The 57,671-nt window shown below is 42.4% G+C and carries 51 protein-coding genes and 2 pseudogenes (1 of these 53 running past the window's edge); 43 read left to right on the top strand and 10 right to left on the bottom strand.

The window, feature by feature from the left end:
* From V7201_RS05795 to spo0A, 7 genes and pseudogenes are all read left to right on the top strand, one after another.
* Nucleotides 1-372, top strand: partial view of a polyprenyl synthetase family protein gene (locus V7201_RS05795; protein WP_335375830.1) — the 3' end only. 522 nt of this gene lie to the left of the window's left edge; the window shows 372 of its 894 coding nt (coding positions 523-894); its start codon lies beyond the left edge, outside the window; the stop codon is at nucleotides 370-372.
* 212 nt (nucleotides 373-584) lie between these two features.
* Nucleotides 585-2,482 (top strand): annotated as a pseudogene (gene dxs, locus V7201_RS05790) (1-deoxy-D-xylulose-5-phosphate synthase); the annotation flags it as partial.
* The gene (locus V7201_RS05785) at nucleotides 2,481-3,329 is read left to right on the top strand and encodes a TlyA family RNA methyltransferase (protein WP_335375828.1); all 849 of its coding nucleotides are present in this window, start codon (nucleotides 2,481-2,483) and stop codon (nucleotides 3,327-3,329) included. The pseudogene dxs and the gene V7201_RS05785, both read left to right, overlap by 2 nt.
* A 195-nt stretch (nucleotides 3,330-3,524) precedes the next feature.
* Nucleotides 3,525-3,974: a transcriptional regulator AhrC/ArgR gene (gene ahrC, locus V7201_RS05780; protein WP_207499938.1), complete on the top strand. Its 450-nt coding sequence runs from the start codon at nucleotides 3,525-3,527 to the stop codon at nucleotides 3,972-3,974.
* A 16-nt stretch (nucleotides 3,975-3,990) separates the two neighbouring features.
* A complete protein-coding gene (gene recN / locus V7201_RS05775; RefSeq protein ID WP_335375827.1) occupies nucleotides 3,991-5,682 on the top strand; it encodes a DNA repair protein RecN in 1,692 nt (563 codons plus the stop codon).
* A 128-nt stretch (nucleotides 5,683-5,810) separates the two neighbouring features.
* The gene (gene spoIVB / locus V7201_RS05770; protein WP_335375826.1) at nucleotides 5,811-7,097 is read left to right on the top strand and encodes a SpoIVB peptidase; all 1,287 of its coding nucleotides are present in this window, start codon (nucleotides 5,811-5,813) and stop codon (nucleotides 7,095-7,097) included.
* A 272-nt stretch (nucleotides 7,098-7,369) separates the two neighbouring features.
* Nucleotides 7,370-8,164 (top strand): sporulation transcription factor Spo0A, encoded by a 795-nt coding sequence (gene spo0A / locus V7201_RS05765; RefSeq protein ID WP_335375825.1) that lies wholly within the window; start codon nucleotides 7,370-7,372, stop codon nucleotides 8,162-8,164.
* Nucleotides 8,165-8,333: 169 nt separating this feature from the next.
* Here the strand turns inward: spo0A and V7201_RS05760 are convergent, their stop codons facing one another.
* Nucleotides 8,334-8,483: a YycC family protein gene (locus tag V7201_RS05760; protein ID WP_335375824.1), complete on the bottom strand. Its 150-nt coding sequence runs from the start codon at nucleotides 8,481-8,483 to the stop codon at nucleotides 8,334-8,336.
* 35 nt (nucleotides 8,484-8,518) lie between these two features.
* Between V7201_RS05760 and V7201_RS05755 the strand changes: the two genes are divergently transcribed.
* The gene (locus tag V7201_RS05755) at nucleotides 8,519-9,253 is read left to right on the top strand and encodes a glycerophosphodiester phosphodiesterase (protein ID WP_335375823.1); all 735 of its coding nucleotides are present in this window, start codon (nucleotides 8,519-8,521) and stop codon (nucleotides 9,251-9,253) included.
* On the opposite strand, the gene V7201_RS05750 is transcribed toward V7201_RS05755, so the two are convergent.
* Nucleotides 9,254-9,517 (bottom strand): DUF2627 domain-containing protein, encoded by a 264-nt coding sequence (locus tag V7201_RS05750; protein WP_335375822.1) that lies wholly within the window; start codon nucleotides 9,515-9,517, stop codon nucleotides 9,254-9,256.
* A 272-nt stretch (nucleotides 9,518-9,789) separates the two neighbouring features.
* Between V7201_RS05750 and V7201_RS05745 the strand changes: the two genes are divergently transcribed.
* From V7201_RS05745 to V7201_RS05665, 17 genes are all read left to right on the top strand, one after another.
* Nucleotides 9,790-11,850 (top strand): sigma-54-dependent Fis family transcriptional regulator, encoded by a 2,061-nt coding sequence (locus tag V7201_RS05745; RefSeq protein ID WP_335375821.1) that lies wholly within the window; start codon nucleotides 9,790-9,792, stop codon nucleotides 11,848-11,850.
* 135 nt (nucleotides 11,851-11,985) lie between these two features.
* Nucleotides 11,986-12,891, top strand: coding sequence for a phosphate butyryltransferase (gene yqiS / locus V7201_RS05740; RefSeq protein WP_335375820.1), 906 nt, complete (start codon nucleotides 11,986-11,988; stop codon nucleotides 12,889-12,891).
* Nucleotides 12,892-12,919: 28 nt separating this feature from the next.
* Nucleotides 12,920-14,014, top strand: a complete 1,095-nt coding sequence (bcd, locus tag V7201_RS05735; RefSeq protein WP_335375819.1) for a branched-chain amino acid dehydrogenase — start codon at nucleotides 12,920-12,922, stop codon at nucleotides 14,012-14,014.
* Between the two features lie 268 nt (nucleotides 14,015-14,282).
* Nucleotides 14,283-15,368 carry a butyrate kinase gene (gene buk, locus V7201_RS05730; RefSeq protein ID WP_335375818.1) on the top strand — a complete coding sequence of 362 codons (1,086 nt, stop codon included), beginning with the start codon at nucleotides 14,283-14,285 and terminating at the stop codon, nucleotides 15,366-15,368.
* A gap of 216 nt (nucleotides 15,369-15,584) precedes the next feature.
* Nucleotides 15,585-17,006, top strand: a complete 1,422-nt coding sequence (gene lpdA, locus V7201_RS05725; RefSeq protein ID WP_335375817.1) for a dihydrolipoyl dehydrogenase — start codon at nucleotides 15,585-15,587, stop codon at nucleotides 17,004-17,006.
* A gap of 162 nt (nucleotides 17,007-17,168) precedes the next feature.
* On the top strand, nucleotides 17,169-18,164 hold the full coding sequence (locus V7201_RS05720) for a thiamine pyrophosphate-dependent dehydrogenase E1 component subunit alpha (protein WP_335375816.1): 996 nt from the start codon (nucleotides 17,169-17,171) through the stop codon (nucleotides 18,162-18,164).
* 12 nt (nucleotides 18,165-18,176) lie between these two features.
* A complete protein-coding gene (locus V7201_RS05715) occupies nucleotides 18,177-19,160 on the top strand; it encodes an alpha-ketoacid dehydrogenase subunit beta (protein WP_207499925.1) in 984 nt (327 codons plus the stop codon).
* 46 nt (nucleotides 19,161-19,206) lie between these two features.
* The gene (locus tag V7201_RS05710) at nucleotides 19,207-20,514 is read left to right on the top strand and encodes a dihydrolipoamide acetyltransferase family protein (protein WP_335375815.1); all 1,308 of its coding nucleotides are present in this window, start codon (nucleotides 19,207-19,209) and stop codon (nucleotides 20,512-20,514) included.
* Between the two features lie 482 nt (nucleotides 20,515-20,996).
* Nucleotides 20,997-22,964: a methylmalonyl-CoA mutase subunit beta gene (locus tag V7201_RS05705; protein WP_335375814.1), complete on the top strand. Its 1,968-nt coding sequence runs from the start codon at nucleotides 20,997-20,999 to the stop codon at nucleotides 22,962-22,964.
* Nucleotides 22,951-25,131 (top strand): methylmalonyl-CoA mutase, encoded by a 2,181-nt coding sequence (gene scpA, locus V7201_RS05700; protein WP_335375813.1) that lies wholly within the window; start codon nucleotides 22,951-22,953, stop codon nucleotides 25,129-25,131. Before V7201_RS05705 ends, scpA begins: the two co-directional genes overlap by 14 nt.
* Nucleotides 25,131-26,264: a methylmalonyl Co-A mutase-associated GTPase MeaB gene (meaB, locus tag V7201_RS05695; protein WP_335375812.1), complete on the top strand. Its 1,134-nt coding sequence runs from the start codon at nucleotides 25,131-25,133 to the stop codon at nucleotides 26,262-26,264. Before scpA ends, meaB begins: the two co-directional genes overlap by 1 nt.
* 216 nt (nucleotides 26,265-26,480) lie before the next feature.
* Nucleotides 26,481-26,918, top strand: a complete 438-nt coding sequence (locus tag V7201_RS05690; protein ID WP_335375811.1) for a BrxA/BrxB family bacilliredoxin — start codon at nucleotides 26,481-26,483, stop codon at nucleotides 26,916-26,918.
* 219 nt (nucleotides 26,919-27,137) lie between these two features.
* Nucleotides 27,138-27,938, top strand: a complete 801-nt coding sequence (locus tag V7201_RS05685) for a transporter substrate-binding domain-containing protein (RefSeq protein WP_335375810.1) — start codon at nucleotides 27,138-27,140, stop codon at nucleotides 27,936-27,938.
* A gap of 84 nt (nucleotides 27,939-28,022) precedes the next feature.
* A complete protein-coding gene (locus tag V7201_RS05680; protein ID WP_335375809.1) occupies nucleotides 28,023-28,682 on the top strand; it encodes an amino acid ABC transporter permease in 660 nt (219 codons plus the stop codon).
* Nucleotides 28,675-29,397, top strand: a complete 723-nt coding sequence (locus V7201_RS05675; RefSeq protein WP_335375808.1) for an amino acid ABC transporter ATP-binding protein — start codon at nucleotides 28,675-28,677, stop codon at nucleotides 29,395-29,397. The genes V7201_RS05680 and V7201_RS05675 overlap by 8 nt, the downstream gene beginning before the upstream one ends.
* A 157-nt stretch (nucleotides 29,398-29,554) precedes the next feature.
* Nucleotides 29,555-30,550 (top strand): aromatic acid exporter family protein, encoded by a 996-nt coding sequence (locus V7201_RS05670; RefSeq protein ID WP_335375807.1) that lies wholly within the window; start codon nucleotides 29,555-29,557, stop codon nucleotides 30,548-30,550.
* A gap of 26 nt (nucleotides 30,551-30,576) precedes the next feature.
* Entirely contained in the window at nucleotides 30,577-31,092 is a 516-nt protein-coding gene (locus V7201_RS05665; RefSeq protein WP_335375806.1) for a L,D-transpeptidase, read from the top strand.
* A gap of 55 nt (nucleotides 31,093-31,147) precedes the next feature.
* On the opposite strand, the gene prli42 is transcribed toward V7201_RS05665, so the two are convergent.
* Nucleotides 31,148-31,243: a stressosome-associated protein Prli42 gene (gene prli42 / locus V7201_RS05660; RefSeq protein ID WP_335375805.1), complete on the bottom strand. Its 96-nt coding sequence runs from the start codon at nucleotides 31,241-31,243 to the stop codon at nucleotides 31,148-31,150.
* A gap of 429 nt (nucleotides 31,244-31,672) precedes the next feature.
* Between prli42 and mce the strand changes: the two genes are divergently transcribed.
* From mce to V7201_RS05640, 4 genes are all read left to right on the top strand, one after another.
* Nucleotides 31,673-32,095, top strand: a complete 423-nt coding sequence (gene mce, locus V7201_RS05655) for a methylmalonyl-CoA epimerase (protein WP_335375804.1) — start codon at nucleotides 31,673-31,675, stop codon at nucleotides 32,093-32,095.
* The gene (locus V7201_RS05650) at nucleotides 32,088-33,638 is read left to right on the top strand and encodes an acyl-CoA carboxylase subunit beta (RefSeq protein ID WP_335375803.1); all 1,551 of its coding nucleotides are present in this window, start codon (nucleotides 32,088-32,090) and stop codon (nucleotides 33,636-33,638) included. The genes mce and V7201_RS05650 overlap by 8 nt, the downstream gene beginning before the upstream one ends.
* Nucleotides 33,639-33,712: 74 nt before the next feature.
* Nucleotides 33,713-34,834 (top strand): tripeptidase T, encoded by a 1,122-nt coding sequence (locus V7201_RS05645; protein ID WP_335375802.1) that lies wholly within the window; start codon nucleotides 33,713-33,715, stop codon nucleotides 34,832-34,834.
* Between the two features lie 129 nt (nucleotides 34,835-34,963).
* The gene (locus tag V7201_RS05640) at nucleotides 34,964-35,446 is read left to right on the top strand and encodes a chemotaxis protein CheW (RefSeq protein WP_335375801.1); all 483 of its coding nucleotides are present in this window, start codon (nucleotides 34,964-34,966) and stop codon (nucleotides 35,444-35,446) included.
* Nucleotides 35,447-35,518: 72 nt separating this feature from the next.
* On the opposite strand, the gene V7201_RS23160 is transcribed toward V7201_RS05640, so the two are convergent.
* Nucleotides 35,519-36,334, bottom strand: a complete 816-nt coding sequence (locus V7201_RS23160; protein WP_438825017.1) for a methyl-accepting chemotaxis protein — start codon at nucleotides 36,332-36,334, stop codon at nucleotides 35,519-35,521.
* Nucleotides 36,335-36,460: 126 nt separating this feature from the next.
* A pseudogene (locus V7201_RS23155) lies at nucleotides 36,461-36,613 on the bottom strand (HAMP domain-containing protein); the annotation flags it as partial.
* Between the two features lie 965 nt (nucleotides 36,614-37,578).
* Here V7201_RS23155 and V7201_RS05630 point away from each other — a divergent pair.
* The 3 genes from V7201_RS05630 to V7201_RS05620 all read left to right on the top strand — a co-directional run bounded on the left by V7201_RS05630 (nucleotide 37,579) and on the right by V7201_RS05620 (nucleotide 40,793).
* Complete coding sequence (locus tag V7201_RS05630) at nucleotides 37,579-38,871, top strand: DNA polymerase IV (protein WP_335375799.1); 1,293 nt, start codon at nucleotides 37,579-37,581, stop codon at nucleotides 38,869-38,871.
* A 135-nt stretch (nucleotides 38,872-39,006) separates the two neighbouring features.
* Nucleotides 39,007-40,416, top strand: a complete 1,410-nt coding sequence (gene gndA / locus V7201_RS05625; protein ID WP_335375798.1) for an NADP-dependent phosphogluconate dehydrogenase — start codon at nucleotides 39,007-39,009, stop codon at nucleotides 40,414-40,416.
* A 170-nt stretch (nucleotides 40,417-40,586) separates the two neighbouring features.
* Entirely contained in the window at nucleotides 40,587-40,793 is a 207-nt protein-coding gene (locus tag V7201_RS05620) for a zinc ribbon domain-containing protein (protein ID WP_335375797.1), read from the top strand.
* A gap of 55 nt (nucleotides 40,794-40,848) precedes the next feature.
* Here V7201_RS05620 and zwf read toward each other — a convergent pair whose 3' ends face one another.
* Nucleotides 40,849-42,315 carry a glucose-6-phosphate dehydrogenase gene (gene zwf, locus V7201_RS05615; protein ID WP_335375878.1) on the bottom strand — a complete coding sequence of 489 codons (1,467 nt, stop codon included), beginning with the start codon at nucleotides 42,313-42,315 and terminating at the stop codon, nucleotides 40,849-40,851.
* Nucleotides 42,316-42,621: 306 nt separating this feature from the next.
* Here zwf and rnz point away from each other — a divergent pair, with 306 nt between their 5' ends.
* The 5 genes from rnz (at nucleotide 42,622) to V7201_RS05590 (ending at nucleotide 47,692) form a co-directional block, all read left to right on the top strand.
* Entirely contained in the window at nucleotides 42,622-43,554 is a 933-nt protein-coding gene (gene rnz / locus V7201_RS05610; RefSeq protein ID WP_335375796.1) for a ribonuclease Z, read from the top strand.
* A 12-nt stretch (nucleotides 43,555-43,566) separates the two neighbouring features.
* Nucleotides 43,567-44,115 (top strand): histidine phosphatase family protein, encoded by a 549-nt coding sequence (locus V7201_RS05605; protein ID WP_335375795.1) that lies wholly within the window; start codon nucleotides 43,567-43,569, stop codon nucleotides 44,113-44,115.
* 193 nt (nucleotides 44,116-44,308) lie between these two features.
* Nucleotides 44,309-44,677, top strand: a complete 369-nt coding sequence (locus V7201_RS05600) for an ArsR/SmtB family transcription factor (RefSeq protein WP_335375794.1) — start codon at nucleotides 44,309-44,311, stop codon at nucleotides 44,675-44,677.
* On the top strand, nucleotides 44,670-46,808 hold the full coding sequence (locus V7201_RS05595; RefSeq protein ID WP_335375793.1) for a heavy metal translocating P-type ATPase: 2,139 nt from the start codon (nucleotides 44,670-44,672) through the stop codon (nucleotides 46,806-46,808). The genes V7201_RS05600 and V7201_RS05595 overlap by 8 nt, the downstream gene beginning before the upstream one ends.
* 263 nt (nucleotides 46,809-47,071) lie before the next feature.
* A complete protein-coding gene (locus V7201_RS05590) occupies nucleotides 47,072-47,692 on the top strand; it encodes a class I SAM-dependent methyltransferase (protein ID WP_335375792.1) in 621 nt (206 codons plus the stop codon).
* A 214-nt stretch (nucleotides 47,693-47,906) separates the two neighbouring features.
* Here the strand turns inward: V7201_RS05590 and namA are convergent, their stop codons facing one another.
* The 3 genes from namA to proC all read right to left on the bottom strand — a co-directional run bounded on the left by namA (nucleotide 47,907) and on the right by proC (nucleotide 51,059).
* Nucleotides 47,907-48,929 carry an NADPH dehydrogenase NamA gene (gene namA, locus V7201_RS05585; protein WP_335375791.1) on the bottom strand — a complete coding sequence of 341 codons (1,023 nt, stop codon included), beginning with the start codon at nucleotides 48,927-48,929 and terminating at the stop codon, nucleotides 47,907-47,909.
* Between the two features lie 79 nt (nucleotides 48,930-49,008).
* A complete protein-coding gene (locus tag V7201_RS05580; RefSeq protein WP_335375790.1) occupies nucleotides 49,009-50,154 on the bottom strand; it encodes a glycosyltransferase in 1,146 nt (381 codons plus the stop codon).
* Nucleotides 50,155-50,213: 59 nt separating this feature from the next.
* A complete protein-coding gene (gene proC / locus V7201_RS05575) occupies nucleotides 50,214-51,059 on the bottom strand; it encodes a pyrroline-5-carboxylate reductase (protein WP_335375789.1) in 846 nt (281 codons plus the stop codon).
* 557 nt (nucleotides 51,060-51,616) lie between these two features.
* Here proC and V7201_RS05570 point away from each other — a divergent pair.
* The 4 genes from V7201_RS05570 to V7201_RS05555 all read left to right on the top strand — a co-directional run bounded on the left by V7201_RS05570 (nucleotide 51,617) and on the right by V7201_RS05555 (nucleotide 55,397).
* On the top strand, nucleotides 51,617-52,582 hold the full coding sequence (locus V7201_RS05570) for an MBL fold metallo-hydrolase (RefSeq protein WP_335375788.1): 966 nt from the start codon (nucleotides 51,617-51,619) through the stop codon (nucleotides 52,580-52,582).
* A gap of 11 nt (nucleotides 52,583-52,593) precedes the next feature.
* The gene (locus V7201_RS05565) at nucleotides 52,594-53,385 is read left to right on the top strand and encodes an SDR family NAD(P)-dependent oxidoreductase (protein ID WP_335375787.1); all 792 of its coding nucleotides are present in this window, start codon (nucleotides 52,594-52,596) and stop codon (nucleotides 53,383-53,385) included.
* 163 nt (nucleotides 53,386-53,548) lie between these two features.
* Nucleotides 53,549-54,070 carry a sigma-70 family RNA polymerase sigma factor gene (locus V7201_RS05560; protein ID WP_335375786.1) on the top strand — a complete coding sequence of 174 codons (522 nt, stop codon included), beginning with the start codon at nucleotides 53,549-53,551 and terminating at the stop codon, nucleotides 54,068-54,070.
* The gene (locus V7201_RS05555; protein ID WP_335375785.1) at nucleotides 54,063-55,397 is read left to right on the top strand and encodes a DUF4179 domain-containing protein; all 1,335 of its coding nucleotides are present in this window, start codon (nucleotides 54,063-54,065) and stop codon (nucleotides 55,395-55,397) included. Before V7201_RS05560 ends, V7201_RS05555 begins: the two co-directional genes overlap by 8 nt.
* A 32-nt stretch (nucleotides 55,398-55,429) precedes the next feature.
* Here the strand turns inward: V7201_RS05555 and V7201_RS05550 are convergent, their stop codons facing one another.
* Nucleotides 55,430-55,621 carry a YqzH family protein gene (locus V7201_RS05550; protein WP_335375784.1) on the bottom strand — a complete coding sequence of 64 codons (192 nt, stop codon included), beginning with the start codon at nucleotides 55,619-55,621 and terminating at the stop codon, nucleotides 55,430-55,432.
* A 238-nt stretch (nucleotides 55,622-55,859) separates the two neighbouring features.
* Between V7201_RS05550 and V7201_RS05545 the strand changes: the two genes are divergently transcribed.
* Entirely contained in the window at nucleotides 55,860-57,119 is a 1,260-nt protein-coding gene (locus tag V7201_RS05545; protein WP_335375783.1) for a DinB/UmuC family translesion DNA polymerase, read from the top strand.
* A gap of 25 nt (nucleotides 57,120-57,144) precedes the next feature.
* The gene (locus tag V7201_RS05540) at nucleotides 57,145-57,483 is read left to right on the top strand and encodes a YolD-like family protein (RefSeq protein ID WP_335375782.1); all 339 of its coding nucleotides are present in this window, start codon (nucleotides 57,145-57,147) and stop codon (nucleotides 57,481-57,483) included.
* Nucleotides 57,484-57,671: the final 188 nt, after the last annotated feature.

Here is a 57,671-nt window from a genome sequence, read left to right as displayed (position 1 = left end):
CAATTAGAGTATATCCATATCAACAAGACAGGCAGACTTTTGGAATATAGCATCATTGCTGGTGCGGACATTGCAGGAGCTGCTGCTGAACAAAAGGCTGTCTTGTCCAAGTTTGCCTATCACATTGGCCTGGCATTCCAAATCAGGGATGACATACTCGATCTGGAAGGCAGTGAGGAATTGATTGGTAAACCAGTTGGAAGCGATACGGAAAACCATAAGAGCACTTATCCTGCGCTTCTTGGCCTTGCTGGTGCAAAAGATGCACTCGAAACCCATTTACAAAGCGCAAAAGAAGCATTGGCTGCGACCAAACTTAATGTTGCTGTACTGGCAGAAATTGCTGATTTAATAGGCTTACGCAACTATTAAGCATAGACTGCCGTTGCCGTTGAGGAAGCTGGAAACATGTGCTATAATTGGCTGTTAGCACGATAGTGTTAACAGCTTTTTTATACATATTTAATGGTTTAGCTTGAAAACCGTTCTTTACTTAATATATGTTATTACTAACAACTTTTTTGGAAAAACAGATAATCATATATCCGGATTATTAAGTCAGAAATGAAAGAGAGTGGTCCGAAATGGATCTTTTATCAATAAAAGACCCTTCCTTCTTAAAAAATCTATCTAATAAGGAACTGGAAGAATTAAGCGGGGAGATTCGGCAGTTTTTGATCGAAAAGCTTTCGGTTACTGGCGGACACATTGGCCCAAACCTTGGTGTAGTTGAATTGACAATTGCCCTCCACAAGTGTTTTGACAGTCCTAAGGATAAATTTCTTTGGGATGTCGGACATCAGTCATATGTCCATAAGATTTTGACAGGAAGGGCATGCCAATTCGATACGCTAAGACAATATAAGGGCTTGTGCGGTTTCCCGAAGATGATTGAAAGTGAGCATGATGTTTGGGAAACTGGCCATAGTTCTACATCCCTTTCTGCAGCAATGGGAATGGCGATCGCCAGAGATTTAAAAGGCGAGAATTCCCACATCGTACCGATTATTGGAGATGGTGCCCTAACAGGAGGCATGGCTCTAGAAGCCCTAAACCATATCGGCCATGAAAAAAAGAAACTGATTGTCATCTTGAATGATAACGAAATGTCGATTGCACCCAATGTAGGCGCATTGCACAGTGTTCTTGGCCGTTTGAGGACTGCTGGGAAATATCATTGGGTTAAAGATGAGCTTGAATTGCTTCTGAAAAAAGTGCCGGCTATTGGCGGACAGCTTGCGGCAACTGCAGAGAGAATCAAGGACAGCCTAAAGTATTTATTTGTATCAGGAATCTTTTTTGAAGAATTAGGATTTACCTACCTTGGTCCGGTAGACGGCCATAATTATGATGATTTATTTGAAAACCTGGCTTATGCAAAAAAACAGGATGGACCGGTATTGCTTCACGTGATCACAAAAAAAGGGAAGGGTTATAACCCTGCTGAAAACGATAAAATCGGCACGTGGCACGGAACGGGACCTTACAAAATGGAAACTGGTGACTTTGTGAAGCCGGATTATGCTCCGCCTGCATGGAGCAAGCTTGTCAGTGAGACTGTGAGGAAGATTGCAAGAAGTGATGACCGGGTTGTAGCTGTCACTCCTGCCATGCCGGTGGGTTCAAAACTAGAGGGCTTCGCAAGCGAATTTCCTGATAGGATGATTGATGTAGGAATCGCAGAACAGCATGCCACAACATTTGCTGCCGGGCTTGCGACGCAAAATATGAAACCTTTCCTTGCCATTTATTCGACTTTCCTGCAGCGTGCCTATGACCAGGTCGTCCACGATATTTGCCGACAGAACCTGAATGTCTTTATTGGGATTGACCGCGCAGGCCTTGTGGGAGCTGATGGAGAGACACATCAAGGAGTGTTTGATATTGCGTTCTTAAGACATCTGCCTAATATGGTATTGATGATGCCTAAGGATGAAAATGAAGGACAACATTTGGTATATACAGCTATGAATTATGATGATGGTCCAATTGCAATGAGATATCCTCGCGGCAATGGACTGGGAGTTCCTATGGACGATGAATTAAAGGAGATTCCAATCGGAACTTGGGAAGTTATCCGTGAGGGTGAGGATGCAGCAATCCTGACATTCGGAACAACGATTCCAATGGCACTTGCAGCAGCAGAGATTCTAGCTAAGCAGGGGATTTCAGTCAGGGTCATCAATTCAAGGTTCATCAAACCACTGGATGAAAAAATGCTTACTGGCATCCTAAATGAAGATTTACCGATTTTAACAATTGAAGAGGCAGTCCTTCAGGGCGGATTTGGAAGCTTCATTCTTGAAACAGCCCAGGAACTTGGCTACCATAAAGCAGAAATTGACCGAATGGGAATACCAGATCAATTCATTGAACACGGCAATGTTGATAAACTTTTAAAGGAAATTGGTATGACAACAGATGATGTTGTCTTGCGGATTCAAAAGCTTGCAAGACAAAAACAAAAAAGGGCGTAACAAATGAAAATCAAAAAAGAACGATTAGATGTGCTGCTCGTGGAGCGTGGTCTTGCCGAAACAAGAGAAAAGGCGAAACGGACAATCATGGCAGGGCTTGTCTACTCCAATGAAAGCCGGCTGGACAAGCCAGGAGAAAAGGTAAATAGTGATATTCCACTAACAGTAAAGGGGAATGTTCTTCCGTATGTAAGCAGAGGCGGCTTGAAACTTGAGAAAGCATTGAAGGTTTTTGACCTGGAGGTTAAAGGCAAGACTCTGATTGATATCGGAGCTTCTACTGGCGGATTTACGGATTGCGCCCTCCAGAATGGAGCAGAAATGTCCTATGCCCTGGATGTTGGCTATAACCAGCTTGCCTGGAAGCTGCGCCAGGACGACCGTGTAGAAGTGATGGAGCGTACCAATTTCCGCTACGTGAAACCTGAAGACCTCTTAAAGGGTCTCCCGAACTTTGCGAGCATTGACGTATCCTTTATCTCATTGCGGCTGATTCTGCCTGTTTTGAAGACCCTATTGGTGCCAGGGAGCGATATCGTCGCTCTAGTCAAACCACAGTTTGAAGCAGGTCGAGAACAAGTCGGCAAGAAGGGGATTGTCCGCGACAGGAAAGTCCATATAGAAGTAATCGAGAGGATCATTGACTTTGCATTAAGTGAAGGGTATGACGTCTTCGATCTTTCATTTTCACCAATCACTGGTGGAGATGGGAACATTGAATTTCTCCTTCATCTTCAGTGGAACGGAAAGCTTGAAGAGAAGGGTGAGCTGAGGTTAAAATCAACATCGGATGAAGTTGTAGCAGAGGCACATAATGAATTGAAGTCAAAACAAACTAAGGAAGAAGAATAGGCAAATAGCCTGTTCTTCTTTTGCTTTTTATTTGTGAAGGATCCTGCAGATGAGCTTTAAAGTTCATTTCTTTGTCAATTTTCCGCAGAAGGTTTTGCTGAAAAACCACGAATGATTGTACAATCTGCTGAAATCGGCTAACATATGAGTATAAATAATAAAAGAATGTTTCGGATGTATCCAGAGGTGATAAGAATGAATAAAGGTCAGCGCCATATAAAAATACGTGAGTTAATCGCAAGTAAAGATATTGAAACTCAGGATGAGCTTGTTGATCGGCTGAAAGCTGCCGGCTACAATGTAACACAAGCCACGGTATCCCGTGATATTAAGGAACTTCATCTCGTGAAAGTGCCTTTAATCGACGGTAGATACAAATACAGCCTGCCAGCTGACCAACGCTTCAATCCTTTGCAAAAGCTAAAAAGATCACTGATGGATGCTTTTGTACGGATCGATCAGGCGGGGCATTTACTAGTCATGAAGACACTGCCAGGCAACGCTAATGCTATCGGAGCATTGATCGATAATCTCGATTGGGAAGATATCCTTGGCACGATTTGTGGAGATGACACAATCCTGATTATTTGCCGTACTCCTGAAGATACGGAGCTTGTCACAAATCGGTTTCTTGATATGCTATAAATGAGGTGACGGTTGCTTGTTAAATGAATTATCGATCAGAAACTTCGCAATTATAGAATCTTTATCAATTTCTTTTAATAAAGGCCTGACTGTACTGACTGGGGAAACAGGTGCAGGGAAATCGATCATTATTGATGCGATTCATCTGTTGGTTGGTGGCAGAGGTTCTGCTGAGTTCGTTCGCCATGGTGAAGATAAGGCAGAAATAGAAGGCTTGTTCTTTATCGATGGGGAACATCATCCATGCTACTCAAAGGCTGCTGAATTTGGCATTGAGATTGAAGATGGCATGATCGTATTAAGAAGGGATATTTCAGCAAGCGGAAAAAGTGTCTGTCGTATTAATGGAAAGCTTGTAACAATAGCTGTTTTGAGAGAAGTGGGCTCTTCACTGATTGATATCCACGGCCAGCATGAGCACCAGGAATTGATGGACGAAACAAGACACATAAATCTTCTTGACCAATTTGGCGCTGAAGAAATTCTCCCCGCTTTAAATGAATATCAGCATGTTTTTCGTTCGTTTGAACAAATGCAGAAAAAATTGAAAAGCCTTAGTGAAAATGAACAGCAAATGGCTCATAGGCTGGATTTGATTCAATTTCAGCATGATGAAATCCTCTCTGCAAACTTGAGGATGAATGAAGACGAAGAGCTGTTAGAGGAAAAGCAGAAGCTTGGCAATTTCGAGAGGATTTTCGATAGTATCCAAACAAGTTATTCTGCACTTCAGGGTGAACAAAAAGGATTGGACTGGATCGCGCTCGTAATGGACAACCTGCAAACAGCTGCTGATTTGGATCCGGCTTATAAGTCTGTCGCAGAATCTGTTGCAAATAGTTTTTACCTGTTAGAAGACGCTGCCAGAACAATCAGAAATGACCTGGATTCACTAGAATACGACCCGCAGCGTTTGAATGAAATTGAAGACAGGTTAAATGAAATTAACCAGTTAAAACGCAAATATGGAAAATCGATTGAGGAAATTCTCGAGTATGCTTCCAAAATCGAAGAGGAAATCGAGACCTTGCAAAATAAAGAAGTGCACATTGTCCAGATGGAAAGAGAACTGGCATCCCTGAAAAAAGACCTGCGGATTGAAGCTGTCAATTTAACGGATACCCGCAGAAGGTGGGCCAAAAAACTAACAAAATTGATCCATAAGGAACTTAAGGAGCTTTATATGGAAAAAGCTGTTTTCGAACTCAGAATTGAGTCAAATGGTGAGGTTTTCCATAAGAATGGTGCAGATAAGGTTGAATTTTATATATCTACAAACCCTGGTGAACCATTAAAAGCTTTATCAAAAGTTGCCTCAGGAGGAGAGCTGTCGCGTATTATGCTCGCGCTTAAGAGTATCTTCTCGAGGCATCAGGGAGTTACTTCAATTATTTTTGATGAAGTTGATACTGGTGTAAGCGGTCGCGTTGCCCAATCCATTGCTGAAAAGATCTATAACGTTTCAACAGGCTCTCAGGTACTTTGTATTTCCCATTTGCCTCAAGTGGCTGCGATGGCAGATACACATCTTTACATTGCAAAGATTATTAAAAATGGCCGGACAAAAACCTCTGTAACACCACTTACTGTCTCAGAAAAGGTCAAGGAAATTGGCAGGATGATTTCGGGCGTGGAAATCACAGACTTAACAAAACAGCATGCGGAAGAATTATTGAAGCTTGCCCAAAATATGAAGACTGCTACTTGAAAAGCTATCCATAAAGGGTAGCTTTTTTATTTTTATACTGGTTATAAATGCGCCAACTCAAGGCAAAATTAAAGATGTAGCCATTTTCAATATGTGTGTGTGGACTAGAAGCGAGGAGAGTGAATGGATTGAAAAAAGATTTTCTCAGAAAATTTATTGGTGGAATTCTCCTTGTTTCATTAATTGCTTTAGGTTTTGCAAAACCAGTACATGAATATTTATCTATTCCAGGAGATATAACTTTGTTTGAGGGGCAAAAACTTGATTTTGCGGCAAATGCTGTTCAAGTTTCAGCTCCGATAGAAAATTCGAGCATCAATGTGAACCAGGTAGGTGACACCGTATCATTAGAAGCGAAGGCACACGGCAAAGATGAAATGGTCCTTGAGCTGGCTGGTTTCCCAGTAAAAAAAGTAGATGTAAATGTATTGAAAGATTTCAAAGTGATACCTGGAGGCCAATCCATTGGAGTCAAGCTGAATACCGTTGGTGTCCTTGTGGTCGGACATCATCAGGTACAGGCGGAAGAGGGCAGGGTATCACCAGGTGAAACGGCAGGGATTAAAAAAGGTGATATCATTACAGAAATCAATGGCAAGCAAATTGAAAAGATGGCGGATGTTGGTCCGTTCGTAAAGCAGGCAGGAGAAGATGGAAAACCATTGGATTTAGTGCTTAAAAGAGAAAATGAAAAAATTACTACTCATCTGCAACCGAAAAAAGATATAAACGAAAACACTTATAAGCTCGGTTTGTACATTCGCGATTCGGCAGCAGGAATTGGCACGATGACATTTTATCATCCTCAGTCCAAAAAATATGGTGCGCTAGGCCATGTTATCTCCGATATGGATACAAAAAAGCCGATCGTTGTTGAAGATGGACAAATTGTCCGATCCACAGTCACCTCAATTGAAAAAGGTGGAAAAGGAAATCCAGGTGAAAAATTAGCCCGCTTTTCATCAGATCATGAAATTATTGGAAACATACAGAGAAACAGTCCTTTCGGTATTTTTGGCGAATTGAATAGGGATATTAAAAATGGTATTTTTGATAAGCCACTTCCAATTGCTCTCTCCCATCAGGTAAAGGAAGGGCCCGCTAAAATTTTGACGGTCGTAAATAACGATGAAGTTAATCTTTTTGATATAGAAATCGTCAGCACTATCCCTCAAAAATTCCCGGCAACTAAAGGAATGGTCATTAAAGTGACGGATCCTGAGTTACTTGAAAAAACCGGCGGAATTGTACAGGGAATGAGCGGAAGTCCGATCATCCAGGATAATAAGCTGGTAGGCGCTGTCACTCATGTTTTTGTAAATGATCCAACCAGTGGTTATGGGGTCCATATCGAATGGATGTTGAATGAAGCTGGAATTGACATTTATGAAAAACCGAGAGAACAGGCTAGTTAACGAAATGAAACTTGGCGGCGATTGCCGCCTTTTTTCATGGAAAGGGCGTATTTTTCACGATTATTCGACAAAATAATGGGAGTTTTTTTGTCAACTATCGAAATAAGTCGAAAAACAAAGGAAAAAGGAGCATTTATTAGAAAATATTACTTTTTTAAGAAAAAATTAAAAATAAGAGGAATTTCTGTTGCATTGTCGAATTAGTCATTTAGAATAGAATTTAGAGAATATGAAATTTGTGATCATAATTGGATTTGAGGAGGAACCAAGCAGTGAACAAAATTAAAGTATGCGTCGTTGACGACAACAGAGAATTAGTGGGGCTTCTGGAAGAATACATTTCTTCGCAAGATGATATGGAGATTATCGGTGTTGCACATAATGGTCAGGAATGTTTGGAAATGCTTGAAGATACAGATCCAGATGTTATGTTATTGGATATCATTATGCCGCACCTTGATGGACTTGCAGTCCTCGAAAAGCTGCGTGAAATGAAGAAAGGCATCATCCCGAATGTCATTATGCTGACAGCATTTGGCCAGGAAGATGTAACGAAAAAGGCTGTTGAACTTGGTGCCTCCTATTTTATTTTGAAGCCATTTGATATGGACCATCTCGCTGGGCATATCCGTCAAGTAAGTGGCAAAGCAAAAACGATGACTAGAAAGCCTTCATCCATTAATTATGGCAGATCAACTTCTGAACAGAAGCCGAAGAATCTTGATGCAAGCATTACAAGCATCATTCACGAAATTGGCGTACCTGCCCATATTAAAGGCTATATGTACTTGCGTGAAGCTATATCAATGGTTTATAACGATATTGAACTTCTTGGCTCGATCACTAAAGTCCTCTATCCTGATATCGCGAAGAAATTCAATACGACAGCTAGCCGTGTTGAGCGTGCCATCCGTCATGCAATTGAGGTGGCATGGAGCAGGGGGAACATCGATTCCATTTCTTCATTGTTTGGTTACACTGTTTCTATGTCAAAAGCAAAACCAACCAATTCCGAGTTCATCGCAATGGTAGCTGACAAGCTGCGACTGGAGCATAAAGCTTCTTGAAAGAGTTAGGCCATAATTAGCACTTATTCCATATAAAACATCCTTTTTTGTACAGATTCTTGGTATGAAGCAGGATGTTTTTTATTTCGGAAAAGTTGCTGTTTTACGGATCGGCGTATTATCATGGAAGAATGATATGTAAAGAAAAAACGCCAGGTGGCGTTTCTAATCATTCCTCTTCTTTTTGTTTATCCTGATCAAGTTTTGCCAACTTTTGCAGCAGGATATGCTGGGGCATATGCATAATGCGCTCTATGGGCATTCCAAGCTTTTCTGAAAGCTTGATGGCTGTTTCCGCAGAAATATTTAATGGTTTCATGTTTACCTCCCAATTTTTAATAAGGTGGATTGCTTATGACTCTTATTTTAGCACATCGCGGCTTTGCCGCTGCTTATCCAGAAAATACGATGAAATCATTTATGGAAGCTGCGAAAGCTGGGGCCGATGGATTGGAACTGGATGTTCAAATGACAAAGGATGGGGAACTTGTTGTCATACATGATGAAAAGATTGATAGGACTACTGACGGAACTGGATTCGTAAAGGATTACAATCTCAAGGATTTACGGAAATTCGATGCTGGCTTCCATCATAAGACAAGGGTCAAGAAAGAACCCATTCCTTTGCTTGAAGAAGTGCTTGCATGGCTGTCGGAAACCGACTTGGTTTGTAATATCGAATTGAAAAACAGCATCATCCCATACGAAGGCATGGAAGAAAAAGTTATTTCCATGGTCAGGGATTTTAACTTATCGGAAAAAATCATCATTTCATCCTTTAATCATTATAGCATTGTATATAGCTACAGACTTGCCCCGGAAATTGAAATTGCTCCACTGCTTTCAGAAGGCCTCTATATGCCATGGATTTACGCCCAATCAATCCGCGCCAAGGGTTTCCATCCTCATTGGAGGGCTGCCCCAGATGAGATTGTTAAAGCTGCCTTAGATAATGGTATTGAGGTTAGGCCCTATACCGTTAACAAAGATTCAGAGCTAGAAAGGTTGTTTAAAATAAATTGCAGTGCCGTTATTACTGATGATCCGGCTAAAGCAAAGACAATAAAAACTAAAATAAAACAGGCCTGATTAAGGCCTGTTTTGTTTTTTGCTGCTATCGGGAATGCGGAAAATTGCCTGCACTTTATTCTTTTTACGGTCACGGTGCAAGATAAACCCGGCGATAAATCCTATGCCCGCAGCAAAGAAAAGCAGCCCTAGAATGAATTGGATAAATAAGTTTGGAATGGGCGGCTGTAAAATTCCAAACACCATATCACGCATTAATTTTATTCCTAATGCTGCAATGAATCCCGGTATCAACATGATGATTAGTGCAATGATCCTGGTCATAGGTGGTATCCCTTCGTATAAAAAGTAATCTCTTTTTGAGTATAATAAACCGCATCAATTTCCGCAATGATTGCATTTTAGGGAATGATGGGATGAAAGTAAGGTACTTAGCTGACAAGACTTTCAAACAACCTCAATAAACTTTATCTTTTCATGACTGAATAATTAAGAAATTTGTCAATCCAATAAAAAAGATTTACAATAATCATGAAGAAATTTGCAGACTGTGTTTGTAAACTATGAAATATTTTTCCGGATTCATGGGGGATATTATGCAAAAAATAATGATTGTTGGAGCGGGAAAGGGTGGAACTGCAATACTTGATATCTTTAAACAAACAGCGGAAGTTGCCGCTGTCATAGATATCAATTCTGGAGCACCCGGAATCGTCGCTGCCAAAAAAGCTGGAATTCAAACGGGTACAGATTGGCGGGAATATATATCTGAAGACCTTGACATCATTATCGAGGTAACAGGAGATGAGAAGGTATTCCGAGATTTGAGGGATGCTAGGGAGAAAAGCACAGTGTTGATCCCGGGCAGTGTTGCTTTCCTCATTGCTTCACTTCTCGAGGAAAAGGAAGGGTTGATTAAAGCCCTTAGAAAAGTTACATACGAACATGACCTGATTTTTAACTCTACCGGGGATGGCATGGTTGTCATCAATACAGAGGGCATTATTACTTTATTTAACCGCAGTGCTGAAAAAATCATTGGGACATTAAGGGAAGATGCAGAAGGGAAGCAAATTTTGGCGGTCATTCCTTCAAGTAAGCTGCCTAGGGTCCTGAACACAAGGAAGGTTGAAACGAATCAGGAATTAGTCCTTGCGAATGGATCGAAAATCATTACGACCAGAATTCCTATTTTAGATGAAAATGATCAGTTGATCGGTGCTTTTTCAGTATTTAAGGATATTACTGAGGTTGTGAACCTTGCAGAGGAAATAACAAACCTGAAAGAAATCCAGACCATGCTTCAGGCAATCATTAACTCCAGTGATGAAGCCATATCAGTGGTTGATGAAGATGGCCGGGGAATCCTCATAAACCCTGCTTATACCCGAATTACCGGTTTAAAGGAAGAACAAGTAATCGGGCAGCCTGCAACGGCGGACATATCCGAAGGCGAAAGTATGCATATGCAGGTTCTCAAGACAAGAAGGCCGGTTAGAGGAACAGCAATGCGAGTAGGACCGAATAAAAAAGAAGTCGTTGTTAACGTAGCGCCAATTATTGTAGATGGTATTTTGAAGGGCAGTGTTGGGGTTATCCATGACATGTCTGAAATACAAAATCTGAACCGTGAACTAAGCAGGGCAAGGCAAATAATCAGGACTTTAGAAGCGAAGTATTCGTTTGAGGATATAATTGGACAAACGGAAGAAATGACGATTCCAATCGAGCAGGCCAAACTGGGTGCTAAAACTCCTGCAACTGTCCTTCTGCGAGGTGAATCGGGAACGGGTAAAGAACTCTTTGCCCATGCAATCCATAACGCAAGTGACCGTAAATTCAATAAGTTCATCAGAGTAAACTGTGCGGCGATATCAGAATCTCTGCTTGAAAGTGAACTCTTTGGTTATGAAGAAGGTGCTTTTTCTGGCGCAAAAAGAGGCGGGAAACGAGGGTTTTTCGAAGAGGCGAATAATGGAAGTATTTTTCTGGATGAAATCGGTGAATTACCTGCCAATACCCAGGCAAAGCTGTTAAGGGTTCTGCAGGAACGAGAAATTGTCCGTGTCGGCGGCTCGAAGCCGGTTTCAATAAATGTCCGGGTGATAGCAGCTACTAATATGAATCTAGAAAAAGCTATTGCAAATGGGAGTTTCAGGGAGGATTTGTATTATAGGCTTAACAGGATGCCAATCCATATTCCTCCGCTGAGGAGAAGGAAGGAAGACATCCCTGAGCTATGTGAAAAATTAATCCGAAAAATTAACCAGGATTATGGGCGTAATGTTGAAGGTGTTTCAGTAAGGGCTGTCAAAAGGCTCATGGAATATGACTGGCCTGGAAACGTAAGAGAACTGGAAAATGTCCTAGGGAGGGCAATCATCTTCTTACACTATAATGAAACAATGATTGAAGTGCAGCATCTCCCTGAGTTGCAAAGTGGCCAACCAAAAGGAAAATTAGAGCATGCAGATTCTCTCATCCTTACAGAATCTCTTTCCTCGCAAATGGAAAAATACGAAGCTAAAATCATAAGAGATACTTTGGAGGCTGTAAACGGCAATAAAACCCTTGCAGCAAAAAAACTTGGAGTATCAGTTAGGAATTTGTATTATAAACTCGAAAAACACGGTATTGAAATAGATGGCATGCAATAAATTTCACACTATGAAAAAACTTGCATGATACTTTTGGGGAAAAATAAAGCGTTTTCACCATTTTAAAGTTGGCACGGTTCTTGCATCTTTATTTTCTCGGGTGATGCGCATCGAAAGAAAGGGTTGAAGCCAGGAATGAAATTAGACTCACTTATCACTAAGGCATCCCAAAACAAGAGGAAAACTGTCGCAGTCGCTGCTGCGGAAGATTCCGAGGTTTTAGAAGCGGTCGCTGAGGCTGCCAGAATAAATCTTGCTGACTTTCTTTTATTTGGCAATGAAGAAAAAATCAACAAGATGATATCATCCGAGCACCCAGAACTGAAAGCTCATACTGGAATTGAAATCATTTCCGCACCAAATAATAATAGTGCTGCTGAAATGGCAGTGAAAGCAGTCAAAGCAAATGAAGCTGATGTGTTGATGAAAGGGAATCTGCCAACAGCTTCAATTTTAAAGGCTGTCCTTAACAAGGAATACGGGCTAAGGACAGGGGCGGTACTCTCACATGTAGCTGTTTTTGAAATCCCTGGCTATGACAGGTTCACCATTGTTACAGATGCTGCAATGAATATTGCGCCTGATCTTGACCAAAAGGCACAGATTGTTAAGAACGCTGTTCAAATTGCCCATGCGATTGGTATTGAGTTACCGAAGGTTGCTCCTTTAGCGGCAGTGGAGGTAGTTAATCCAGCGATGCAGGCAACACTTGATGCAGCTGCACTAACGGTGATGAATAACCGCGGCCAGATTACAGGCTGTAAAATCGATGGACCTCTTGCCCTGGATAATGCAGTTTCACAATTGGCTGCTGAACACAAGGGAATTCAAAGTGAGGTAGCCGGAAAGGCTGATATATTATTAGTCCCAGCGATTGAAGTTGGAAATGTATTATACAAATCATTGATTTATTTTGCGAATGCAAAGGTTGGAGCGGTCATTGCAGGTGCGAAAGCCCCAATCGTATTAACATCGAGAGCGGATACAGCTGAAAGTAAGCTTTTTTCACTGGCGCTGGCCTTATGCTCTGCAGCTAAATAATTTACATAAAACCGGGGAGGAATTAGAAATGGAAATTTTTAAGTATCTAGAACAGTATGATTATGAGCAGGTAGTTTTTTGCCAGGATAAACAATCAGGTCTAAAGGCAATTATTGCAATCCATGACACAACTCTTGGACCAGCTCTTGGCGGAACACGCATGTGGACTTACGCATCTGAAGAAGCTGCGATCGAGGATGCTCTGCGTCTTGCTAAAGGTATGACATATAAAAATGCTGCAGCAGGCCTTAATCTTGGTGGAGGAAAGACAGTAATCATCGGCGATCCTCGCAAGGATAAAAACGAAGAAATGTTCCGTGCATTTGGCCGTTATATCCAGGGGTTAAACGGAAGATATATCACTGCAGAAGATGTAGGTACAACTGTTGCAGATATGGATTTAATTCATGAGGAAACAGACTTTGTTACGGGTATTTCACCAGCATTCGGGTCTTCAGGAAATCCTTCACCGGTAACCGCATATGGCGTTTACAGAGGGATGAAGGCAGCTGCTAAAGAAGCATTCGGTACTGATTCTCTTGAAGGAAAGACCATTGCTGTCCAGGGTGTAGGAAACGTGGCATATAATCTTTGCCGACACCTGCATGAAGAAGGTGCGCAGTTAATCGTGACTGATATTAACAAGGAAGCAGTCCAAAGAGCGGTTGAGGATTTTGGTGCAAGAGCGGTGGATCCGGACGAAATTTACAGTGTTGAATGCGATATTTACGCTCCATGTGCACTTGGTGCTGTCATCAATGATGATACCATCCCGCAAATCAAAGCTAGGGTCATTGCAGGTGCTGCAAATAACCAGCTTAAAGACACTAAACATGGAGATATTATCCATGAAATGGGCATTGTTTATGCACCGGACTATGTAATCAACGCAGGCGGAGTAATCAACGTAGCGGATGAGTTATACGGTTATAACGCAGAAAGAGCAATGAAAAAGGTAGAAACTATTTACAATAACATTGAAAAAGTCATCACAATTGCAAAAAGAGATGGAATTCCTACTTATAAAGCGGCTGACCGCATGGCAGAGGAGCGTATCGAGAGAATGCGCAATTCTCGCAGCCAATTCCTGCAGAATGGCCATCACATTTTAAGCCGCCGTTAATTGAAAGTCATAAGTAGAGTGCGCTGAATGCTTCATTCGGCGCCTCTGTTATTTACTAAAAGGCTCTGTTAAAGCCCAATGTTGTCTTTGAACCTGTTGATTGTAGTGGCTGGTGCGTTGACTCCTACAGGCTCAGCGCCAGCCACGTGGAAAGCGAAGCGCCTGGATCGAAAATCAACAGTCTTGTTTAACAGAGCCTACTAAATAAGTGCATTGACGTTTTTACGGATTGCTATGTAAGTCCGTTATCTAAATTGGAGGTTTAACTGTGCATCAAACAGAATATCGGATTCTAGTTATTAATCCAGGATCTACATCAACGAAAATTGGAGTCTTTGACAATGAGCTTTCCGTTTTTGAGAAAACAATCCGTCATGACTCATCAGTCATTAACTCCTATGAAACCATCATCGATCAATACGAATTCAGGAAGAATACGATACTTGAAACGCTTGATACTGAAGGAATCAATATTTCAAAATTGAGTGCTGTTTGTGGGCGCGGCGGGCTGCTAAGGCCAATTGAAGGCGGAACATACGCAGTGAATAATAAAATGCTAGAAGATTTACGCACAGGTTTTTCTGGACAGCATGCATCAAATCTAGGCGGGATCCTTGCTTATGAAGTTGCATCAGGCCTGAATATCCCATCCTTCATTGTCGATCCTGTCGTAGTTGATGAACTGGATCCAGTTGCCCGTATTTCAGGGTTTTCACTTATTGAACGAAAAAGCATATTCCATGCTTTGAACCAAAAGGCGGTTGCGCGCAGGGTTGCAAAAGAGCTTGAGAAAAAATATGAAGAACTTAACTTGATCGTCACACACTTAGGCGGCGGTATTACTGTCGGGGCCCATAAAAGAGGAAGAGTTATTGATGTGAACAATGGTCTTCATGGGGATGGGCCGTTCAGCCCCGAACGTGCGGGAACAGTTCCAGCCGGTGACCTTGTTGACCTATGCTTTTCCGGCGACTACTATCGTGAGGAAATCATGAAGAAGCTGGTAGGACAGGGTGGACTTGTCGGCTATCTCGGGACGAATGATGCAGTAAAGGTTGAAAAAATGATTAAGCAAGGCAATGCAAAAGCGAAGCAAGTATATGAAGCAATGGCCTATCAGGTAGCGAAGGAAATTGGGTCAGCCAGCGCAGTGCTTGCAGGTAAAGTAGATGCGATAGTCCTGACTGGAGGCCTCGCTTATGGAAAAGAATTTGTCCATGAAATTTCTGAACGGATCAGCTGGATCGCAGATGTGATTGTCCAGCCAGGAGAAAATGAGCTACAGGCACTTGCAGAAGGAGCGCTCCGTATCCTTCGCGGGGAAGAAGACGTGAAAGAGTATCCAGGGAGATAACGAAAAGCGGCAGCGCTTTAAAATTGGGAATGTCGTCTAGCTTTGCCACATCGTGCGAGTCCGACAATGAAGAAGTCAATTCGTTGAATGCATTTTTGACTTCATCGACTAGACCGAAGCAAACTGCGAGAAGCAGCGAGCTGAAGCTGGACATTTATAAAAGTGGACTTAGTATTTTTTATTCTTATTGTATTGTAGTCAGAGGAGGGAATACATATGGCTCAAGAATATGATTTAGTCATTCTCGGAGGCGGAACAGGCGGGTATGTTGCAGCTATTAGGGCTTCACAACTAGGTTTGAAAACGGCCATCGTTGAAAAGGGAAAGCTTGGTGGAACTTGCCTTCATAAAGGATGTATCCCAAGTAAGGCCCTTTTAAGAAGTGCAGAGGTTTTTGCAACTGCAAAGAAGAGTGAAGAGTTCGGCGTCACAACAGGTGAGGTCGGCGTCAATTTCGCTAAGGTGCAGGAAAGAAAAGAAAAGATCGTTGAACAGCTTCACAAAGGTGTTCAGCATCTTATGAAACAGGGCAAAATCGACGTCTATGAAGGTTTGGGAAGAATCCTTGGTCCTTCCATTTTCTCCCCTATGCCTGGCACGATCTCCGTTGAAATGAATAACGGTGAAGAAAATGAAATGCTTATACCGAAAAATGTAATTGTAGCGACTGGTTCTAGACCACGTACTCTTCCAGGATTGGAGGCAGATGGTCAATACGTCATGACATCGGATGAAGCGCTAGTCATGGAGGAACTGCCAAAATCCATCATCATTGTCGGAGGCGGCGTAATCGGGATAGAATGGGCATCCATGCTGGCTGATTTTGGAACAGAGGTAACGGTAATAGAGTATGCTGACCGTATTGTTCCTACCGAAGATAAAGAAGTATCGAAAGAAATGCAGCGTGCGATGAAGAAAAAAGGTGTAAAAATCGTTACTAGCGCAAAAGTTCTGCCTGAGTCCCTTTCTAAAGGCAACGGGGTTAAAATTAGCGCAGAACTTAAAGGAGAATCAAAGGATTTCGAGGCAGAAAAGATACTTGTATCGGTTGGCCGACAGGCAAATGTTGAAGGTATCGGTCTGGAAAATACAGAAATCCAGCTGGAAAAAGGGTTTGTCCAAACGAATGAATACTTCCAGACAAAAGAATCACATATTTATGCAATCGGCGATGTAATCGGCGGATTGCAGCTTGCCCACGTTGCTTCACATGAAGGCATTGTTGCGGTAGAACATATTGCGGGTGTTGATACACATCCAATTGACTATACATTAGTATCAAAATGCATTTACAGCTCACCGGAAGCTGCCAGCGTCGGATTGACTGAAGATGAAGCAAAGGAAAAAGGATTCGAAGTCAAAACAGGCAAATTTTCGTTCAAAGCAATCGGCAAAGCCCTCGTTTATGGAGAATCTGACGGATTTGTTAAGATTGTTGCCGACAAAGCAACGAATGACATTCTTGGCGTCCATATGATTGGGCCGCACGTAACAGATATGATCTCTGAAGCCGGCCTTGCAAAAGTTCTTGATGCGACACCATGGGAGGTTGCTCATACAATCCATCCGCACCCGACGTTATCGGAGGCAATCGGTGAAGCTGCACTTGCGGTTGATGGAAAAGCGATTCATTCATAAAGGCTGTTTTCGGAATGAGGGTTATTCTTCGTATTTTAGGTTTAGTCTTTTATGCTGGATAGCAGCTAAGCTTATGAAAAGAGCCTTCTTAAAAAATATTGAATTTCACAGTGCTCTTTTCAAAGGAAAAGAGCCTTATACGAACATTTGGGAGGTATAATAATGGCAGAAAATCGTCACGCTGCACTTGGCTTAAGCGATGAAAAAGTTTTGGGAATGTATGAAACAATGCTATTGGCTCGACGCCTGGATGAGCGTATGTGGCTGTTGAACCGTGCCGGAAAAATTCCGTTTGTAATTTCCTGCCAGGGACAGGAAGCTGCACAGGTAGGAGCAGCTTTTGCTCTGGACCGTGAAAAGGATTATGTTCTACCTTACTACAGAGATATGGGTGTGGTCTTAACCTTTGGCATGACGGCTAAAGATTTGATGCTTTCCGGTTTTGCCAAAGCTGAAGACCCTAACTCTGGCGGCAGACAGATGCCAGGACACTTCGGTCAAAAGAAAAATAAAATTGTTACAGGTTCTTCTCCGGTTACGACACAGGTGCCTCACGCGGTAGGAATTGCCCTTGCCGGTAAAATGGAAAAGAAAGATCTGGTTACTTTTGTTACTTTCGGAGAAGGTTCTTCCAATCAGGGAGATTTCCACGAAGGAGCAAACTTTGCGGGAGTACACAAGCTTCCCGTGATTTTCATGGTTGAAAATAATAAATATGCGATTTCTGTACCATATGAGAAGCAGGTTGCCGCTGAAAAGGTATCTGACCGCGCCATCGGTTATGGTATGCCTGGTTTTACTGTTGATGGAAATGATCCACTTGAAGTCTATAAAGTTGTAAAAGATGCTGCAGACCGCGGCCGCCGCGGCGAGGGGCCGACTTTAGTCGAGGCTGTCTCTTACCGGCTGACTCCTCACTCATCAGATGACGATGACAGAAGCTACCGTGCACCTGATGAAGTAGCTAAGGCAAAAACGAACGACCCAATCATTACCTTTGGTGCTTACCTTAAAGAAAACGGCATCATGACTAATGAATTAGAAAAAGAAATTAATGACAAGATCATGAAATTGGTGAACGAAGCAACGGATTACGCTGAGAACGCACCATATGCAGAGCCAGAACATGCTTTAAAATACGTATATGCTGAAGAGTAAGGGGGAGCAAAAATGGCGGTTATTTCTTATATAGATGCAGTTACATTAGCGATCAAGGAAGAAATGGAAAGAGATCCGAGGGTTTTTGTTCTCGGGGAAGATGTAGGTAAAAAAGGTGGAGTATTTAAAGCGACTCAAGGTCTATACGACCAGTTCGGCGAAGATCGTGTCATTGATGCTCCATTGGCTGAATCGGCAATCGCAGGCGTTGGGATTGGTGCGGCTATGTACGGAATGCGCCCAATCGCTGAAATGCAGTTCGCCGACTTCATCATGCCAGCTGTGAACCAGATTATTTCGGAAGCTGCCAGGATTCGTTACCGATCCAACAATGACTGGAGCTGTCCGATGGTTATCCGTGCACCTTATGGCGGTGGAGTCCATGGTGCCCTTTATCATTCCCAGTCTGTGGAAGCAGTTTTTGCAAACCAGCCTGGCTTGAAAATTGTTATGCCTTCAACTCCGTATGATGTAAAAGGATTGTTGAAAGCGGCAATCAGGGATGAAGATCCAGTATTGTTCTTTGAACATAAGCGTGCTTATCGCTTGATTAAAGGCGAGGTTCCAGAAGATGATTATGTTCTTCCAATCGGCAAAGCAGATGTTAAGCGAGAAGGTGAAGATATTACTGTCATAACTTATGGGCTGGCAGTCCACTTTGCTCTTCAGGCTGCTGAAAGGCTTGCCAAGGATGGTATTTCGGCGCATATTTTAGATCTTCGCACTGTATATCCGTTGGATAAGGAAGCGATCATTGAAGCTGCATCAAAAACTGGTAAGGTACTTCTTGTGACTGAAGATAATAAAGAAGGAAGCATCATGGGTGAGGTTGCTGCTATTATTGCGGAACATTGCTTGTTCGAGTTAGATGCACCTATCAAAAGGCTGGCTGGTCCTGATATTCCAGCAATGCCATATGCACCAACCATGGAAAAGTATTTCATGATCAATCCTGATAAGGTCGAAAAGGCTATGAGAGAACTTGCTGAATTCTAATATTATTCTATCTGAAACTGAATGAGTCGGAGAAGGAGGGTCAACCTTGGCTATCGAACAAATCAAAATGCCCCAATTAGGCGAGAGTGTAACGGAAGGAACAATCAGCAAATGGCTTGTATCCGTTGGGGACAAAGTGAATAAATATGATCCGCTTGCAGAAGTGATGACTGATAAGGTCAATGCTGAAGTACCATCTTCATTTACTGGAACGATCAAGGAATTGATTGCAAGTGAAGGAGATACATTAGCTGTAGGGGAAATCATCTGCACGATCGAAATAGATGGAGGAGGCGCTGATAAAGCTCCTGAAACATCTGGAGAAGCAGTGTCTTCTTCTGGGGTTGCAGTTCAAGCACCTGATGTTGTGAATGAAGGAAGCAAAACTAGATATTCTCCAGCAGTGCTGAAACTTTCACAGGAAAATAACATCGATCTCTCCCAGGTTAAGGGCAGCGGTGCAGGAGGCAGGATTACTCGTAAGGATTTGCAGAAGATCATTGAGTCTGGCAATATTCCACAGGTATCTGCTGCCAAGCCAACTAAAAAATCAGAAGCTGCACCGGTTCAACCGGCTGCTTCACAGCCTTCAACCCAAGCTCAGCCAGCTGCAGTCCCATCCGCACCTGCTCCATCTGTCCCTGTAGCTGCAGGAGACATCGAAATACCGGTTACAGGAATCCGCAAAGCAATAGCGGCTAATATGCTTCGAAGCAAACATGAAGCGCCGCATGCCTGGACAATGGTTGAAGTGGATGTCACGAATCTGGTTGAATACAGAAATAACATTAAGGATGATTTCAAGAAAAAAGAAGGTTTCAATTTAACGTTCTTTGCCTTCTTTGTAAAAGCAGTTGCTCAGGCGCTCAAGGAATATCCTCAAATTAATTCCATGTGGGCTGGAGATAAGATCATCCAGAAAAAAGATATCAATATTTCAATTGCGGTTGCAACAGATGATGCCTTATTTGTGCCTGTTATCAAAAATGCAGACGAAAAAACAATCAAAGGTATCGCTCGTGAAATTACTGAGGTTGCCCAGAAAGTCCGAACTGGCAAACTCCGCTCAGACGACATGCAGGGCGGTACATTTACTGTCAATAATACTGGCTCTTTCGGTTCAGTCCAATCTATGGGAATCATCAACTATCCGCAGGCTGCAATCCTGCAGGTTGAATCCATCGTTAAGCGTCCAGTCGTAATGAACAATGGGATGATTGCTGTCAGAGATATGGTGAACCTATGTCTCTCACTTGATCATCGTGTACTTGATGGACTTGTTTGCGGCCGCTTCCTCCAGAGAGTAAAAGAAATTCTTGAGCATACTTCTAAAGAGACAACGTCAATTTATTAATAGCTCTTTTATAACCTTGGAATTTAGTGCGGGAATATTTTGAACAGCTATTAACAATATGGCTCTGTTAAAGACAATGTTGTTATTAAAAACAGTTGATTGTAGTGGAAGGCGCGAAGACTCCTCCGAAAATGCTAACGCATTTTCATCGAGCGTGGGCACATTCAAGGAAGCTATTCAGTGTCCTGCAGGCTTAGCTGGACAGGTGAGACCCCGCAGGAGCGAAGCGACGAGGAGGCTCAGCGCCAGCCCCGCGNNCCCCGCGGAAAGCGAAGCGTCTGGAACGAAAATCAACAGCCTCATTTAACAGAGACAACAATATAAAAGCCGCTGCCCAATATGCAGCGGCTTTTATATTGAGTTGCACTCGTTGCTAGAACAGCCATCGTGTACTAAAATAAAGAGGGAAAGAAAAATGTGAATTTTATTGCAATTTACGTATGAAGGGGGGCAGGCTGTCTAATAAAGTGGACAGTTGAATAATGACCATTGAAAACATGAAAGCTACGAATTTTAATAATGCTTCATTGGAAGATTGGCGGATAAAAGCGTTAGCATCGTTAAAAGGAAAACCAATCGATACTCTTTATACAAATACATACGAACAATTTATGCTCAAACCGCTCTATACACAGGAAGATATCAATGAGGATCCGATTGCTGATATTCCTGGGATGGGAGATTTCAGGCGTGGAAATGATCCACTAGGCTATCAGTCGAGACCATGGCAAATCGCGAACCGTTTAGCTTATACAAACCTAGAGGAACTGGAAGAAAAAATATCAGCTGCTCTAGCAAAAGGGCAAACAGCTGTCTCGTATGAAGTGAGACCGGAATTGTTTGCAGATAGCAATAAGTTAGTGTCTTTTTTTGAGAAATTCAAAAGTGATTATCCATTCAGCGTTGACGCCGGTTACCTTCAGGCGCCATTGCTTGCCGCTTTAATCCAAGCGAAAAATAAAGCTGAAATGGATATGGACATTACAGGCTTTGTCGCTGTTGATCCAGTTGCAGAAGCGAGTTTATCAGGAGCACTGCCAAAAGAAGAAGAACAGTTCTTTAGCGAGTGGTCAAGAAATCTAGAAGAAGCAAATAAACTTTTGCCTGGCTTGAAAACTGTTTTAGTGAACACTTCACCCTATCATAATAGCGGTGCTAATGCTGTTCAGGAACTTGCAATTGCCATTTCAACAGGTGTTTATATTCTGCAAAAGTTAATGGATCGTGGCTGGGAGCTGGAGAAAGCGTTATCAAAAATGGTCTTCCATTTTTCGATCGGATCCAATTTCTTTATGGAAACAGCAAAGCTAAGGGCTGCCCGCCTTTTATGGAATAAAACAGTTGAGGCATTTGGAGCAGGAGAACAAGAACGTAAAATAGAAATTTCAGCAGAGACATCTTTATTCACGAAAACCGTTTTTGATCCATACGTAAATATGCTTCGAATTGGCAATGAAGCATTTGCAGCTGTTCTTGGCGGAGTACAGTACCTTCGAACTGGAACATTCGATGAAGCTTTAGGGAATGGTGATACGTTTTCTGAGAGAGTGGCCAGAAATACACAGCTAATCCTGAAGTCCGAAGCGCATTTGGAAAAAGTTGCTGATCCTGCAGGTGGATCATGGTATATTGAATCTCTTACCAGGCAGCTCGCAGAAAAGGCATGGGAGTTTTTCCTCACAATTGACAGCAAGGGTGGAATGATGGAAGTCCTCAAAACTGGCTGGCTGCAGGAGCAGATCGACCAAATTGCTAAAGAGCGCGAAAAAGACATTTTTAAGCGCAAAAAAAGCATTATCGGAACCAATGTATATGCAAATCTCTCCGAACATTACAGTGAGCAGGCTAATGCAGAGATTGAAAGAGTCTTTAGCGATAAAACGCTGGCTGATTTCATGGCAATGTTCTCTGCTGGGGAACCTTTATCTAGTGGAATAGTACAATTGAAAACAACTAGAAATTTTAGCCCTTTAATACAGAAAAGGTTATCGGAACCATATGAAAAATTGCGATTCAGGGCAGAAAAACTCACAAATGTAACTGGTATGAAGCCTTCGATCGGTTTAATCTGTTTAGGGGAACTTAAAAAACATAAAGCAAGAGCAGATTTTATAACAGGATTGCTTGCCGCCGGCGGGATAGATTCTGTTAGAAGCGGTGAGCTTAAAGATTCTGAGGCTGTCATTGATTTTATTAACTCTAAGAATATTTCACAATATGTCATTAGCGGAGATGGTTCGGATTATGCAATACTCGGGCCTGAACTTGTAGGTGAGATAAAAAAACAGCATCCAGAAGCAAAGCTTTATTTAGCAGGTTTGCCTGATGGGAATGAAGCAGATTGGAAGGCAGCTGGGATTATAGACTGTATTCATCTAAGAAGCGATGCGTTTCAGATTCTATCTTCATTGCTTCATGATATGGAGGTGAGCTCACATGCAAAAGCCTGATTTTGCAAAAGTTAGATTGTTTGAGAATGAAAAGCCAGTAAACAAAGAGCAAATTGATCGTGAAATCAGCCAAACGATAGATGCTTTGTTATTCGAAACAAATGAACAAATTAAAGTGAAGCCAGTTTATACAAAAAAAGATATAAACGCTGCACAGCATCTTGACGGCAAACCTGGATTACCTCCGTATACGAGAGGACCGTATCCAGCCATGTACGTCAATCGTCCCTGGACTGTCCGGCAATATGCTGGATTCTCGACTGCCGAGGAAAGCAATGCTTTTTACAGGAGGAATCTTGCAATGGGGCAAAAGGGACTGTCCGTTGCTTTCGACCTGGCTACGCATCGCGGGTATGATTCTGACCATCCTCGTGTTGAGGGAGATGTCGGCAAGGCAGGAGTAGCGATCGATTCAATTTTGGATATGAAAATTTTATTCGATGGGATCCCTTTGGACCAAATGTCTGTTTCAATGACAATGAACGGGGCAGTATTGCCGATCATGGCATTTTTTATTGTTACAGCGGAAGAACAAGGAGTAACACAGGATAAATTGTCTGGAACCATCCAAAATGACATCCTCAAGGAATATATGGTGAGGAACACTTATATTTATCCTCCAGAAATGTCGATGAAAATTATTGCAGATATCTTTGAATATACGTCAAAGTACATGCCTAAATTCAATTCAATCAGTATCTCAGGCTATCATATGCAAGAAGCAGGAGCACCTGCTGATATCGAATTGGCTTACACCCTTGCGGATGGCTTAGAGTACGTGAGGACAGGGCTGAAGGCAGGAATTGATATTGATTCGTTCGCACCAAGGTTGTCATTTTTCTGGGCAATAGGCATGAATTATTTCATGGAAGTAGCCAAAATGAGAGCTGCCCGTTTCATCTGGGCAAAAATGATCAAAACCTTCAATCCTGAAAATGAGAAATCTATGGCGTTAAGAACTCATTCGCAAACATCCGGATGGAGCCTGACAGAACAGGATCCTTATAATAATGTCATCCGCACCTTGATTGAAGCGCATGCAGCTGCAATGGGCCATACACAATCGCTTCATACGAATGCACTGGATGAAGCAATTGCATTGCCAACTGATTTTTCTGCACGGATTGCTCGCAATACACAACTGTTTCTTCAGGAAGAAACCGGCATTACTAAAGTGATCGATCCATGGGCAGGCAGCTACTACGTCGAGAGCCTGACTGAATCGCTGATCGAACGTGCATGGAAGCATATTGAAGAAATTGAAAACCTTGGAGGCATGGCCAAAGCAATTGAAACAGGCCTTCCAAAAATGAGGATTGAAGAAGCGGCAGCCCGGCGCCAGGCACAAATCGATTCTGGAAAAGAAACGATCATCGGGGTCAATAAATATAAGCTTGATAAAGAAGATCCACTTGAAATCCTGGATATTGATAATACTGCTGTCCGGGCAAAACAAATCGATAGACTGAAGGAACTAAAAGAAAATCGTGATAATCAAAAAGTCGAAATCGCGTTGAAGGAACTTACAGATGCGGCCGAAAAAGGGAAGGGCAATCTCCTGGAACTGGCAGTAAAGGCAGCAAGGGTGCGTGCTTCTCTTGGAGAGATTTCCGATGCGATTGAAAAGGCAGCTGGCCGGCATAAAGCGATTATTCGGTCAATCAGCGGCGTTTACAGTTCTGCATTCACAAATGAAGAAGAAATAGCCGAAGTACAGCAAATGACAGATGAATTCCTTGGAAATGAAGGAAGAAGACCTCGTATTATGATTGCCAAAATGGGTCAGGATGGACACGACCGCGGTGCTAAAGTCATTTCAACCGCGTTTGCCGACCTGGGTTTTGATGTCGACATCGGTCCATTGTTCCAAACTCCTGAGGAAACGGCAATCCAGGCTGTCGAGAATGACGTCCATGCGATTGGAATCAGCTCCCTTGCAGCAGGACATAAAACGCTGCTTCCACTGCTAGTACAGGAATTGAAGAAGCTTGGGCGTGAAGATATTGTCGTCATAGTCGGCGGTGTTATCCCGGCACAGGATTATGAATTCCTGTATGAAAACGGCGCAAGTGCAATTTTTGGACCAGGCACTGTTATTCCAGCAGCGGCCCAGAAGGTTTTGAGAACAATCTATGATCGCCTGGGCTACGAGGAAGTGTCCGAATAATGGCAGACGAGAAAAAGCCTGAATGGTTCGATCCGGAAAAGGCAGATTTCTTTTCGAGTATAGTGAAGCCAGGAGTGACTGACATAGGAGTGCCTAGCAAGGTTAACACGGGAAAAACAGGGCGGTTCGTAAAAAAAAGCAGTGCTGCTAAGCTTGATCCCTCAAAGCTCGCCGACGAAATTAAAAGTGGAAGCAGAACTGCACTGGCAAAGGGAATCACCTTGATTGAAAGCAATGCAGAGCAAGATTTTCATGCAGGACAGTCTCTGCTGCAGCTGCTTCTGCCAGATACAGGTTCTGCGGTAAGAATAGGAATCACAGGTGTGCCGGGAGCTGGAAAAAGTACCTTTATTGAAAGCTTTGGAACCTATTTATGCAGCCTAGGGCACAAAGTTGCAGTCCTGGCTGTTGACCCAACTTCAAGTTTGACCGGAGGGAGCATCCTGGGGGACAAAACAAGGATGGAAAATCTTGCAAGGAATCCCCGGGCCTTCATCCGGCCTTCTCCTTCAGGAGGAAAGCTCGGTGGAGTCCATCGAAAAACCCGTGAAACAATGCTTGTTTGTGAAGCTGCAGGCTTTGATGTGATTTTAGTCGAAACTGTAGGGGTAGGCCAAAGTGAGGTAATTGTCAGGAATATGGTCGATTTCTTCATGCTCCTCGTTCTCACCGGTGCTGGCGATGAACTTCAAGGTATGAAGAAGGGAATAATGGAGCTGGCAGATGCTGTTATTGTTAATAAAGCAGATGGTCCAAATGAACAAATAGCAAGGAAGACGAAAGAAGAATATAACCGAATCCTCCATTTTCTACAGCCTGCCACAAAAGGCTGGGAGACAGTCGCTTTGACATGTTCCGCCTTGCATAACAAAGGCATTGAGGAGGTTTGGCATACCATTTCAAGCTTTGAGGGCAGTACAAAAGAAAGCGGCGCCTTTTCTGACCGTCGACGAAGCCAGGCAAAAGAGTGGCTGAACGATATGATTATTGACCAATTGCAGGCGAATTTCTTTCAACATCCAATGATAAAACTCATGCTCCCTAAGGTGGAAAATGAAGTCATTTCAGGGAGCAGGCCTGTAGCATCAGCTGTTGAAGAATTGTTCAATGCCTATTTCAATTCAACAAAATAGGCTGCCATAGCGGCGGACAGCCTATTTTTTTCAAAAAAAGTGGACAACGGTAATTATGCCGTTGTCCTTCATCTAGGGAGTTTAGGGGTATGGATCTAGCTGTATTGTTACATTTCCCTGAATACGGAAGAGTTAAACATACTTTGAAAATTTTTATTTAATTGTTATCATATAACCATGTACTTGATAGATTCCAGCAGAGGAGAGATAGTTTATATGAGCATGGATTTCAATTTTTTTATGAATGATGTAGTCCGTCAAGCACGCCAGGAAATAGTGGCAGCAGGATATTCAGAATTGACGACAGGAGAAGATGTAGAACAGGCATTAGCAAAAGAGGGAACAACACTTGTGATGGTCAATTCCGTGTGCGGATGTGCCGGTGGCATTGCACGCCCAGCTGCGGCGCATTCCCTTCATTACGATAAGCGTCCTGACCATCTAGTAACCGTTTTTGCTGGACAGGATAAAGAAGCAACTGAAAAAGCAAGAAGCTATTTCACAGGTTATCCTCCTTCTTCCCCATCTTTTGCCTTGCTGAAGGATGGAAAGTTAGTTACCATGATCGAGCGCCATGAGATTGAGGGACATGATCCTATGGCAGTGGTAAATAAACTTCAGAATGCATTTGAAGAATATTGTGAAGAAGTATAATTTAATTTTGAGAATCCCATACTATTTGGGGTTCTTTTTTTGTTTTTTAATTTTATATTTAAAAATATTATTGCATAAATATGAGTGTGTGTTAAAATGCATTATGTTGAATATTTATTATCAATAGATCTTACTTGAAAAGCTATAAGGTTTCAGATAATAATATATTTATTGATTTAAAAAATATAAAATTTTCTAAAAGTTATAGGAGGAAAACAAGTGAAAAAGGCATTATCTATTTTTATGATCAGTATTTTAATTATGGGCGTTTTGGCTGCTTGCGGCACATCATCAAAAGAAAAAGAAGAAAATGCAGGCGGCAACGGTGAAGAAAAGAAAGTATTAACAATGGGTACTTCAGCAGATTACCCTCCATTTGAATATGTTGAAACGGCTAAGAGTGATGAGATCATTGGTTTTGATATTGACCTTGCAAACTTGATTGCTGGTGAACTTGGCTATAAGGTTGAAGTTAAAGATATGGATTTCAATGGTCTAATTGGTGCAATTCAGGCTGACCGTGTTGATTTTGTTATGGCTGGTATGACGCCTACTAAAGAGCGTAAAGAAAGCGTGGATTTTTCAGATGTTTATTATACAGCTAAGCATATGATTGTTTCAGCTAAGGATAGCAACATCAAGTCAATTGATGATCTGAAGGATAAGACAGTCGGTGTTCAGTTAGCTTCTATCCAGGAAGACAAGGCAGAAGAAATTGGCGAAACAGTGAAAATTAAAGTAGAAAAGCGTACAAGAATCCCTGAATTGATTCAAGAAATCAAGGCAGGACGTATTGATGCAGCCATCATCGAAGATACTGTGGCAGAAGGCTACTTCAAGAACGATAAGGATCTTTCAGGTTTCACTATTGAAGAAGAAAGCGAAGAAGACGCAGGTTCAGCCATTGCTTTCCCTAAGGGAAGCAAGCTGACAGATGAATTTAATAAAGTACTTAAAGAAAAAATGGAAAATGGCGAAGTGGAAAAGCTAGTTGTTAAATGGTTTGGCGGAGAAAAGTAAGAATAAAAAACAGGCGTTCAGAATGGTTATGTCTTCTGGGCGCCTTTCTCCTTCATGAAATAGATAGAGAGGGTTGTTAATAATATGAATCTGGATTTTACCGCTATCCTCCCTTCATTGCCATATATTTTAAAGGGAATCGGCGTTACTCTTAAAATTGTATTGGTTGCAGGCCTGCTTGGTTTTGCATTTGGCATCATCCTAGCCATATTCAAAATCAGTTCATCAAAGGCTTTGAATTGGTTTGCTGATCTTTATACTTCGATTTTTCGGGGTACTCCGCTCATCCTGCAGCTGATGATTATTTATTATGGGGCACCACAAATAATCGGCTTCGAAATCGCCGCTTATACAGCAGCAGTCGTTTCATTTTCTTTAAACTCAGGGGCATATATTTCTGAAATTATCCGCGCGGGAATTTTAGCTGTAGATAAAGGTCAGAAGGAAGCAGCCATGGCACTAGGCGTTCCTAACAAACGAATGATGTGGGATATCATCTTGCCTCAGGCGATGAAGAATATCCTGCCAGCATTGATGAATGAATTCATTACCCTTACAAAGGAATCTGCGATTGTTACGGTCATCGCAGTAGATGATATTATGCGCAGATCCTATATTGTCGGCGGCGAGCAGTACAGATTTTTCGAGCCGTTGATCTTTGCGGGCCTCATTTATTATCTAATGGTTATCTCCTTGACATTTATCGGCAAGGCAGTTGAAAGGAGAATGAGACAAAGTGATTAAAGTACAAAATCTTCATAAATCTTTTGGCAAGCTGGAAGTTTTGAAGGGCATAACTACTGCTATTGAAAACGGCGAAGTAGTTGCGATCATTGGGCCTTCAGGATCAGGGAAATCAACCTTCCTCCGCTGCATGAACTTGCTTGAACAGCCAACTAGCGGCCAAGTGTTTATTGGCTCGGAGGACGTAACCGACAAGAAAACAAATATCAAGAAAGTCCGAGAAAATGTTGGAATGGTATTTCAGCACTTTCACTTGTTCCCCCATATGACGGTGCTGCAGAACGTGACATATGCACCAATCAAAGTGAAGGGCATGTCAAAGGAGGAGGCTGATAAGCACGGTCTAGCACTCCTCGATAAGGTCGGACTCTCCGAAAAGTCAAATGAATATCCAAACAGACTTTCAGGAGGCCAGAAGCAGCGTGTAGCGATTGCACGCGCGCTGGCAATGAACCCTGAAGTGATGCTTTTTGATGAACCAACCTCTGCACTTGACCCGGAAATGGTAAAAGAGGTACTTGAGGTTATGAAGTCCCTTGCTCATACGGGTATGACAATGGCAATTGTCACACATGAGATGGGATTTGCCCGTGAAGTTGCGGACAGAGTATTGTTCCTTGATGGCGGTGTGCTGGTTGAGGATGCTCCGCCTGCAGAATTTTTTGGCAGTCCTAAAAGCGAGAGAGCAAAAGTGTTCCTTGAAAAAATGCTCTAGAAAGCAAGCGTTGCTTTTGTAATGCTTTGCCTTTCTGCTAAACTAGAGGGTGACCATATCTTATAAGGTATGGTCATCTTTTTGTTTTCTTATGTCTGGGTCAGGATAAGGCCCAGTGTAATTGCCGCTTAAGCATTCTGTATTAGGAGAAATAAAGGTGAAATTTAGAATTGGCTACCGCACATTAAAAACAGCGCTGGGCACAGCAGCATCCATTATGATTGCCCAGTATCTCGGATTCGGGAATTTTGTATCTGCAGGGATTTTGACGATCCTTTGCATCCAGGTTACTAAGAAACGGTCACTTCAGGCATCTTGGCATCGGTTCCTGGCCTGTATCATCGCTATGATTTTTTCCGCCATTTTCTTTGAAGGGATTATGTACCATCCGCTTGTCATTGGGCTGCTATTGCTCTTTTTTATTCCGACTGTCGTAGTGGCTGGCGCCAAAGAAGGTGTCGTATCCAGCAGTGTCATCATCATGCATATTTATTCGGCTGGAAATGTAACTTCCGGTTTGCTTTTGAATGAACTTGGAATTATCACGATTGGCATCGGGGTTGCCTTGATAATGAATTTATACATGCCCAGCGTTGATAATAAACTTGAAGAATACCAGCGGGATATAGAAAGACATTTCAAGAAAATTTTCAGCGAATTCGCCATCTACATAAAGAATAATGACAGCAGCTGGGATGGCAGAGAATTGACCGAAACAGCAAGATTGATTGAGAAGGCAAAGGCACTTGCGCTTCTGGATGTGGAAAATAATTTTTTAAGAGATGAAAATTTATATTATCAATATTTTAGAATCAGGGAAAAACAATTCGAAATTATTGAACGGGTGTTGCCCTCAATTACTTCCATTCCACGACAGGTCGAACAAGGAACCATGGTAGCGGAGTTTGTTGAGACTCTTTCAAAAGGCATCAATCCTGGGAATACAGTATTATTCCATCTTGAAAAGCTGATGAGGATGAAGGCTGAATTTGAGAATATGGAACTTCCAAAAACGAGAGAGGAATTTGAGTCGCGTGCAGCACTGCTGCATTTTGTCAACGAGATGGAGCAGTTCCTTTTATTGAAAAGGTCCTTCAAGGGATTAAAGACAAGTCACAATGGGCATGAAAAGGAACCATCCGGGGCAAACTAACAGAAATAAACAACGGAGGGAATATTATGCCAGGGTTTATTTCTATATTGCTAGCTGCCATTGTCTTTTCTCCAATTTGGCCGCTTGGACCAAATCCCTTGCCAGGAGATCCATTTGTGATCGTGAATAAGCAGACAAATGAAGTAGCGCTAATTAATGAGAATAGAGTCCAGACGATTGTTTCAGCCGCGACAGGAAAAACTGAAGATTTAACTCCAGAAGGACTTTTTACAGTGACAGTCAAGGCGCAAAACCCATATTACCGCAAAAAAGATATCCCTGGGGGAAATCCGGAAAACCCTCTCGGCAGCAGATGGATTGGTTTTGATGCTGAGAATACCGACGGAAGAACCTATGGAATTCATGGAACAAATGACCCCTCAAGCATAGGCAAAAAAATATCCCAGGGATGCGTACGTATCCAAAATGAAGCTGTTGCATCATTATATGAATACATTCCTTTAGGAACAAAAATACTCATTACATCCTCCTCCAAAAGTTTTCTGGATCTTGGTAAGGAGCAGGGAGCTATAAGCAAATAAAAAAGGACTGTCATCTGACAGTCCTTAAATTTTTATATGGTTTAAAAATAGAAATTTATAGGAATGTTGACAGGCCCATAAGAAGGGTTGAAGCGAGCATAGTTAAAAGCATGATATAGACTACTACCTTCCTGGTATTCGGTTTACGCATGAAAAATTCCCCCTTCCTTTGCTTTTGTCCTCTTCTTATTTTACATCCCATTGAGGAAATCAACAACTTTTTTTCTAATCCAAGCTATTGAGCCTAAAGCGGTAATTGGATTCTTGGTCAAGTAGAGTGACTTCTGACCAAATTGGTGAACTAACTTCAGAAAAGGTCATGTCGAGATGTTCTATGTTTCAGTGATAGAACTCCAGAAAATGTTCCGAAATGAGGATTCTATTTGCGACCAATGCTGTTATTTATGATAGTGTGAAAAATATAGATAAAGGATATTGATTATACCTATCCTTAATATTATGCCAATCCCATATTCTCTAATCAATCTAAAAACCATATTTAAATAAGAAGGATTTGTGACATTTATATCGAATATTAAAATGATTAAATATATTCGAATAGTAATAGGAGGGATATCACATGATTAAAAAGGTCGACCATATTGGAATTGCTGTCAAATCTCTTGAGCATGCCCTCCCATTTTATACAGATGTGCTGAAGCTGCCATTGATTGGGATTGAGGAAGTAGACAGCGAAAAGGTAAAAGTAGCATTTCTTAAAGCAGGGGAAACCAAGCTGGAACTTTTGGAACCGGTTTCAGAGGAAAGCGCGATTGCCAAATTCATTGAAAAACGAGGAGAAGGCATCCATCATGTTGCTTTAGGTGTGGAATCCATCCAGGAAAGAATTAAGGACATGAAGGAAAATGGCATCAGAATGATACAGGATGTTCCCAAAAAGGGAGCAGGAGGCGCACTGGTTGCTTTTATGCACCCAAAATCAACCGGAAGCATTCTTTACGAATTATGTGAGAAAGACAGGGAGGCTGACAAAAATGCCTGATATATATGAAAAGATCAATGAACTATACGATCGCCGCAGGGAAATCGAGCTAGGTGGCGGAGATGAGCGGATTGAAAAGCAGCATGAAAAAGGCAAGCTGACTGCACGTGAAAGGATTGAGCTGCTGGTTGATCCTGGAACCTTTGTGGAATTGAATCCGTTCATCCAGCATCGCAGCACTGATTTTGGACTGGAAAACCAAAAAGGCCCTGGGGATGGTGTTGTAACAGGTTATGGGAAAGTGAACGGCCGTCCAATCTATTTGTTCTCTCAGGACTTCACTGTATTTGGTGGAGCACTTGGTGAAATGCATGCAAAAAAAATTGCGAATGTAATGGACTTGGCTGCTAAAAACGGAGCGCCATTTGTTGGCCTGAATGATTCCGGTGGAGCTAGAATTCAGGAAGGTGTTGTATCTCTTGATGGATATGGACAGATTTTTTATCGTAATTCAATCTATTCAGGAGTCATTCCGCAAATTTCTGTCATTATGGGTCCATGCGCAGGCGGAGCGGTATACTCTCCGGCAATCACGGATTTTGTGTTCATGGTCGAGAAAACAAGCCAAATGTTCATCACAGGTCCAAAGGTTATTGAAACTGTGACGGGGGAAAAAATTTCCGCGGAGGATCTTGGCGGAGCAATAGTGCATAATACAATCAGCGGGAATGCTCATTTCCATGGACAATCCGAAGAAGAAACACTAGAGCAGGTTCGACTTCTGTTAAGCTATTTGCCGCAAAGCTATGAAGAAAAGCCGCCTCGTCTTGAAGCCGATTCCAAGGATGATTACCGTCCGGATTTAACTGATGTAGTCCCTTTTGATGCCGTCAGACCATATGATGTCCGAAAGGTAATTGAACAGGTGGTTGATAATGGAAGTTTTCTAGAGATACAGAAGGATTTTGCAAAAAATATTGTCATAGGACTAGCCCGGATCAAAGGGGAGGTAGTCGGGCTCGTTTGTAATCAGCCAAAGGTGATGGCAGGCGGACTGGATATCGATTCATCTGACAAGGCATCAAGGTTTATCCGTTTCTGTGATTCATTCAACATCCCGATCATTACATTTGAAGATGTTACTGGATTCTTCCCTGGAATTAAGCAGGAGCACGGCGGAATTATTCGCCATGGTGCGAAAATCCTTTATGCGTATTCAGAAGCAACGGTTCCTAAGCTTACGGTCATTTTACGAAAAGCTTATGGCGGTGCTTATGTGGCTCTTAATAGTAAGTCAATTGGTGCTGATCTTGTTTTTGCATGGCCAAATGCCGAAATAGCTGTTATGGGTCCACAAGGGGCAGCGAATATCATTTTTGCAAAGGAAATCCAAAATAGTGAGAATCCTGAACAGACAAGGCAGCAGAAAATTGATGAGTACCGTGAAAAATTCGCTAATCCTTATGTGGCTGCAAGCCAGGGCATGGTGGATGATGTTATCGATCCGCGGGATACAAGGATTAAGCTGATACAGGCGCTTGAAATGCTGCGCACTAAGAAAGAGGACAGGCCGGGCAAGAAACATGGAAATATCCCGCTCTAATCTTTTGTATTTGCTGTTGTAATTCATTTAACGGTATACTCAAATAGTATATACATAATTGGAGGTCGGCTTAGATGATAAATAACGAACGTTTATTAAATGAGTTCTTGGAGCTAGTCCAAATTGACTCTGAAACGAAATACGAAACAGAAATCGCCAGCGTCCTGAAGCAGAAATTCACTGATTTAGGACTTGAGGTAATCGAGGATGACACTACAGCAGTGACAGGACATGGAGCAGGTAACCTGATTTGTACATTGAATGGCACAAAGGAGGGAGTAGATACGATCTACTTTACTTCGCATATGGATACGGTCATTCCTGCCAAAGGCGTGAAGCCTTCCATTAAGGACGGTTATGTAGTCACTGATGGAACAACGATTCTTGGTGCTGATGATAAGACAGGCCTTGCAGTCATGCTTGAAACGATAAAGGTTTTAAAGGAACAATCAATCGAGCATGGAACAATCCAGTTCATCATTACGGTTGGTGAAGAATCAGGACTTGTGGGAGCAAAAGCTCTTGATCGATCTTTGGTAAAAGCAAAATACGGATATGCTCTTGATAGTGATGGCAAGGTAGGCAATATTATCGTTGCAGCCCCAACTCAAGCAAAAGTTGCCGCTGTCATTCATGGAAAAACAGCTCATGCAGGGGTTGCTCCTGAAAAGGGTGTTTCCGCCATTACGATTGCTGCAAAGGCTGTTGCAAGAATGCCTTTAGGTCGAATCGACGAGGAAACTACTGCGAATATTGGCCGTTTCCAGGGTGGAACTCAAACGAATATCGTATGTGACCATGTTGAAATACTTGCCGAAGCTCGTTCGTTGATTCCTGAAAAGATGGAAGCTCAGGTCAAAAAAATGAAGGAAGCATTTGAATCTGCTGCACAAGAAATGGGCGGCAAAGCGGATGTCGATGTTCAAGTGATGTATCCTGGATTTAAATTTGGCGAAGGAGATCTTGTCGTTGAACTGGCAAGAAAAGCCGCAGCTAAAATCGGCAGAAGCTGTGAGTTGCTGCACAGCGGCGGCGGCAGTGATGCTAACGTAATTGCAGGTTTTGGCATTCCGACTGTTAACCTTGCTGTAGGCTACGAAGAAATTCACACAACAAATGAAAGAATGCCGATCGAAGAGCTAGAAAAGCTTGGAGAAATGGTCATTGCTTTAATTCAAGAAGTGGCTGCACAATAAGACTTAAAAGGGCTTCCAACATGGAAGTCCTTTTGTTGTAATTTCCAATTGCTACTTACTCTTGCAGGAATAAAATGTTATATTGTTGATAGAGTAATAGACAGAAATCTTACAAAGGGTGTGAACTCTATGGCTGAAACCAATAAGACGGTAATTTTTCAGGCAGGAAATGAAGAGTATGCTTTCCCAATCCTCTATGTCATTTCGATAGAGAAGCTTGATGGAATAACAGCGATTCCTCATATGCCGGATTATGTCACAGGGATTACTAAGGTTAGGGGCGACTTGATTCCTGTAATTGACTTAGAAAAAGTCCTTTATGGCCGTGATATTCAAGTTGATGAAAAAACTAGACTGATTGTATTGCAGACAGCTGATATTTCAATTGGCACTTTAGTTAGGGATGCTAAGGAAATTCTGGAGATTCCAGCTGAAAATCTGAAGCAGCCAGGACTGATTGCCTATCAAAAAACGAAATTCATTACAGGTATTGCTAATTTTGATAAACGTATGATCATGGTCATAGACCCGGAAACGCTGATACAGTCACTTGAAGGTATTAAGGAAATCAAGGAATATATGCAAAAAGAGAAGCATGAATTACAAAATTAAGAAAATGTTTTTTAGCTTTAATTGGATACAAACAAGGCTGGTTCAATGTGAACCAGCCTTGTTTGTATTTTTCTATAACTTGAAGCTTGAAAAAGATTTTCGCAAATCCTCTGCCATGCTGGAAAGTTTACCTGATGATTCCAAAAGCTCCTGCATTGTTGCGTTTTGTTCTTCTGTTGTGGCAGCAACCTGTTCAAGGAATTGTGCAGACTTTGATGATGCGGTGATCACTTCAGTGGCTGATTGAGCCATAAACTCCATTTTTTCATTCGCGTTTACAACTGCTTCGCTTACATGGTTTCCTTTCATGCTTACTTCTTCAATCGAATCTGCGATTTCAGTAAAAGTAATCGCCACTTTTTCCACAAGTTCATTTCCTTTCAATACGGTCGCCTGGCTTTCATCCATAACATTTACGGCCTGGTTTGTTTCCTTCCCAGTCTGTTCAAGAATATTGCGGATGCTTTCAGCCGCTCCTGCTGATTGTTCAGCGAGCTTGCGGACTTCCTGTGCAACGACGCCAAATCCCTTACCATGTTCACCTGCACGGGCTGCTTCAATTGCTGCGTTGAGTGCAAGCAAGTTTGTCTGATTAGAGATATCAGTAATAATCTCTATAATTCTATGGATTTCCTGAGAATTATTCTTCAGGGAATGAATCACATTCGATAATTCGTTTACTTTTTCATTAATCATATCCATCTGTTCGGTAACGCTGAATGCATACTTTTTGCCCTGCTCAATTTTCTCCTTCGATACCGATGTAGTATAAAGAGTTTCTTTAAGTGATCCAGTAACCTCTAATAGCTGTGAAGAAACATTTTCGACGGCATTATTTGTACGTTCCGATATTTTCACTTGTTCCTCAGATGCAGATGCAACTTGCATAATTGAAGAGGTGATCTCGTTATTCGCTTCAGTCGTTGCTTCTGCATTAAGCTTTAAATTTCTCGACATTTCATTAACCTGGTCAGAAGATGACAGGATGCTGGAGATTGATGCCTTTAGGTTTCCGGACAATTGGTTCATAGCGGCAATAATCTGGCCAACCTCATCCTTGCTTTTAGCATCTAGTACCTTTACATTCAATTCGCCGGCAGCAAGCTTCTTGCAATAAGCTACCACATCTTTTAGGCCCCTGCTTATGTTTCGGGATACAAAGTACATAGCAATCGACGAGATGACAAATGCTATGATCATAATGATAAATGTATTTTGGACCATGGATGCGATCGAGGAATGAGTTTCCTTCATGATTTTCGTTCGATCATCAAGAATGATAGTTCTTAGGGAATTCAGTTTATCGATATTCATATCCCGAATGGTCTCAGCTTTATTGGCAAGGCTGATTTGAGTGAAGATATCAACTTGTTCGCCTTTTTGTTTGAAATCTTCTACAGTAGCCAATATTTCTTCTTCCCATACTTTGTCCATATGTTTGTCCGTATTGATAATTGCATTATATAAAGCTTTTTCTTCCTCGGATTTAACATTTGATTTCAACTTTCCTGCAGACGCATTGAAATTGTCCGATTCCTTCTTATAGATTGCCAGCAATTCTGGTTTTGGTTCAGTTATGTAATCTGTAATAATAATATACTTTTGCCGGAAAGAGGAACCCATATCGCTAATCATGATGGCATAATCGCTTTTATCCTCAGCCTGGTCGATAGCTCCTGCCAGATTATTAAGCACTGTCGATAGATAGACAAAGCTGCCTAGAAAAATCACCATTATAAAGATAAAAACGCTTCCATACTTCTTTCCGATAGACCAATGCTGCATAAATATTCCCCCGTCTTAGCATAAATGACATTTAAAAATATTACCTGTGTATGTATTTATATCGGCATTTACATTAAGTTCTTTAATTTTTTCATATTTTTTCACATAAAATTCACAACCGTTGTCCTCTTTTATGCAAGAACAATTCTATTGAAAAATCTTTTCGCAGAGCGGTGTACAATCTTCATGGTGCAGACGATCTTTTAAAAGTGAGATGGAAGGTCATAAAAATGAGTCATTATCATGATCTGTCCAGTTAGGAATGACAGCTGCATGATCATCTTTCAGGTATTGCTCATGCTTTTTTGATAAAATGAGAGGGAACGTATATTTGGGAAGTGGCTGACATGAAAGAGATGTATCCAAAACAAGGCAGGGTTATTTTACATGTTGATATGAATAGTTTCTATGCTTCGGTTGAAATGGCATATGATCCAGACTTAAAGGGGAAACCGCTCGCGATTGCTGGGAATCCTGAGGAACGCCGGGGGATTATTGTAACCTGCAGCTATGAGGCGAGAAAATTCGGCGTCAGGACAACCATGCCCTTATGGGAGGCAAAGAAGCTATGCCCTAACTTGATCATAAAAAAACCGAATTTCGAACGCTATCGATCAGCCTCTGCTGCCATGTTTGATTTGTTGCGTCAATATACCGAGCTCGTAGAGCCTGTCTCAATTGATGAAGGCTATATGGATATCACAGACTGTTCCGACCTTGGTTCTCCACTGCAGATTGCAGAAAGCATTCAGAAGAGGATTCTAGAGCAGTTAGATCTTCCATGCAGTATTGGGATAGCTCCTAATAAATTTCTCGCTAAGACTGCTTCCGATATGAAAAAACCCATGGGTATCACGGTTTTAAGAAAACGTGACATTCCAAGGATTCTCTGGCCGCTGGAGGTAGGAGAGATGCATGGTGTAGGAAGCAAAACTGCGGACAAACTAAAAAATATCGGAATCAACACAATTGGCGGCTTGGCTGAGGCAAATGACATTCAGCTGAAAGGTCTGCTTGGAATTAACGGAATAAGGCTGAAGGAACGAGCTAAAGGTCAGGATAATCGGATAGTCGACCCAGATTCAGTCTATGATTTTAAAAGTATTGGAAATTCTACGACCTTGCCGAGAGATGTATCAAACCAGGTGGAACTTTTGAAGGTGCTGGAAAGGCTTTCTGAACAAGTAGCGGCCAGGATGAAGCGAAAGGAAGCCGTGGCAACGAATATAAGTGTCATGATCCGTTTTAAGGACAGAAAGACGATTACGCGGAGCCAGAAGCTCCAAAATCCTGTGTCTAAAAAGGATGAAATTGCTGCTGCCTCCAAAACGCTGTTCCTTAAGCATTGGAACGGGGACCCGGTAAGACTGTTGGGCATTACTGGCACTGACCTTCTTGAAGCGAATCAAGCAGTGAAACAGCTGGACCTTTTCTCATTTGAGCAGGATGCAAGGAAAGAGCCGCTGATTAATACGATGAGCCTGTTGAGAGAGAAATATGGCAAAAGCATTATTGAGAGTGCTGGTTCACAAATTAAAAATAAATTTTCTGAAGTAAATAAAGGAACAGATACAAGCTTTAATAAAGATTTCCTGCAGGACCGCAGGCTGCAGGACAATGAAGAGAGAAAAGATAAATAGAATGTTTATCCGACAGCAGTTCAGTCAAAATAAATAAGGGCACAGACCTGAATATTTGCAACCCAAATCTATCATTGCTAAATTATAGAGTATGCATTTAAAAACCTGGTTTTAGACAGAAGGGAAGTTGGAAAAATGTCAAAGCAACAAATCGGAGTTATTGGCCTTGCAGTCATGGGCAAGAACCTGGCGATGAATATTGAAAGCAGAGGCTATTCTGTATCCGTTTATAATCGTTCTAGAGAGAAAACGGATGAAATGCTGGCTGAAACAAAAGGAAAAAATCTCGTCGGTACCTACACGATTGAAGAATTTGTCCAATCACTTGAAAAGCCCCGCAAGATTTTACTTATGGTCAAAGCTGGAGCAGCTACAGATGCGACTATTGAACAGTTGAAGCCATACCTTGAAAAAGGCGATATCATCATTGATGGAGGCAATACATTTTTTGCCGATACACAACGTCGAAACCAGGAATTGAGTGAGTTAGGCCTTCACTTCATCGGAACAGGCGTATCCGGCGGCGAGGAAGGGGCTCTGCATGGCCCGTCCATCATGCCTGGAGGACAGAAGGAAGCCTATGATTTAGTTGCTCCGATTTTCCAGGACATTTCTGCTAAAGTCAATGGGGAAGCATGTACAACATATATCGGTCCGGATGGAGCAGGCCATTATGTGAAAATGGTCCACAATGGCATCGAGTACGGAGATATGCAATTAATATCCGAATCGTATTTTATGCTAAAGCATGTTCTTGGTCTCAGTGCAGAAGAGTTGCATCAAGTATTTTCCGATTGGAACAAAGGCGAGTTGGATAGCTATCTAATCGAAATTACTGCTGACATATTTACTAAGAAGGATGAAGAAACAGGAAAACCTCTAGTTGATGTGATTTTGGATACTGCCGGACAAAAGGGCACTGGCAAATGGACGAGCCAGAGTGCGCTTGACCTTGGTGTCCCTCTGCCAATCATCACTGAATCTGTTTTTGCCCGCTTTATTTCAGCGATGAAGCAAGAGCGAGTTGAAGCAAGCAAGGTGCTGACTGGACCAGAAGCAAAACCTTTTGAAGGCGACCGTGAAGCCTTCATTGAATCTATTCGCAAAGCATTATATTTAAGTAAGATTTGCTCATATGCCCAGGGTTTTGCACAAATGAGAGCAGCATCTGAAGAATACAACTGGAATTTGAGCTATGGTGAAATTGCCATGATTTTCCGAGGAGGCTGCATCATAAGGGCGCAATTCCTCCAAAAAATAAAGGAAGCATATGACCGCGATCCAGGTTTGAAAAACCTGCTGCTTGATCCGTATTTCAAGGAAATTGCCCAAAGCTATCAGCAGTCACTCCGTGAAATTATCTCTGCTGCAGTGCTGAACGGTATTCCGGTTCCTAGCTTCTCTGCAGCACTGTCCTACTTTGACAGCTACAGAACCGAAACCCTGCCTGCAAACCTGATTCAGGCGCAGCGAGACTACTTCGGTGCGCATACGTATCAGCGTATTGATAAAGAAGGCATCTTCCATACAGAATGGATGGAATAATAAAGGAAAGAGGCTGACTTAATAGGTCGATTAAATTCGACCTTTTAGTCGCCTCTTTTTTTTATGTTGTCAGTTCTATTTTGCTTATTTAAAGTTCATACTAAATAAAATGAAACCAAATACTTCCAAAACCGTATGTAATATAAATCGTAAAAAGGGAGATGTGAAAGATGAGCGAAAGTGGCTGTGTAAAATGCGGGAGCAGGGATGCAGGGGAAAAGGAAGTTGCCATGACCGGTACTGGATTGTCCAAGATGTTCGATTTACAACATAATCAATTCGTGGTCGTGTACTGCAGGAATTGTGGGTATTCGGAGTTTTATAATAAACAGGCATCGGCAGGGTCCAATATTCTTGATTTGTTTTTCGGAGGATGAGCAGATAAAAAATCCCGCTTGCAGCTTCGGCAGGCGGGATTTTATTATTCTTTGATTAACACTTCTCAACATCGATTTCAGTAACAGGCCACCAGAAGAATCCATCTTTTTCAAGCAGCTGATCTGCTGCGTCTGGACCCATAGTGCCAGATGCATAGTTAGGGAAGGCTTGCTCTTTTGTGTTTTCCCAAACATCTGAAATGTTATCGACAAAGCTCCAGGAAAGCGCAACTTCATCCCAATGGGTAAAGTTAGTAGCGTCTCCGCGAAGTGAATCGAATAACAGCTTTTCGTATGCTTCAGGAGTATTAAGGCCGTCAATGCCCTTATTTGCATAGTTCAGTTTTACCGGTGTTGCATCTGTTCCCTGACCGGATTTTTTTGCGTTCAGGTGAAGCGTAATTCCTTCTTCAGGCTGGATGTGAATCACTAAAAGATTAGGATTTACAGTTTTTTCCGGACGATAGTATAAATCCATTGGAATATCTTTGAATTGAATCACAATTTTTGTAGACTTAGCTGTCATTCTTTTACCTGTACGGATGTAAAATGGCACCCCAGCCCAGCGGAAATTATCTATCATTAATTTGCCGGCAACAAAAGTTTCCGTGTTTGATTCAGGATCGACCATTTCTTCGTTGCGATAAGCTGGTACTTCTCCTCCGTTCATCTGGCCTTTATCATATTGACCGCGAACAAAGTATTCATTTACTTCCTCACCCTTCACTGGACGAAGGGCACGGAACACTCTAACTTTCTCAGATCGGATTTCATCTGTTGTTAATTTGATAGGGGGCTCCATTGCAAGCAATGAAACCATTTGCAGCATATGATTCTGGACCATGTCCCTCAACGCGCCGCTTTTTTCGTAATAGCGTCCTCGTTCTTCAACACCAAGCGTTTCGCTTGAAGTAACTTGTATATTTGAAATGTAGCGATTATTCCATAGCGGTTCAAACATTGCATTGGCAAATCGGATGACTTCGATGTTCTGGACCATTTCCTTTCCAAGATAATGGTCAATACGGTAAATTTCATTTTCCGAGAATGCAGTACGGATTTGTTTGTTTAAAACCTTTGCTGACTCAAGGTCATGTCCAAATGGTTTTTCAATTACGAGACGTTTAAATCCTGAAACATCTGTAAGCTTGTCCTTCTTTAAATGCTCTGCAATTGTTCCAAAGAACTCAGGCGCCATCGCAAGATAGAAGATTCTGTTTCCATTAAGTCCGTAGTGGCTGTCCATTTCTTCAGCAAGCTTTCCAAGAGCTACATAGGAGCTGGAATCAGTGACATCATGGGAATGATAATAGAATTTAGATGCGAATTCCTCGATATTCTTTGCTGATTCATGATTTTCTTGTACAGATTCTTTAACCTTCTGCTGGAATTCCTCATTTGATAGTGAACGTCTGGCGACACCAATTACTGCGAACTTATCCAATTTTCCTTTTTCAAACAAATTGTATAGGGAAGGGAACAATTTACGGTTCGCAAGGTCTCCCGTAGCCCCGAAGATCATGATTAAAGCAGTTGGTTTATCAGTGTGTGTCACAATATAGGACCTCTCTTTATATGAATTTACTCAATATGTATAAAAACACTTTACAAGTATAAAATTTTATCGGTTTCGTGAACAATTAGCAACTGTTTGAACTGTAATTAGTTTCTTCCAAATGACTGGAACTATGCCTATTGTGTTAACTAATCAGATTTGCCTTATATGGTATATTGAACAAACCACTGTCTCTTGTGATATATTGGAAGGAACAAAGAATTGACCAGGCTGAGTACCAGCGGGCTTTTTGCATGAAAGGCGGTTTTAAAAATGGATGTTTTTTTTCTTGGGACTGGGGCAGGCGTTCCTGCTAAACTGAGGAATGTGACTTCAATCGCGTTAAAATTACTCGAGGAAAGAGGAGCAGTCTGGCTATTTGACTGTGGAGAAGCTACACAGCATCAAATATTACATACTAGCATTAAACCGCGCAGGATTGAAAAAATTTTCATTACCCATTTGCATGGGGACCACATTTACGGGCTACCAGGATTACTCTCAAGCCGTTCATTCCAAGGCGGAGAATCAATGGTAACAGTTTATGGTCCAGCAGGAATTAAGGAATTTATCGAAGTATCACTGAAAATTAGCAAATCCTACTTGAAATACCCAATTGAGATCATCGAGATTGAGGAAGGACTTATATTTGAAGACGATCAATTCACTGTAGAAGCCAGGCTCCTTGAGCATGGAATTGCTTCATATGGGTATAGAGTTGTGGAGAAGGACCGTCCTGGGACCCTTCTCGCCGAAAAGCTTGCCGCTGCGGGAGTCAAGCCAGGTCCAGACTACAAAAAAATCAAGAACGGTGAAGAAGTCATTTTGGAAGATGGAAGAGTCATTCAACCTGAAGAATTTGTTGGACCGCTCCAAAAAGGCAGGATTGTGACGATCTTGGGTGACACGAGAGTCTGCGAGAATGCTGTTCTCCTCGCAGAAAACGCAGATTTACTGATACACGAAGCTACTTTTTCAGCGGACGAAAAAGCTCTTGCGCATGAATATTTTCATTCTACAACTCTGCAGGCAGCTGATACTGCTCTCAAAGCCAGGGCAAAAAAGCTGTGCCTCACACACATCAGCTCACGATATGACCGCAACGACTGGAAGCAGCTTGAGGCGGAGGCGGGGAAGGCATTTTTAAATACGGTCATATCTGAGGATTTTATGGAAATCGGCATCTCCTTAAGACTGACTGATTAAAGGGGTGAAATAATGAAAACCGTATATCTCGTCAGGCATGCGAGTGCGGAAGGCCAGCCGATAGATGCTCCTCTGACTGAGCAAGGGAGAAAGCAGGCACTAGCGCTGGTTGAATTTTTTAAGCAAAAGGAGATAGACCTCATTTTCTCGAGCCCGTTCAAAAGGGCAACTGATACGATCAAACCACTTTCTGATTCAAAGAAAATCAATATCATTGAAGACAGCAGGCTGGGAGAAAGAGTCTTGAGTACGGTTAGCTTTGAAGATTGGCGCGATAAGCTAAAGCAAAGTTTTGATGATTTCGATTTAGTGTTCGAAGGTGGAGAATCACATACAGAAGGGATGGAAAGAGCAAAATCATTGATAGAGGACATCCTGTGTTCTAAAGATGATAATATTTTGCTTGTCAGCCATGGCAATATGACCACCTTGCTTATGAGATATTTCAATGAAAGCTTCGGATATGACTGCCTTATTGAAATGACGAATCCAGATGTTTTTGAACTTGGGGTGTCAGATGAAAAGACGATATTAAAGAGGATTTGGGATGACAGGATATAATATAAAAACCGGCTGTTAACATTATTAAGAATTGTGTTTAATTTAAAGATTTGGGCGGGACGAGAAAATAATGTAATCTTAAGAAAATGGAAATCAGGAAAAATTCCTGGTTTTCATTTTTTTGTTTGACAATCAAAAGGTTATTTGAATATCCTATAATCAAATGATTGTTTGAATGAATAGAGGGGTTCTAATGAAGGAACAAGATGTCTGCCAGGTAAATTGCATCGACCGGGAAAAAGTCGACCGCGTGGCTGCGCAGGTGAATGAACAAAATACCTTTGAAGCAGCTAGGATTTTTAAGGCTTTATCAGATGAGACGAGGGTGAAAATTGCATACGCCCTTTATGTTGAAAAAGAACTGTGCGTCTGCGATGTAGCTTCAATTGTAAATGCATCGACCGCGACGGCATCGCATCATTTACGCCTGTTGAAAAATCTCGGCATAGCAAAATATCGTAAAGAAGGAAAGCTGGTTTTTTATTCATTGATCGATGATCATGTTAAACAATTAATCCACATAGCTTTTGAACATCAAAAGGAGATGGAGAACAGTGGTTGAAAGTGCAGAACTACAAGGAGAAAAAACGATTTACCGCGTTCAGGGCTTCACCTGAGCTAGCTGTGCCGGAAAGTTCGAACAGAACGTAAAACACCTGGATGGTGTTTTTGATGCAAAAGTAAATTTTGGTGCCTCCAAATTAACCGTTTATGGCAATGCCTCCATTGCAGAACTCGAAAAGGCAGGAGCGTTTGAGAATTTAAGGCTATATCCAGATAAAGCAGAAATCGTACCTGAAAAGAAGAAACCATTCTGGCAGGAAAACCTCACTGTTCTGATTAGCTTATTATTCATTATTGGTGGGTACTATTTTCAAATAAATGAAGGAGAGGAAAGCCTTCCTGCAATAATTTCATTTTTAGGAGCAATTCTTGTAGGCGGTTATTCACTCTTTAAAACCGGAGTAAAAAATCTATTAAAGTTTGATTTTGACATGAGATCATTAATGACGGTTGCCATCATTGGTGCTGCGATCATTGGGGAGTGGAGCGAAGGTGCAGTTGTTGTCATCCTTTTTGCGATTAGCGAAGTACTTGAGCGGTTTTCAATGGATAAAGCAAGGGCGTCCATTCATTCGCTGATGGATATCGCACCAAAAGAAGCACTCGTTCGAAGGAATGAACGGGAATTCCTGGTGAATGTCAATGAGGTTGAAGTTGGCGACATCATGATCGTAAAACCAGGAGAGAAAATCGCTATGGACGGGGACGTGGTCGCGGGATTTTCAGCCGTCAACCAGGCAGCCATTACAGGAGAATCGGTTCCTGCTGAGAAAAATCCGGGCGATGAGGTTTTTGCAGGAACACTGAATGGAGAAGGCCTGATCGAAGTGAAAATCACTAAATTGGTTGCAGATACAACCATAGCGAAGATCATTCATCTTGTGGAGGAAGCACAGGCAGAAAAGGCACCATCACAGGCATTTGTCGATCGTTTCGCCAAGTATTATACCCCGGTCATTATTCTGGTCGCGTTCTTGGTAGCCATATTTCCTCCGCTGTTATTTGGCGCTGATTGGAGCGATTGGATTTATCAAGGGCTGGCCGTGCTAGTTGTTGGCTGTCCATGTGCACTTGTAATTTCCACCCCAGTTTCGATCGTAACCGCTATTGGCAATGCAGCGAAAAATGGCGTTCTTATCAAAGGCGGAGTCTATCTCGAAGAAATGGGCATGCTCAGGGCCATTGCTTTTGATAAAACTGGAACATTAACAAAAGGAGTACCTGCCGTTACGGACTATAAGCTGCTGTCTTCATATGACCGTAATGAATTATTATCAGTAATTGCAGCACTTGAGAACAAATCAGAGCACCCGCTAGCTGCTTCTATTGTCCGCAAGGCAGAAAGTGACCGCATCATTTTCAAGGATACAGTCATTGATGAATTTACTTCGGTCACTGGCAAAGGAATAAAAGGGACAGTAAATCGCGTAACTTATTATATCGGCAGCCCTAAATATCTTGATGGAATAATAAGCACTGGAATTCCATCAAATATTATCGCAGAAATTTCCCTGCTGCAGGATGAAGGGAAGACAGTCATGGCTGTTGGGACGGCTTCTGAAATGCTTGCCATAATAGCCGTAGCGGATGAGGTAAGAGAATCAAGCAGGGAAGTCATTTCCCGCCTTCACGAACTGGGCATTGAAAAAACGATCATGCTTACTGGAGACAATAGTGGAACCGCTAAAGCGATTGGCAGGGAAGCAGGAGTTTCAGAAATAGAATCAGAGCTTCTCCCTGAAGATAAGCTGTCATTCATCAAGGAATTGCAAAACAAACACAGCAAAGTGGCAATGGTAGGCGATGGAATCAATGATGCACCTGCACTTGCCGCAGCGACTATTGGTGTCGCAATGGGCGGGGCGGGGACAGATACAGCGCTGGAAACAGCCGATATCGCATTAATGGCAGATGATTTGAAGAAACTGCCATTTACAATAAAACTAAGCCGTAAAACACTGAGGATTATTAAACAGAACATCACCTTCGCAATTGGTGTTAAATTGCTCGCATTGCTGCTCGTCATTCCAGGCTGGCTCACCTTATGGATTGCGATTTTTGCGGATATGGGAGCGACGCTCATCGTTACACTGAACGGGTTAAGGCTTTTGAAGGTGAAAGATAAATAAACCAAGAGGCCATATAGGCGACCATTTTTTCCGAATTCAATTGATTTAAGTAGCCAAGAAGCTTTATAGGCGACCATTCTTTCCGAATTCGGTTCATTTAGGTAACCAAGAATCTTTATGGTTACCGCTTTTACCAATTTCTGTTCCTTCAGGTAATCAAGAGGCGTTTCAAATAAAAGAACCATGTTCGTGTCGTTATGGTAATCAATCTTCCATGTTTATACTCCATGACTATTAAGAGAAAACTGGAGCTGATGGATGCAATGAATAATTCATGGAACGCAATCATCTATAAAGGATGGGCCCCAATCTATGATTGGATTTTCGATGCGGGTCCATTTACACGAGCAAGGGAAAAAATTTTTACTGATATACAGTTCCAGCCAGGTGACAGGATTCTTTTTGTCGGGGTTGGGACAGGTGCTGATATTGATAGGCTGCCAGATAAAAAACTCAGCGTTACAGCGATAGATTATTCAGAAGATATGCTTCAGAAAGCAAGGCGGAAATTTGCGGATTCAGACATTCAGTTTATGAAGATGGATGCTCAACAGTTAGATTTCCCATCCGAGAGTTTTGATTATGTAGTTGGCAGTTTAATCTTGTCGGTCGTCCCCGACAGCAACAGAGCCTTTGATGAGATGACAAGAGTGTGCCGTATAAATGGCACGATCTTAATCTTCGATAAGTTCGCAGAACCAGGTAAAGGCTTATCACGCTCAAAAAAATTATTAAGGAATTTGATCAAGGTGCTGGGGACAGACATCGGTGTTTCTTTTGAAGCACTTTATCAGCGTAAAAGATCAGCACTTACGCTGTTATCCGATGATGGCATTATGTTTGGCGGCATGTACCGCAAAATTACCCTTAAAAAAGTTCCATAAGAGGATGGTCCAGCCGTGCAATGAGTTGCAGCTGGGCTTTTACAATTTTTTAAAAAGTACGTGTAAAAAAGCAGATTCCTGCTTATTCAGAAAACTTTCGTCTCTAAGTCTTATGAAGTCACCATTCTACCATCGAACATTGTATTTTTCCTCTCAACTTTTTTCCTGATGAATAAGTAAAGCCGGCATTTTGAATGCCGGCTTTATAAGAGTATTAAAATAACCAGCCACGGCTGTATTGCTTAGGCGGTTCGATGCTTGTTCCGAGTTCTTTTGCTGCTGTGCGCGGCCAATAAGGGTCGCGGAGCAATTCGCGTGCAATGAAAATTATATCGGCACGGTCATTCTGGAGAATTTCTTCTGCCTGTATTCCAGTCGTAATCAAACCTACGGCTCCAGTTGCCACGTTTGCGCCATGCTTGATCTTTTCAGCAAATTGGACCTGATAGCCTGGATAAACTTTAATTCTCGCGGGAACAACCGCTCCTGAGCTGACGTCGATTAAATCAATGCCTAAATCTTTCATCCATTCGCCCATTTTTACATAGTCTTCAACTGTCAGCCCATCTTCATGGTAATCACAAGCTGAAACTCTGACAAACAATGGTCCATCCCATATAGTCGTAACCGCTTCAAGTACTTCCTGCAAAAAGCGGAACCGATTCTCCGATGAACCGCCATATTCATCTTCTCGTTTATTAGTAAGCGGTGAAAGGAATTGATTAATTAAATAGCCATGGGCAGCGTGGATTTCAATCACATCAAAGCCAGCACTTTTTGCCCTTTCAACAGCAAGTTTGAAGGCCTCGACTGTTTCTTTGATTTCTTCAACGGTCATTGCTTTTGGTTCTTTGTAATTTTCGTCAAACGCCAGAGCAGTTGGTGCAATGATTTCGTCACGCAGGGCGGCTTTTCTGCCAGCGTGAGCTAGCTGGATGCCAGCTGCAGCACCATTCTGCTTAATCTGTTTAGTCAATTTTGTAAGCCCTGGAACATGTTCATCGCTCCAAATGCCTAAATCCTGATGGGAAATACGCCCTTGTGGCGTTACAGCAGTTGCTTCAAGAATGATTAAGCCGACTTGTCCAATGGCTCTGCTCGTATAGTGAGTGACATGCCAATCAGTAACGATGCCATCTTCCTTTTCACATGAGTACATGCACATCGGAGCCATGACAATTCGGTTCTTAAGGGTGAGCCCTTTCATTTCATATGGTGAAAATAATTTCGTTTCCAAACAAGAAGCCTCCTTTATTTCGTAATGCAAAATATATTTTCAGTATAACAGTGCTCTATCCAGAAAGGAAAAAATGTACTCACAGATCATTTTTTTTTCGGAGCTCATTAAGCGTATATTTCGTTCCGCGCCAGATGATACCGCCTCTTTTGAAGGTTAAATAGCTTGCCCTTATGATGGAAAAAATAAAGAGCAGCGCCGTAAAAGGAAGGGCAAAGAACAGGAAGGGTGAAAAACGGGTCATTTTTTTCGTGACCATCGTATACAAACTTGCCAGGAAAATAAGATTGATGGCACTCAGCATGGCAATGGCCTTGGTATTAGAAAAAATCGTAAAGAACGGAACAACCTGTGAAACAAAGACCCCGAAAATAGAAAATAGCACCATACTGATCCGATAATGCAGTCCCGCAAACGTATTTTTCTCCAGTCCTGCCAGGGCTTCTTTTAAGTTTGGGTACCATTCTACCTCAATTAGTTTCAGGGCCGTCACCATCCGCTGTTTAAGCCCTGCTTCTTTTACCTTCCTGCCGAGCTGCAAATCATCATCTGGCCGCATCTTGATTTGCTCATGTGTCCCAATTTTTTTATATGCATCGATTGTGACCATATTGAACGCCCCAATCCCGATTCCTGTTTTGGATTTCGGATTATTGGCGAGCCAGGGTCTCTTATAATATGAAAATCCAAATAAAAAGAAGGCCACAAACGCTTTCAGCCAAAACGGTTTTGCACTTAAATCTGGCGCGGCAGTCATATGGTCCAGCTCATGTGCTTCAAAATAGCCAACAGCTTTTGCGAAAGCCCCCGGGCTGTACATGACATCAGCATCCGTAAATAAAATTCGGCTGCCAGATGCCTGCTGATATCCTTCAAATAGGGCATGGTTTTTACCAAGCCAGCCCTCAGGCAAAGAGGTAAGATGGATCACCTTGACTCTTGAATCTATTTCTTTGAGTTCATCCATCATGCTGCCTGTTTTATCATCAGAACGGTCATTGACCAAAATCCATTCCACATTTTGATATGTTTGCACGAGCTGGCTTTGAACGCTGAGTTGAATATGTTTTTCTTCATTCCGGGCTGCTACGATGACGCTTAACAGCGCGCCAGTTTCAATATCTCTTGCTTTTTCCAGTGAGTCAAGCTTGCTGAAACCGATGGCCGCGTCTATTGTCGCTGCAATCCAGATGATGAGTGTCAGAGTAAGTAAAATCAAAAGCATTGCTATCCATCCCTCGTGTTTTTCTCCATTGTAGAGAAAAGGAGGGATAGATTGCAATTTTAGAAGCGGCGGTTTGCGGATGCAAGCTCACTTCCGAGCAAGCTGCCAAGTTTTCTTGATTGGGCAGTAGCTTCCTTTATGCATGAAATAAAAGCAGATTGTACCCCATGCTTTTCGAGTACGCTGATTCCTGCTTCGGTTGTACCGCCAGGACTTGTAACCTCAAAGCGCAGCTGTGATGGCTCTTTATCCGATTTTGTCAGCATTTCAGCTGCCCCAAGCAATGTCTGGATGATGAGCTGTTTGGCTGTCTGTTTTTCAAGTCCGATCTCTGCGGCGCTTTTTTCCATCGCTTCGACAAGATAATAAATATAGGCAGGACCACTGCCTGAAAGTCCGGTAACAGCATCAAGTTGGGATTCCTCAACAATCGCAGTCAGCCCAATCGTATTGAAAAGCTCTTTTACACGCCACTTTTGTTCATCAGTCACATTCTCATTCACTGCCAATGCAGTCGCTGATTTTCCTATCGCAGCTGATGTGTTAGGCATCACCCGTGCTACTGCGAGTGATGCCCCAGCAGCAGCCTCGATTGCCGCAATTGATACACCCGCCAGAACGGAAATGACCAGCATCCCATCTCTCAGGTATGATTTAATTTCCTCGATTGCCGAGGCGGCGTCCTTTGGCTTCATCGCCAGCACAACTGTATCAGCATCAGAGAAAAGCTCATCATAGTTATACGTCGTCCTTACCCCATATCTCTGTTCCAGCGTTTGGAGTCTGTGTGTATCCTGCTTATTCGTTAACCACATATGCTCTCCCGGGAGAAGCCTGCTTGCTCCTATACCGGAAATCATCGCTTCTGCCATTGAACCTGCCCCAACAAAAACAAGCTTCTTCATCAAGATCGCCTCCAATATTTTTCAAGCTTTTTTTACAGCCTCATTGCTACTGGGTATTTTCAGCTGTAAAAATAAAAAGGCCCTTCGTCCATAAAAGGACGAAAGGCCATGCTTCCGTGGTACCACCTTCATTCACTTTTCCGGCCAGTGCCAAAAAAATGCAGCTCACAATCCGTTAACGCCGGTATACGTCCAGGTTTGCCTGGCAGCTCGCAAGGTAGGGTTCAACAGGAAGAGGGCGGCGAAGCCTTTCAGCCGGTGGACTCCACTCTCTTTTGCCATTCCTGTTTACTCGTCTTGCTCAAGTGCTTTTTAAAGTCATGAAATTTAATAGTGATTATGCAAGATGGACAACCCTAATGTCAAGAGGGAATTGTTTAATTTTTAGTTTTTTCTGAAAATATTATGTGTAAATAATGACAATTGGCAGCTTTAAAGGTAAACTTATTTTTATATTGAAAAAATGCTGTGTCTTATAAATATGACTTCTTACATACTAATTTTTATATAAACAGGTTGTTTACCTTATATAAATATAATTTTTGAGGTGAAATGAAATGGCAGAATGGAAAGATGGAATTGCTAAGCTGACGTTGCCGACTCCTTTTCCAGTCGGTGACGTAAATGCTTACCTAATAAAAGGAGACAGGTTGACGCTTGTCGATGCTGGTACAAAAACCCCCGATGCCTGGGAGTCCTTTAAGTCCCAGCTGGCAGAGCTTAAGCTAACTCCTGAGGATATCGAGCAGGTCATCCTCACACACGATCACCCTGATCATGTAGGCTTGCTTGACTACTTGCCATCTGAACTTGAAGTATACGGCCACCCGCTTAATGAAAGATGGATCAACAGGACTCCTGAGTTTGAAAGTGTACATAAGAAATTTTATGAAAAGCTTTTTGCTCAATTTGGAATTCCTGATCAATATTTTCTGTCATCCCTTAAAGTCATGAAAAAGACTTTGGTGTTTTCATGTGACCGGTCGTTAACGGGGACAGTAAGGGAGGGCGACGTTCCATCTGCTCTCCCGGGATGGCGAGTAATTGAAACCCCTGGACATGCACAGAGCCATATTGTCCTTTTGCGTGAGAAGGACGGGGTCATGATTGCCGGAGATACCATCCTTGCAGGCATTTCGCCAAACCCCTTGCTTGAGCCGCCTCTGCCAGGCGAATCAGAGCGTCCCAAGCCGCTCGTGCAATATAATGCTTCACTTAAAAAACTGTTGAAGTACCCGATAGGACTTGTATACACTGGACATGGAGCGGAGATAACGGAATTGCATGGACTAATTGAAAAAAGGATTGCCAGGCAGCATGACAGGGCAATGCAGGTAAGGAAAATGCTTGAAGGCAAGGAACTTACCGTCTTTGAAATATGCAAGCTTTTATTTCCATCAGTCTACGAGCGTGAGTTGAATTTGACCATTTCCGAAACAGTTGGTCAGCTTGATTATTTACAATCCCTTGAGGCAATTTCAGTCAGGGAAGAAGGAACAGCCTTCGTTTACACAGCCAAATGAGGTGAATTTTTGTGTCATCGTTAATAGGAAAAAATATTATCATTACTGGCGCTTCAGGGGGAATCGGTGCCGAGATTGCCAGGCTTTGTGCCCAACGGGGAGCGAATCTGGTACTCCTTGCGAGAGGTATTGGAAAATTAGAGTTAATGAAAAAAGAATTAGAATCAACACACTCAGTCAAAGTATATATCCACCAATTGGATGTGTCGGATCCCGACGCCATCCGGTCAGTGTTCACTAAGGTCCTTGGCGAATTAGGCCACGTGGACATTTTGGTCAATAATGCTGGTTTCGGGATTTTTGACCTCGCACACGAAGCAAAAGTCGAGGAAATTAAATCGATGTTTGATGTGAATGTCATCGGCCTGATGGCCTGTACCTCCATGGTGCTTCCAGGGATGAAGGAGCGGCGCAGCGGCCATATTATCAACATCGCTTCTCAGGCCGGCAAGATCGCCACGCCAAAATCAAGTGTCTATTCGGCAACGAAACATGCTGTTCTAGGTTATACGAACAGCCTGCGCATGGAGCTGGCCGATGACAATGTGTATGTGACTTCTGTCAATCCAGGGCCAATTGAAACGAATTTCTTTAATATTGCCGATAAGCAGGGTACGTATGTCAAGAATGTTAAAGCCTTTATGCTTAAGCCTGACTATGTAGCAAAACAGGTCGTCGACCGGATGCTGACAAAGACCAGGGAAATCAATCTCCCGCGCTGGATGAATGCTGGCAGCGTTTTTTATGCGCTTTTTCCACGCGCCTTTGAGCGCATTGGCAGGAAGGCCTTCAATAAAAAATAGCAACCTTTCGAAACCGCCGCAACTTGTTTGGCGGTTTTTATTTTGAGCATACGCCCTGCCATTTTGAAATCTACTCGAGAATTTTAAAGTTTTTTCGAAAATGTTAAAACTTTTTTCAAGCTTCCAGGTCTAATAGTTAGATACAAAGTTAGGGGGAGACACTTTGGAGCTTCAAGAATTGGTCGTCAGGGCGAAAAAAGGCGATGAATCGGCATTTTACGAGCTGATGCAGCTTCATAAAATCCGACTTTACCGGATTGCCCTGAGTTACCTAAGAAATAGCGAAGACGCGGTTGAGGCATTGCAGGAGGTCACATACAGAGCGTTCCGGTCCATCCGAGAGGTAAAGGAGCCGCAGTATTTTACAACCTGGCTTACGAGGATCCTGTTAAACTACTGCAATGATGAGTTGAAGAAGCGGAAACGTATACTCGTTAGCGATGACCTTATCAGCTTGATGGGGGCAGAACATCAGTCCAATTGGCTGGAGGTTGAAGAAGTCATAAGCAAGCTGGAGCCGAAAACGAGGCAGGTCATCGAATTGAAGTATGTGCATGATTTTAAAATCAAAGAAATTGCCGATATACTTGAATGTCCAGAAGGCACTGTGAAGACATGGCTTAATAAAGGACTGAAGGACCTTCGCGGGCAGCTGGGAGAGAAAGGGGAATTGGGCTATGCTTAATGCAGAAGAAAATAAGTTAACCAGGGCACAGGCTGCTCTCGAAAATATCGACATTCCTGAAATCCAGCTGGACCAGGCGATTTCAGCGGGAATAACCAAAGGGAAAAGAAAGCAAAAGAAAAATTTGCTGATAATGAGGACGTTAGCCTCTGCCGCCATTCTGATTTTTGCTTTTACAGCCATGCTAAGGACATCAGAAACCTTCGCTTCCTATGTCACTTCGATTCCCGGCATGGAGAGAATTGTGGAGTTAGTGCGTTTTGATAAAGGCTTAACGGCGGCAATACAAAATGACTTTGCCCAGAAAATTGGCGTGTCAGATGAACATGATGGACTGAAAATCACATTGGATTCAGCGATTGTCGATGAGCAGATGATGGTGCTGTTTTATAAGATTGATTCCTCTGCGGGTCACAAAGAGATTGCGATTGATAAGATCCAGCTTACCGATGACAAAGGAAAGGAATTGGAATTAAGCTCCTCTTTCTTTGTGGGACCTATTGATTTACAGAAAGAAGGGGAGACTGTTCAGGAAATGACCTATTACTTTTATGGAAAGGTCGCTCCAGAAAATATGAAGTTGAGCTTCCAGCTTGCTGAAGGAAGGTCTGAAAATGGAGAGCCGCTTAATAAATATGCTGATACATGGGTTATTCCTTTCTCAATTGATAAGGAGGCCTACAAGAATAAGAGAGAAATCATTACGGTAAATGAAACGGTCAGCTTTGAAGGCCAGAAGGTGACAGTTGAAAAGGTATCCATTTATCCAACGAGGATTGGTGTCACTGTTCATTTTGATGAAAAAAACACTAAGCGGATTTTCGCGATCGAAGACCTTCGTATCGTTGATGAAAGCGGCGAGGAATGGGCAACCATCGCCAATGGAATCAGTGCTTCCCATATTAGTGCTGATAAGCAGGAGATCTATCTTCAGAGCAACTTCTTTAAAAATCCAAAAGAACTTTATTTGAAATTCAGTTCAATAAGGGCGCTCGATAAGGACGAACTGACAGTTGTTGTCGACCCTGATCAGCGGAAGATTATCGAAAGACCACGCGACGGTCGTCTTCTGCGAGTGGAAAGGGAAGGCGAGGATCTGAAATTCACCTATCTTGGAGACCGGGGAGCACCCTTTCAACACGCGGTTGACTCAGAAGGAAAGCAAATTGGCAGCGGAAGATTATCAGTTTTGACTTCTGAGGGGGTCCGAGAGCAGCAAATACTGATTCCTTATTTCGGAGAAAACCCTGCCCCCGGGCTGATCACTTTGCAAATAACCGATTATTCAACGAAGGTTAAAGGTGATGCCAATATTAAAGTAAAATAATTTTCTGGCTGTCCCTCATTGGGGCAGCCTTTTTATGTAGCCAAAAATTCATAAACTGCATCATTGATGATATCATGCAAGTCTGCTTCAGGTTCCTGGTTTTTCTGTTCGGAAATCTTCGTATATATTTCTTCGAATTCCGCTTCGTCAAATGGCAGTGATTCATCATGCCGATACTGTACGAAGCATTTTTGAACCATTTTGCGTAGGAGTTTCTTATCCATAAAAAATAGCACCTCTCACCAGATTATAACTCCAACTAGCGAAGGAAAATAGCCTTCAGTAAAAATACCCAACCATGGAATGTCGCACCATTTAAACCTTAATTAAGTCATTACGCCGGAAATTCCCCATTGAAACCGAACGCATATTCGCTTAATATTATGGGTATAATAAAACAGAACAAATGTTCCTTTCGTTGGAAACGAAACATAAACTAAGCAGAAAGGAGAGATACAGAAAATGGTCGATTACAGCGAAATGCCACAAAACAAAATTCTTTGTGTTGATATGAAAAGCTTCTATGCCAGTTGTTCCGCGGTAATGCTCGACCTTGATCCTCTTGAATGCTATCTGGCTGTAGTCGGGAACCTCGACCGGCCGGGAAGCGTTGTCCTGGCAGCCTCGCCCCGTTTGAAAAAGGACTTTGGCATTAAAACCGGGTCGCGAAAGTTTGAAATTCCCAATGATCCGAGAATTATTGTCGTTGATCCCCAAATGTCAACGTACCTGAGAATTTCCACTGAAATCTCCCGTGTATTCAATCGCTACGTCCCAAAGGAAGCGATCCATACCTACAGTGTCGACGAAAGCTTTATAAAAGTAGATGGTGCTTCAAAGCTTTGGGGAGACGCTGCCTCAATAGCAAAAAAAATCAAAGATGATATCGAGCGCGAGTTCCAGCTCCCATGCGCAATCGGGATTGGACCAAACATGCTGATGTCAAAATTATGCCTTGACCTTGACGCGAAGAAGAAGGGAATTGCCGAGTGGACATATGAAGACGTACAGACAAAGCTGTGGAATGTTTCACCGCTTCGCGAAATGTGGGGAATAGGGCGCCGTGTCGAAAAAACGCTGAATGGCATGGGGATTTTCACAGTTGGCCAGCTTGCCCGTTATGATCTTGAAAAATTGGAAAAAAAATTCGGAGTCATGGGCAACCAGCTTTACTGGCATGCCTGGGGAATTGATTTTTCGGATATCGGTGCCCCAATCATGGAAGGGCAGGTCAGCTTTGGAAAAAGCCAGATTTTGCTTCGGGATTATAAAGAGGAAGAGGAAATCAAGCATGTCATCCTTGAAATGTGCGAGGAAGTGGCACGCCGGGCGAGGAACCATAGGAAAGCAGGGAGGACAATCAGCTTTGGGATTGGCTACAGCCAGGATGAATTCGGCGGAGGCTTCCACCGTTCAAGGACGATAGAAGAACCTACAAATGTCACGATGGAACTGTATCGTGTCTGCCTTGAATTATTTGCTGAGAACTATACAGGAAAAACGGTGCGCAGCATTGCGATTTCACTTGGAAACCTCGTTGTTGACAGCGAATTTCAATTGAGCTTATTTGAGAAGAACGGATGGAAGAAGAAGGAGCTTGGCTATGTGATGGACCGGATTCGCAGCCGGTATGGATCGGCAGCTTTGCTTAGGGCTGTCTCTTATACAGCTGCTGGCACAGCAAGACATCGTGCTGCGCTTGTGGGAGGCCATAAAGGCTAATAGGTGATAGGGAGGAGGAGATTGCATGATTCGTGACCGCGGAAGAATTAAATGGACTTCGATGATGCTTCCAGAACACGTAAAACTGTTGCGGGACTGGGCACAGGAGGACCAATATGAAAAAGAAAAACAGCTGGATGAACACCAGCTTGAACAATTGAATGAAACCATCCTCGAAGCGATGGAATATAACCGTCCGGTCAGCATCACCTATTATCGTCAGAAGAAGTATGAACTGGTAATCGGGAAAATCCATTACTGGAATGAACTCGGACAGAAGCTTCATATCGTGGACAAATTCGAAGAAATCCATCGCATCCCGCTTTCAGCCATTGCCGATGTCCGGCGTGCGGATGAATGGTGACCAAGAGAGGATTCGCTCCATAAGAAAAGCGTAAGCGCCTTGNNTTTGACTTCATTGGGCGGACCGAAACCGAAATGTGTAACCGACTGCCCAGAAACGCAGAAACTGGAGACTCCGACAAAGAAGCGCTTTTTGCTTCTGCCGGCGGAGTTGAAGTTTCGGAGTTTCTAGGAGGCGAAACTAGACAA

Source organism: Bacillus sp. JJ1122, assembly GCF_036964885.1.
Taxonomy (GTDB): domain Bacteria; phylum Bacillota; class Bacilli; order Bacillales; family Cytobacillaceae; genus Mesobacillus.
This window is presented reverse-complemented; position numbering and strand designations above follow the sequence as displayed.

What these genes read in the sequence shown, in the direction of transcription:
- V7201_RS05620 (WP_335375797.1), top strand. Translation starts at nt 40,587, where the DNA reads ATGAGCGAAAGTGGCTGTGTAAAATGCGGGAGCAGGGATGCAGGGGAA.
- V7201_RS05705 (WP_335375814.1), top strand. Translation starts at nt 20,997, where the DNA reads ATGACCATTGAAAACATGAAAGCTACGAATTTTAATAATGCTTCATTG.
- V7201_RS05750 (WP_335375822.1), bottom strand. Translation starts at nt 9,517, where the DNA reads ATGACCAGGATCATTGCACTAATCATCATGTTGATACCGGGATTCATT.
- V7201_RS05760 (WP_335375824.1), bottom strand. Translation starts at nt 8,483, where the DNA reads ATGAAACCATTAAATATTTCTGCGGAAACAGCCATCAAGCTTTCAGAA.
- rnz (WP_335375796.1), top strand. Translation starts at nt 42,622, where the DNA reads ATGGATGTTTTTTTTCTTGGGACTGGGGCAGGCGTTCCTGCTAAACTG.
- V7201_RS05600 (WP_335375794.1), top strand. Translation starts at nt 44,309, where the DNA reads ATGAAGGAACAAGATGTCTGCCAGGTAAATTGCATCGACCGGGAAAAA.
- mce (WP_335375804.1), top strand. Translation starts at nt 31,673, where the DNA reads ATGATTAAAAAGGTCGACCATATTGGAATTGCTGTCAAATCTCTTGAG.
- V7201_RS05640 (WP_335375801.1), top strand. Translation starts at nt 34,964, where the DNA reads ATGGCTGAAACCAATAAGACGGTAATTTTTCAGGCAGGAAATGAAGAG.
- proC (WP_335375789.1), bottom strand. Translation starts at nt 51,059, where the DNA reads ATGAAGAAGCTTGTTTTTGTTGGGGCAGGTTCAATGGCAGAAGCGATG.
- lpdA (WP_335375817.1), top strand. Translation starts at nt 15,585, where the DNA reads ATGGCTCAAGAATATGATTTAGTCATTCTCGGAGGCGGAACAGGCGGG.
- scpA (WP_335375813.1), top strand. Translation starts at nt 22,951, where the DNA reads ATGCAAAAGCCTGATTTTGCAAAAGTTAGATTGTTTGAGAATGAAAAG.
- ahrC (WP_207499938.1), top strand. Translation starts at nt 3,525, where the DNA reads ATGAATAAAGGTCAGCGCCATATAAAAATACGTGAGTTAATCGCAAGT.
- V7201_RS05785 (WP_335375828.1), top strand. Translation starts at nt 2,481, where the DNA reads ATGAAAATCAAAAAAGAACGATTAGATGTGCTGCTCGTGGAGCGTGGT.
- V7201_RS05720 (WP_335375816.1), top strand. Translation starts at nt 17,169, where the DNA reads ATGGCAGAAAATCGTCACGCTGCACTTGGCTTAAGCGATGAAAAAGTT.
- V7201_RS05645 (WP_335375802.1), top strand. Translation starts at nt 33,713, where the DNA reads ATGATAAATAACGAACGTTTATTAAATGAGTTCTTGGAGCTAGTCCAA.
- gndA (WP_335375798.1), top strand. Translation starts at nt 39,007, where the DNA reads ATGTCAAAGCAACAAATCGGAGTTATTGGCCTTGCAGTCATGGGCAAG.
- V7201_RS05745 (WP_335375821.1), top strand. Translation starts at nt 9,790, where the DNA reads ATGCAAAAAATAATGATTGTTGGAGCGGGAAAGGGTGGAACTGCAATA.
- V7201_RS05555 (WP_335375785.1), top strand. Translation starts at nt 54,063, where the DNA reads ATGCTTAATGCAGAAGAAAATAAGTTAACCAGGGCACAGGCTGCTCTC.
- V7201_RS05665 (WP_335375806.1), top strand. Translation starts at nt 30,577, where the DNA reads ATGCCAGGGTTTATTTCTATATTGCTAGCTGCCATTGTCTTTTCTCCA.
- zwf (WP_335375878.1), bottom strand. Translation starts at nt 42,315, where the DNA reads ATGATCTTCGGGGCTACGGGAGACCTTGCGAACCGTAAATTGTTCCCT.
- yqiS (WP_335375820.1), top strand. Translation starts at nt 11,986, where the DNA reads ATGAAATTAGACTCACTTATCACTAAGGCATCCCAAAACAAGAGGAAA.
- V7201_RS05755 (WP_335375823.1), top strand. Translation starts at nt 8,519, where the DNA reads ATGACTCTTATTTTAGCACATCGCGGCTTTGCCGCTGCTTATCCAGAA.
- V7201_RS23160 (WP_438825017.1), bottom strand. Translation starts at nt 36,334, where the DNA reads ATGCAAGTTGCATCTGCATCTGAGGAACAAGTGAAAATATCGGAACGT.
- prli42 (WP_335375805.1), bottom strand. Translation starts at nt 31,243, where the DNA reads ATGCGTAAACCGAATACCAGGAAGGTAGTAGTCTATATCATGCTTTTA.
- V7201_RS05605 (WP_335375795.1), top strand. Translation starts at nt 43,567, where the DNA reads ATGAAAACCGTATATCTCGTCAGGCATGCGAGTGCGGAAGGCCAGCCG.
- V7201_RS05680 (WP_335375809.1), top strand. Translation starts at nt 28,023, where the DNA reads ATGAATCTGGATTTTACCGCTATCCTCCCTTCATTGCCATATATTTTA.
- V7201_RS05650 (WP_335375803.1), top strand. Translation starts at nt 32,088, where the DNA reads ATGCCTGATATATATGAAAAGATCAATGAACTATACGATCGCCGCAGG.
- bcd (WP_335375819.1), top strand. Translation starts at nt 12,920, where the DNA reads ATGGAAATTTTTAAGTATCTAGAACAGTATGATTATGAGCAGGTAGTT.
- V7201_RS05630 (WP_335375799.1), top strand. Translation starts at nt 37,579, where the DNA reads ATGAAAGAGATGTATCCAAAACAAGGCAGGGTTATTTTACATGTTGAT.
- V7201_RS05570 (WP_335375788.1), top strand. Translation starts at nt 51,617, where the DNA reads ATGGCAGAATGGAAAGATGGAATTGCTAAGCTGACGTTGCCGACTCCT.
- V7201_RS05540 (WP_335375782.1), top strand. Translation starts at nt 57,145, where the DNA reads ATGATTCGTGACCGCGGAAGAATTAAATGGACTTCGATGATGCTTCCA.
- V7201_RS05715 (WP_207499925.1), top strand. Translation starts at nt 18,177, where the DNA reads ATGGCGGTTATTTCTTATATAGATGCAGTTACATTAGCGATCAAGGAA.
- meaB (WP_335375812.1), top strand. Translation starts at nt 25,131, where the DNA reads ATGGCAGACGAGAAAAAGCCTGAATGGTTCGATCCGGAAAAGGCAGAT.
- V7201_RS05545 (WP_335375783.1), top strand. Translation starts at nt 55,860, where the DNA reads ATGGTCGATTACAGCGAAATGCCACAAAACAAAATTCTTTGTGTTGAT.
- V7201_RS05590 (WP_335375792.1), top strand. Translation starts at nt 47,072, where the DNA reads ATGAATAATTCATGGAACGCAATCATCTATAAAGGATGGGCCCCAATC.
- V7201_RS05690 (WP_335375811.1), top strand. Translation starts at nt 26,481, where the DNA reads ATGAGCATGGATTTCAATTTTTTTATGAATGATGTAGTCCGTCAAGCA.
- V7201_RS05580 (WP_335375790.1), bottom strand. Translation starts at nt 50,154, where the DNA reads ATGCTTTTGATTTTACTTACTCTGACACTCATCATCTGGATTGCAGCG.
- V7201_RS05550 (WP_335375784.1), bottom strand. Translation starts at nt 55,621, where the DNA reads ATGGATAAGAAACTCCTACGCAAAATGGTTCAAAAATGCTTCGTACAG.